Origin of the sequence: Streptomyces morookaense (genome assembly GCF_013030945.1) — a bacterium.
Taxonomy (GTDB): Bacteria; Actinomycetota; Actinomycetes; order Streptomycetales; family Streptomycetaceae; genus Streptomyces; species Streptomyces morookaensis.
In genome coordinates, this window is sequence record NZ_JABBXF010000021.1 from 1 (window position 1) to 56379 (window position 56379).

Consider the following 56379-nt stretch of genomic DNA (forward strand, 5'->3'; position numbering starts at 1 on the left):
CGCAGCAGCCGGGCCAGGGCGGCCTCGCCGCGCCGCAGCCAGGCCGCGGCCAGCAGGCCGACCGCGACGTGCGCGGCCAGCAGCAGCCAGGGAGCCGTGCCCGGGTCGGCGCCCCGGGTCAGCGAACGGCCCACGCTGCCGCCCCCGCACAGCAGGGTCCACGCCCCCGGGACGTGGTGGCGCACGGAGCCGTAGCAGGTGTCCTGCCCGGTGCTGAAGAGCGCGCCGGAGGCCAGCTCCAGCGGGACGAGCAGGGCGGCGATGTGCCGGAAGCCGCGCTCGCGGCCCGCCAGCGCGTAGGCGAGCGCGAAGACCCCGGCCGCGGTCAGGGCGACCGTGGGCACGGGCAGCGGCATGCCGGACAGCAGCACGTGCGAGGCGGCGGACACCACGACGCACAGCGCCGTGAACAGCGCTGCGCGCAGTGCCCGCAACCGTGCCGCCGATATGTCCATGAGCATCGAGTCTGTCATGACCGGGGGTAAACCACTGTTAAACCCCCACGTCGGCGCCCTACGCCCCCGGTAGCCGGCCCTTGCGGAGCAGGTCGACGAAGATGCGGTGGTCCGCGAGGGCGCGGGCCGCGGAGTGGTGGGCGAAGTCCGTGAGGAACTCGGGGAAGCCGTCCTCGTCCGCCGCGACGGCCGCGTCGACGGCCCGCTCGGCGGCGAAGGGGACCACCGTCCGCCCGCTGCCGTCCCCGGCCGCCGCGTGCAGGTCGGCCGTGGCCCGGCCCAGGTCGGCCACCAGGGCGTCGAGCTCTTCCGGGCCCGCTGCCTCCGGCCAGTCCAGCGCCACCTCGTACGGCGAGACCTCGGCGACCAGCTGCCCGGCCCCGTCCAGCTCCGTCCACCCGAGCCAGGGGTCGGCGTGCGCCTGGAGGGCGCGCCGGGCGAGCACCGTGCGGTGGCCCTCGTGGCGGACGTGCTCGCGCAGGGCCGGTCGGCCAGATGCCGGGAGACGGCCGGGGTGCGGCCCGGCCGCATGGAGATCACGACGTCGTCCTCCAGGGCGTCGCTGCCGCCCTCCAGGAGGATGTCGTGGGCCGTCGGCCCGGCACCGTTGCGACGGCCGACGACGTCCTTGACCCGGTAGGAGTCGGGCCGGGCGAGGGCGGTGTCGGGCAGCGACTCCAGATAGCCGTCGAAGGCGGCCAGGATCGTGTAGCGGGTGGCGGCGTCCAGCTCGACGGTGTCCTCGCCGGAGCGGAAGCGACGGTCGAAGTCGCGGATCCGGGTGCGGCCGGCCAGCATCCCGGAGCGGGTCATGGCACGGGCCCGGCGCAGGGTGCCGAGGACGGGGCCCTCGGCGTTGTCCAGGGTGAGGGCCGGGACCTCCTCATGGCGGGCGCCCGCGGCCAGGGTGTGGATGCGCTCGCGGTAGGCGGCGGCGTAGCGGCGGACCAGCCCGGAGATCTGCTCGTCGCCGAGTGCCGTGACGCGGCCCTGCAGCGCCAGGGAGGCGGCGAACCGCTTCAGGTCCCAGGTGAACGGGCCGACGTACGCCTCGTCGAAGCCGGCGGCGCCGAAGACCAGGCGGCCGGTGGCGTCCATGGAGGCGCCGAAGCGCCCGGTGTGCAGGTCGCCGTGGATCCATATCCTGCCGGTGCGCTCGTCCAGGAACGGGCCGATGCCGTACCCCTCCTTGCCGTGCTCGGGGTCGGCGTGGAAGAGGCCGGGCGTGGCGCGGTGGAAGGCGAGGACGGAGGCGGCCAGCTTCCGGAACCGGGCCCGGAGGGCGTCGGGGCCGGGGGCGCGCAGGTCCCCGGAAGCGGTGCCGAGGACGGCGAGGATCTCCTCGCCGCGCTGCGCGGTCCGGTCGTGCTCGAGCGCCATCGCCGGTTCCTCCTGGGTGGTCGTCGGCGGACGGATGTGCTGCCGTCCTCAACGTGCGGGACCGCCCGTCCGTGCCCGTGGCTGTCAGCGGGTGCCGGTAACCTTCGAAGCTGTCCCCGTCCGCCGTCGCCCACCGCCCGCCGGAGGTTTTCCCGCCGTGACCGCCTCGTCCAGGCCCCCCTTCACGCACCTGCACGTCCACACCCAGTACTCGCTGCTGGACGGTGCCGCGCGGCTCAAGGACATGTTCAAGGCCTGCCAGGACATGGGCATGACGCACATCGCCATGTCCGACCACGGCAACCTGCACGGCGCGTACGACTTCTTCCACCAGGCGAAGAAGGCGGAGATCACCCCGATCATCGGCATCGAGGCCTACGTGGCCCCCGAGTCGCGGCGCAACAAGCGGCGCATCCAGTGGGGCCAGCCGCACCAGAAGCGCGACGACGTGTCCGGTTCGGGTGGTTATACGCACAAGACGATCTGGGCGGCGAACAAGACCGGCCTGCACAACCTCTTCCGCCTCTCCTCCGACGCGTACGCCGAGGGCTGGCTGACCAAGTGGCCGCGGATGGACAAGGAGACCATCGCCCAGTGGTCCGAGGGCCTGATCGCCTCCACCGGCTGCCCGTCCGGCGAGGTGCAGACCCGGCTGCGGCTCGGCCAGTTCGACGAGGCCGTGCAGGCCGCCAGCGACTACAAGGACATCTTCGGCGAGGGCCGGTACTTCCTGGAGCTGATGGACCACGGCATCGAGATCGAGCGCCGGGTCCGCGACGGCCTGCTGGAGATCGGCAAGAAGCTGGGCATCCCCCCGCTCGTCACCAACGACTCGCACTACACCTACCCGCACGAGGCCGAGGCGCACGACGCCCTGCTGTGCATCCAGACCGGCAAGAACCTCTCCGACCCCGACCGCTTCAAGTTCGACGGCACCGGCTACTACCTGAAGTCCACGGAGGAGATGTACGCCATCGACTCCTCGGACGCCTGGCAGGAGGGCTGCCGCAACACGCTCCTCGTCGCCGAACAGGTCGACGTCTCGGGCATGTTCGAGAAGCGCGACCTGATGCCGAAGTTCGACGTGCCCGAGGGCTACACCGAGGTCACGTGGTTCCAGGAGGAGGTCCGCCGCGGCATGGCCCGGCGCTTCCCCGGCGGCGTCCCGGAGGACCGGCAGAAGCAGGCCGAGTACGAGATGGACGTCATCATCCAGATGGGGTTCCCGGGCTACTTCCTCGTCGTCGCCGACTTCATCATGTGGGCCAAGAACAACGGCATCGCGGTCGGCCCCGGCCGTGGTTCCGCGGCCGGTTCGATCGTGGCCTACGCCATGGGCATCACCGACCTCGACCCCATCCCGCACGGCCTGATCTTCGAGCGCTTCCTCAACCCCGAGCGCGTCTCCATGCCCGATGTCGACATCGACTTCGACGAGCGCAGGCGCGCCGAGGTGATCCGGTATGTGACGGAGAAGTACGGCGCCGACAAGGTCGCCATGATCGGCACCTACGGCACCATCAAGGCCAAGAACGCCATCAAGGACTCCGCCCGCGTCCTCGGCTACCCGTACGCCATGGGCGACCGCATCACCAAGGCCATGCCCGCCGACGTCCTCGGCAAGGGCATCCCGCTCTCCGGCATCACCGACCCCGCCCACCCGCGCTACAGCGAGGCCGGCGAGGTCCGCGGGATGTACGAGAACGAGCCGGACGTGAAGAAGGTCATCGACACCGCGCGCGGCGTCGAGGGCCTGGTGCGGCAGATGGGCGTGCACGCCGCAGGCGTGATCATGTCCAGCGAGACGATCACCGACCATGTCCCCGTCTGGGTGCGGCACACCGACGGCGTCACCATCACACAGTGGGACTACCCGAGTTGCGAGTCGCTCGGCCTGCTGAAGATGGACTTCCTGGGCCTGCGCAACCTGACCATCATGGACGACGCCGTCAAGATGGTGAAGGCCAACAAGGGGAAGGACATCGATCTCCTGGAGCTGCCGCTCGACGATCCCACGACCTTCGAGCTGCTCCAGCGCGGTGACACCCTCGGCGTCTTCCAGTTCGACGGCGGGCCCATGCGGTCCCTGCTGCGGCTGATGAAGCCCGACAACTTCGAAGACATCTCCGCCGTGTCCGCCCTGTACCGGCCGGGCCCGATGGGCATGAACTCGCACACCAACTACGCGCTCCGCAAGAACGGCCAGCAGGAGATCACGCCGATCCACAAGGAGCTGGAGGAGCCGCTCAAGGAGGTCCTGGACGTCACCTACGGCCTGATCGTCTACCAGGAGCAGGTGCAGAAGGCCGCCCAGATCGTCGCCGGGTACTCGCTCGGCGAGGCCGACATCCTCCGCCGCGTCATGGGCAAGAAGAAGCCCGACGAGCTGGCGAAGAACTTCACCATCTTCCAGAGCGGCGCCCGCAAGAACGGCTACAGCGACGAGGCCATCCAGGCCCTGTGGGACGTGCTGGTCCCCTTCGCCGGCTACGCGTTCAACAAGGCCCACTCGGCCGCGTACGGACTCGTCTCGTACTGGACCGCCTACCTCAAGGCCAACTACCCGGCCGAGTACATGTCCGCGCTCCTCACCTCGGTGCGCGACGACAAGGACAAGTCGGCGATCTACCTCAACGAGTGCCGCCGCATGGGCATCAAGGTGCTCCCGCCGAACGTCAACGAGTCCCAGGCGAACTTCGCCGCCCAGGGCGACGACGTGATCCTCTTCGGCCTCACCGCCGTCCGCAACGTCGGCCAGAACGTGGTGGATTCGATCATCCGCTGCCGCAAGTCCAAGGGGAAGTACACCTCGTTCCCCGACTTCCTGGACAAGGTCGAGGCGGTCGTCTGCAACAAGCGCACCGTCGAATCACTGATCAAGGCCGGTGCCTTCGACGAGATGGGGCACACCCGCAAGGGCCTCACCGCGCACTACGAGCCGATGATCGACAATGTGGTCGCGGTCAAGCGCAAGGAGGCCGAGGGCCAGTTCGATCTCTTCGGCGGCATGGGCGACGACAGCGCAGACGACGGGCCGGGCTTCGGCCTGGACGTGGAGTTCTCCGACGTGGAGTGGGAGAAGGCCTATCTGCTCGCGCAGGAGCGCGAGATGCTCGGCCTCTACGTCTCGGACCACCCCCTCTTCGGCATCGAGCACGTCCTCAACGACAAGGCCGACGCCGCCATCTCCCAGCTGACCGGCGGCGAGCACGCCGACGGCGCGATCGTGACGATCGGCGGCATCATCTCGGGCCTGCAGCGCAAGATGACCAAGCAGGGCAACGCCTGGGCCATCGCCACCGTCGAGGACCTGGCGGGTTCCATCGACTGCATGTTCTTCCCCGCCACCTACCAGCTGGTCTCCACCCAGCTCGTCGAGGACGCCGTCGTCTTCGTCAAGGGCCGGCTCGACAAGCGCGAGGACATTCCGCGGCTGGTCGCGATGGAGCTGATGGTCCCCGACCTGTCCAACGCGGGCACCAACGCACCCGTGATCATCTCCATCCCCACCGTGAAGGTCACCCCGCCGATGGTCGAGCGCCTCGGCCAGGTGCTCACCCACCACCGTGGCTCCACCGAGGTGCGCATCAAGCTCCAGGGTCCTCGCAAGACGACGGTGCTCCGGCTCGACCGGCACCGGGTGACGCCCGACCCGGCGCTCTTCGGCGACCTGAAGCAACTCCTCGGCCCGTCCTGCCTGGCCGGCTGAGGCACGGTCCTGCAGCGTGAGGGGCGCGCCCGCCGACCGCGGGCGCGCCCCTCAAACGCACCGAAGCGCCGGTCAGTTGTGGCCGAACTTCTTCTGCTTGCCCTTACGGGCCAGGTCGCCCGGGGTCACCTGGCTCTGCCGCTGCGCGGACTGCGCCTCGATGGAGGACCTCTGTGCCTCCTGAGCGCTCTTTTCGGACGATTGGGCCTGCTGCCGGGACCGGTCCTGTTTCTTGTTCTTGGCCATGCCGGTATGCCTCCGCATCGGGGTGACCCCCCTTTCGCACACCCTTGCACGCGCCGGCGAACCGCGCATTTCGGGTAATTACCATGAGTGATAGGGATACTTGCCGGCTGTTGCCCGTATCCGCCACGCCGATGATCCAGTTCGGACTGATAACCCCCGCGCGGTCGGGCAGACTCCAGGGAAAGCCGAAAGCCCGGAGCGCCGGGGCACCACTGTGCCGGGGGACGACCGTGCTGCCGGCCGGCCCCGAACTCATGGAGAGAGGTGGACCGTGGACCGCTGCGTCGTCCTGGTCGACGCCGGCTATCTGCTGGGCGCCGCCGCGAGCCTGCTGGCCGGGGAGCCCGCCCGGTCGCGCATCACGGTCGACCACGCAACGCTCATCCAGGGCCTGCGTGAACGCGCCGAGGCCGACACCGAGCGCCCGTTGCTGCGCATCTACTGGTTCGACGGCGCACCCGACCGGGTGCCGCAGCCCGAGCACCGCCGGCTGCGCGTCATGCCGCGCGTCACCGTCCGGCTCGGCGCCCTGACCCGCAGCGACGGCCGCTGGGCGCAGAAGGGCGTGGACGCGGCCATGCACGCCGAACTCACCGAACTCGCCCGCAACCGGGCCTGTTCCGACATCGTGCTCGTCACCGGCGACGGCGACCTGCTGCCCGGCCTGATGTCCGCCAAGGAACACGGCGTCGCCGTCCATCTGTGGGCCGTCCAGGCCGCCGACGGCGACTACAACCAGTCCGAGGACCTCGTCGCCGAGGCCGACGAGCGGCGGGTGCTCGACCGCACCTGGATCACCCGGGCGGTCCGCGCCAAGGAACTCACCGGTCCCTGCGCGCCGCAGCCCGCCCCCCGGCCCGAGATCGCGGCCATCCTCTCCGCCCCGCTCCCCGAGAGTGCGACGGCCGCGGCCGCCGCGGCCGCCCGCAACGGGGACTCCGGGACCGACACGGCCAACGGCTCCCGGCCGGCCGCGGCGGCGGCCGCCACCGAGCGCACGGGCGACACGCCCGGCGGCCGCGGGGTGCCCACGCCGAAGGACCTCGCGAGCCTCGGCCGCGGCCCCGCGGCCCAGACCAACGGGCAGCCGCCCGCCGTGAGCACCGGGGCCTCGCCCAATGCGACCCTGCGCTGGTCGTCCGACAAGGGCTGGGTCGAGCGGGGCGGCGGCACGGGCAACGGCCTGGGGGAGACCCCCGAGACCGCCTCCCTGCCCACGCTGGCCCAGCTCACCAGTGCGGAGCAGCGCTGGGCCGACCGCGAGGAGGACATCACCACCGTCGGCGGCGACCCCTTCGAGGTCGGCCAGGTCTTCGCCCGACGCTGGACCGAGCGCATCACGGACTCCGTCCACCTCCAGCACCTGTCGACGGAATACCCCCGCATTCCGCACCGCATCGACGGCGAGCTGCTGCGGTACGCGGCCCGCTTCGGCCTGCTGGCGCACAAGGACGACCAGATCGACGAACACGACCGCTACGCGATTCGCGCCGGGTTCTGGCGCGAGATCGACGCGAGGACCGCGGCGGAGCACGCGCCGGCGGGCGATTAGCTCCGCTGGGTGCGGTTCTTCGGCTGCGGGTTGTTCGGGGCTGGTCGCGCAGTTCCCTGCGGTTACCCCGTGCCCCATAGGGGCGCGGGGAACTGCGCGACCAGCCACGAACAACCCGCACCTTCTCGACGGGCCGGGGCGCAGCCCCCATGGCGAGCCGCGCCGCCGAGGCGCGTAACCTCATAGCTCGTGAGAACGGTCGCGAATCAGCCTGAGCGGGCTGCAAGCCCCCCGGTGTGTACCGTGCGCGGCCTGGTCAAGACCTACCCCGCCGCGCGCGCCCGCCGTGGTGCCCCCGGAACGGATGCCGTCAAGGCCAGCAACGGCATCGACCTCGACATCCGGCGCGGCGAGATCTTCGGCCTGCTCGGCCCCAACGGCGCCGGCAAGACCACGCTCGTCCGCCAGCTCACCGGCCTCCTGCGGCCCGACGCGGGCCGCGTCGAGCTGCTCGGCCACGACCTCGTCCGGCACCCGGAGCGCGCCGCCCGGCTCGTCGGCTACCTCGGCCAGCACTCCACCGCGCTCGACGAGCTGACCGTCTCCCTCGCCGCCGAGACCACCGGCCGGCTGCGCGGGCTGGACCTGCGCACCGCCCGCGCCGAGCGCGACGCCGTCCTGGAGGAGCTCGGGCTCACCGCGATCGCCTCGCGGCCGCTGAAGAAGCTCTCCGGCGGCCAGCGCCGCCTCGCCTGCTTCGCCGCCGCGCTGGTCGGCGACCGGCCCGTGCTGATCCTCGACGAACCCACCACCGGCATGGACCCGGTGGCCCGCCGCGCGGTCTGGTCCGCCGTCGACCGGCGGCGCGCCGAGCGCGGCGCCACCGTGCTGCTCGTCACCCACAACGTCATCGAGGCGGAGACCGTCCTGGACCGGGTCGCCGTCCTGGAGAGCGGCCGGATCATCGCCTGCGACACCCCGGCCGGGCTCAAGCAACTCGTCGGCGACGAGGTCCGGGTCGACCTCGTCTGGCGCACCGAGCCGCCGCTGGACGTCCCCGAGGTCGCCGCCCTGCGTGACAGGGCCACCGCGGCCGGGCGCCGCTGGTCACTGCGGCTCGGGCCCGCCGAGGCGCGCGCCGCCGTCGCCGCCGTCACCGGCGGCCCCGCCTTCGCCGCGCTCGACGACTTCACGCTCGCCACGCCCAGCCTGGAGGACGTCTACCTGGCGCTGGGCGGCGGCCGTACGGAGGGGCTGGTGAAGGGATGAGCGCTGTGACCACCGGGGTGGTGCCGGGGCAGAGCCGCGAGCGCGGCGACACCCGGGCCCGGGCCGGGGACGGCGAGGCGGCACCGCTCGGCCCGCGGGCCCGGCTGCTGCCCGCGCTGGCCGCGGTCTACCGCGCACAGCTGTCGCGCGCCCGCATCGCGCGGATACCGCTGCTGTTCGTGGCGACCTTCCAGTCGGTCGGCATCATGATCCTGATGCGCGGCGTCGTGGACGGCGGGGACGCGGCGCGGGCCGTCGTGTCCGGCTCCAGCGTGCTGGTCGTGGCGTTCGTCGCGCTCAACCTCCTGGCCCAGTACTTCGGACAGCTGCGCGCCGGCGGCGGGCTCGACCACTACGCGACGCTGCCGGTGCCGCCCGCCGCGGTGGTGCTCGGCGCGGCGGGCGCGTACGCGTCCTTCACGGTGCCCGGCACGGCCGTCACGGCCGTCGTGGGCAGCGTGCTGTTCAAGCTGCCACTGGGGCACCTGTGGGTGCTGGCCGCGGTGATCCCGCTCGCCGGGGCCGCGCTCTCCGGGCTCGGCGCGGCGCTCGGACTGCTCGCGCCGCGCCAGGAACTGGCCACGCTGGCCGGCCAGTTGGGCATGTCCGCGGCGCTGCTGCTGGGCGTGCTGCCGGCCTCGCACATGCCGGCGCCGGTCGCCCTCGCACGGGATCTGCTGCCCTCCACCTACGGGGTGGAGGCGCTGGCCCGCAGCTTCGACGCGCACCCCGACTGGCTGCTGGTCGCCGCCGACCTCGGGGTCTGCGCGGCCGTCGGCGTGGCGTCGCTGGCCGCGGCCACCTGGGCCTTCCGCCGGGCGGCGGTGCGGTGACGCGCCGCACCGCGCCGGCCTGGCACGATGACGGGGTGACCGCATCGCTTTCCCCGCACGACCCGCCCGCCGTTCCCGAGGGACCGCAGCCCGCTCCCGCCCCCGCGCACGACCTGCGCACCGAGGTGCGCCAGTCCGCCGTGATCCTCGCGGCCGTGACGGTGTCCGGGCTGCTGCTGGGGCTGCTGTGGCTGTGGCTGGCGCCGCGGGTGCCGCTGATCTCGGACGGCAAGGCGGTGTACCTGCGCAATTCGGAGGGCGAGCAGGCCATCGGCGCGGACGGCGTCTTCGCCTTCCTCGGGCTGGGCTTCGGCGCGGTGGGCGCGGCGCTGGTGTTCTGGTTCCGCCGGAGCGGCGGCATCGCCGTCGTGCTGGGCCTGGCGGTGGGCTCGCTGCTGGCCTCGCTGATCGGCTGGCGGCTGGGGGTCTGGCTGGGGCCGACGTCGGACGTGGCCGCGCACGCGCGGGCCGTGGGCAAGGGGGTCGTCTTCGACGGCCCGCTGAAGCTGGGGGCCAAGGGCACTTTGCTGGCGTGGCCCTTGGCCGCGATGGCGGTTCATCTCGGGCTCACCGCGCTGTTCGGGCCGCGCGATCCGGAGCCGGTGCCGCACTGGCCGGCGGCGGAGGCCTAGCGCCCCTTACGGGGCGCGGCTGTCGGGGCGCCTTACGGGGCGCCCCGACGGGGCGCGGCCCCCTACGCCGGCCGCCGCCCGTGGTTGGCGCGCCCCTTCTTCAGGCGCCACCTCCGCTTGCGCGTGCGCTTCGACATGGACATCCCCTCCTCACCCTCGGTCGTAGCCGAGCGCAGCGGAACCGTCCAGGGCTCACGCACGGGCAATCGGTGCAATCACCGCCCCCGTGAGCGCCGCCAGGTCGCCCGGGGCGAGCTCCACCTCCAGGCCACGGCGGCCGGCCGACACACAGATCGTGGGGTACGCGTCCGCCGACGCGTCCAGCGCCGTACGCAGCCGCTTGCGCTGTCCGAGCGGGGAGATGCCGCCCCGCACATACCCCGTGGTGCGCTCCGCGAGGGCCGGATCGGCCATCGCGGCCCGCTTGCCGCCCAGCGCAGCGGCGAGCGCCTTGAGGTCCAGCGAGCCGGACACCGGCACGACCGCGACCGCGAGGCTGCCGTCGACGTCGGCCACCAGGGTCTTGAAGACCCTGCCCGGCTCGACGCCCATCGCCTGCGCGGCCTCCTCGCCGTAGGACGCCGTGGCGGGGTCGTGCTCGTAGGCGTGCACGGAGAACGCCGTACCGGCCTTCTCCAGGGCCGCGATGGCGGGCGTCGGGCCCGCCCCCCGCTTCTTCGTCTTCGCCAACGCGTCCGTCCCCTCCGTCAGTTGGGGCTGGTCGGCCGTCTGGTGAGGTCCACGGCCGGCAGCGACGGGAGCTTACCGATCAAGGCCGTCTCGGTGCGCAGCAGTTTCAGCTCCTCCGCCAGCCGCGACGCGGTGTCCGGGGCCTGGAGCAGCCGCTGCTTGGCGGGGGTGTCCAGCACGGCGGCGGCCGCGACCAGATAGGAGAGCACCGACGGCTCCCCGGGCAGATCCGCCTGCCCCGCCAGCGAGCGCTCGCTCGCCCCGGCCAGCCGCTTCTGGTAGGCGCGGAACGCCCGCACCACGCCCGAGGCCAGCGCGCCCGCCTCGTCGCCCTGCTGCTCCGGGATCTCCTCCACCTCGCCCGTCAGATAGGGGCCGGTGGCGTCGACCGACAGCAGCCGGAAGCGGGTGGTGCCGCTGGCGAGGACCTCGTAGGTGCCGTCCGGGCGCTCGCGGATCGTGGCGGCCTCGGCCATGCAGCCCACGGTGTGGAAGGACCTGATCGGGTCGGGGCCGAAGCCGGACGCCGGCCCCGGCTCCGGGCGGGCCTGCTCGGGCAGGCCCGGCGCGGTGGGCGCGACCTCGCGGCCGTCGCGGATGGCGACGACGCCGAAGCGGCGCGGCAGCTCCTCCGGCAGCGCCGACAGCTCGCGCATCATGGCGCGGTACCGCTGCTCGAAGACGTTGAGCGGGAGCACGAGGCCCGGGAAGAGCACCGAGTTCAGCGGGAAGATGGGAAGGCGGGCGCTGGTCACAGCCGGTAAGCCTAATGGCCTGCGCCGACAGAGCGGCCGGAGTTCACTGGCGGCGGAGCAGCCGGGAGGCGCCGGCGGCGACCGTGGTGGCCAGCACCCAGCCCAGCAGGATCAGCGCGGCCGACAGCCACTGGGCGAGGCCCGTGGTCTTCCAGGCCAGGCCCTGGCCCAGGTCGACGACCGGCAGCAGCAGGTCCAGGGTGTAGAGCTCGGGGTTCCAGGCGGGGCCCTCGTTCTCCTTGACCGGCTCGAAGTGCTGGTGCGAGAAGTAGAGCGTCCCCAGCGCCCACAGCACCGCCATCCACACGGCCGCCCGGCCGGGTCGGTAGCCGTAGGCCACGGCCCAGTCCTGCAGATAGCCCCAGGCCCGGCCGGCCAGGGGCAGCGTCTCGCGTCTGCGCCGCTGCTTGGCCAGCAGCACTTCCCGCGCGTCCTCGTCCTCCCCGCTGTCGCGCAGGGCGCTCGCCAGCCGCTCGTACGGCTCCGGCGCGTACTCGGGGGTGGCCGCGGCCACCCACTCCAGGCGCAGTGGGAGCGGGAAGCGGCCCAGCGGTATGAGGTTCTCGTAGAAGAAGCCGGCCATCGTCAGCCCGCCGGGGCCCGGCCAGCTGTCGTAGCGGTCCACGAGATTGGTGACCCGGGCGCCCGACAGCACCACCCGGCCGCGCTCCGGCCGGTCCCCGAGGAAGCGCAGCTCGGGCGTCTGGAGGCGGCGCAGCGACAGCTCCTGGTCCTGCTGCATCACGAACCGTGCCTCGCTGAGGTCCACCGCGTCGCCGAACCGCCCGTCGTCCAGCCGCGCCCCGCCGTGGCACTCGAAGCGCTGCACCCGCGTGCCCCGCTCGGGCGTGCCGGGGGTGATCCCGTACGGGGGAGTGCCGCCGGGGAAGGCGGAGCCGCTGATGCCGACCGCCGTCAGGTAGAGGGTGCGTTCCACGGTGAGCTGCGGGGCGTTGAGCGCGCGTCGCCCGTACGGGTTGTGCAGGGCCGAGCCGCGCAGGCTCAGCGAGGCGCCGACGGTGGCGCCGCGCAGGCTCAGTTCTCCGTAGGAGCGCATCATCTCGGCCTGCAGGTCCTGCCCGACGGTCAGGCCGTCGGCGGCGACGGACACCCCGTGCCGGTCCCGGCGCACGACGACCTGGTTGAGCAGCAGGTCCGTGCCGATGCGGGCGTCGGTCAGCCGGACACCGTGCCGTATCACCGAGCGCGGCAGGTGCAGATCGCCCTCGGTGTGCAGCCGGGCGGCCTCCAGCCGCGGGATGGCGCAGCCGACCAGGCGCAGGGTGGTGAAGTGGCACTCCGGCAGCAGCAGCTGCTGGTCGAAGCGGCAGTTGTGCAGCTCGACGTAGGGGACGACGGTCCCGCCGGAGAGGTCGAGCCGGCCGGTGATCCGCACCCCGTTGAGCTTGAGCGCGGCCACCCGGCCGGGGAGCGCGGGCGGGCCGTCCAGGAGCAGCCGGGCGAGGACCGCCGCCCGGACGCTGCGCTCGGGGCCCCAGGCGTGCGGGCCGTCCGGGTCGTTGCGCTCGTGCTCGGCGGCCCGCAGGTCATGGGTGCTGCCCTGACGGAACGCCTGCCACATCCCCTCCTCGGCAGGGGTGAGATCCAGCCCGTGCGGAAGCCCGCCGTCCGTCTGCTCGGTCACCGCGCCCCCTTCCGTCACCCGTACGGGCGTGCTACGGATCCCCATTCCCGCTGTGGCGGCGCGGACACCGTCCGTGCAGTCCGTATCAGAGGGTGGTCCGGAGAAACGTGCGACGGGACGGGTCTGAGACAATTGGCCGTGTGATTTCCCGAATCGATCTGCGCGGTGACGCCTTCCCGGCGGACGGCATCGACCGCGACCTGCTGCCCCGAGCCGAACTCGACGTTGCAGCCGCCCTGGAGAAGGTGCGGCCCATCTGCGAGGACGTGCATCATCGCGGCACCGCGGCCTTGATCGACTACGCGGAGAAATTCGACGGCGTCACGATCGACCGCGTGCGGGTCCCCGCCGAGGCGATCACCCGTGCCCTGGACGAGCTCGACCCGGCCGTCCGCGCGGCCCTCGAGGAGTCCATCCGGCGCGCCCGCATCGTCCACCGCGAGCAGCGCCGCACCGACCACACCACCCAGGTCGTGCCCGGCGGTACGGTCACCGAGCGCTGGGTGCCGGTGGAGCGCGTCGGGCTGTACGTGCCCGGCGGCCGGTCCGTCTACCCCTCGTCCGTCGTCATGAACGTCGTACCGGCCCAGGAGGCCGGCGTCGGCTCGATGGCCGTCGCCTCCCCGCCCCAGGCCGACTTCGGAGGCCTGCCGCACCCCACGATCCTGGCCGCCTGCGCGCTGCTGGGCGTCGACGAGGTCTACGCGGCCGGCGGCGCCCAGGCCGTCGCCATGTTCGCCTACGGCACCGACGAGTGCCGCCCGGCCACCATGGTCACCGGCCCCGGCAACATCTGGGTCGCCGCCGCCAAGCGGCTGCTCAAGGGCCGTATCGGCATCGATGCCGAGGCCGGCCCCACCGAGATCGCCGTCCTCGCCGACGCCACCGCCGACCCGGTGCACGTCGCCGCTGACCTGATCAGCCAGGCCGAGCACGACCCGCTGGCCGCCTCCGTGCTCGTCACCGACTCCGAGGAGCTGGCGGCCGCGGTCGAGCAGGAGCTCAAGGTCCAGGTCGCCGCGACCAAGCACGTCGAGGACCGGATCCTCCCGGCCCTCACCGGCCGCCAGTCCGGCATCGTCCTCGTCGACGGCATCGACCAGGGCCTCGCGGTCGTGGACGCCTACGCCGCCGAGCACCTGGAGATCCAGACCGCGGACGCCTCCGCCGTCGCCGCCCGGGTGCGCAACGCGGGTGCGATCTTCGTCGGCCCGTACGCGCCCGTCTCGCTCGGCGACTACGCGGCCGGCTCCAACCACGTGCTGCCCACGGGCGGTTGCGCCTGCCACTCCTCCGGCCTGTCCGTGCAGTCCTTCCTGCGCGGCATCCACGTCGTCGACTACAGCCGCGAGGCCCTCGCCGAGGTGGCCGGGCACGTGGTGACGCTGGCCGAGGCCGAGGATCTGCCCGCACACGGTGCCGCAGTGAAGGCACGGTTCGACTGGAGGGTTCCGGAGAGCAAGTGACCGGTATCGACGATCTCCCCATCCGGGACGAACTGCGCGGAAAGTCCCCGTACGGCGCTCCCCAGCTCGACGTGCCCGTACGCCTGAACACCAACGAGAACCCCTACCCGCTGCCCGAGCCGCTCGTCGCCCGCATCGCCGAGCGCGTCGCCGAGGCGGCCCGCCACCTCAACCGCTACCCCGACCGGGACGCGGTCGAGCTGCGCACCGAGCTGGCCGCCTACCTCACCCGCACCACCGGGCACGAGGTCGGCCTGCGCAACGTCTGGGCCGCCAACGGCTCCAACGAGGTCCTCCAGCAGCTGCTGCAGACCTTCGGCGGACCCGGCCGCACGGCCCTCGGCTTCGAGCCCTCGTACTCGATGCACGCGCTCATCTCGCGCGGCACCGGCACCGGCTGGATCCCCGGCCCCCGCCGCGAGGACTTCACCATCGACACCGACGCGGCCGTCGCCGCGATCGCCGAGCACAAGCCCGACGTGGTCTTCATCTGCTCGCCCAACAACCCGACGGGCACCGCCGTCACCGAGGAGACGGTGCTGCGGCTGTACGAAGCCGCGCAGGCGGCCAAGCCGTCGGTCGTCGTCGTGGACGAGGCCTACGGCGAGTTCAGCCACCGCCCCTCGCTGCTCCCGCTGATCGAGGGCCGACCGCACCTGGTCGTCTCGCGCACCATGTCCAAGGCCTTCGGCGCGGCCGGGCTGCGCCTCGGCTACCTCGCGGCGGACCCCGCCGTGGTCGACGCCGTGCAGCTGGTCCGCCTGCCGTACCACCTCTCGTCGGTCACCCAGGCCACGGCCCTGGCCGCCCTGGAGTTCACCGACACGCTGCTCGGCTACGTCGAGCAGCTCAAGGCCGAGCGCGACCGCATCGTCACCGAGCTGCGCGCCATGGGCTGCGAAGTGACCGAATCCGACGCCAACTTCGTGCAGTTCGGCCGCTTCGAGGACAGCCACACCGCCTGGCAGGCCATCCTCGACCAGGGTGTGCTGGTGCGGGACAACGGCGTACCGGGCTGGCTCCGCGTCACCGCGGGCACCCCGGCCGAGAACGACGCGTTCCTCGAAGCGGTGCGCACCATTCGCAAGGAGAACCAATGAACCCGCGTGTGGGCCGCGTTGAGCGCACCACCAAGGAGACGTCCGTGCTCGTCGAGATAGACCTCGACGGCACCGGCCAGGTCGACGTGTCCACCGGCGTCGGCTTCTACGACCACATGCTCGACCAGCTCGGCCGCCACGGCCTGTTCGACCTCACGGTCAAGACCGACGGCGACCTGCACATCGACACCCACCACACCATCGAGGACACCGCCCTCGCCCTCGGCGCCGCCTTCAAGCAGGCCCTCGGCGACAAGACCGGCATCTACCGTTTCGGCAACTGCACGGTCCCGCTGGACGAGTCGCTCGCCCAGGTCACCGTCGACCTCTCCGGCCGCCCCTACCTGGTGCACACCGAGCCCGCGAACATGGCGCCGATGATCGGCGCCTACGACACGACGATGACCCGGCACATCCTGGAATCCTTCGTCGCACAGGCCCAGATCGCCCTGCACGTCCACGTGCCCTACGGGCGCAACGCGCACCACATCGTCGAGTGCCAGTTCAAGGCCCTTGCGCGCGCGCTGCGTTACGCCTGCGAGCGCGACTCGCGCGCCGCCGGGATCATCCCGTCCACGAAGGGCGCCCTGTGAACTCCATCTCCACGCTGTTCATCCTGCTCGGCCTGTTCCTCCTCGGCGGCGTCTACTCCTTCTGGAAGCAGGAGATGTCCAAGAGCATCATCGTGCTGCTCGCCATCGGCTCGGCCATGTCGCTCGCCGCGGGCATCCTGCGCATCGAAGGGCTGTGGACATGAGCGCGCCCAAGAAGGTCGTCGTCTTCGACTACGGCTTCGGCAACGTCCGTTCGGCCGAGCGCGCCCTCGCCCACGTCGGCGCGGACGTCGAGATCACCGGTGACTACGACAAGGCCATGAACGCCGACGGACTGCTCGTCCCCGGCGTCGGCGCCTTCGCCGCCTGCATGCAGGGGCTGCGCGCCGCGCGCGGCGACTGGATCGTCGAGCGCCGGCTGGCCGGCGGACGGCCCGTCATGGGCATCTGCGTCGGCATGCAGATCCTCTTCGCCCGCGGCATCGAGCACGGCGTCGAGACCGACGGCCTCGACGAGTGGCCCGGCATCGTCGAGCCGCTCAAGGCGCCCGTCGTCCCGCACATGGGCTGGAACACCGTCGCCCCGCCCGAGGGCACCCGGCTCTTCGCGGGCCTGGACCCCGACACCCGCTACTACTTCGTGCACTCCTACGCCGTGCGCGAGTGGAACTTCGAGGTCGGCAACGCCGCCATCCGCCCGCCGCAGGTCACCTGGGCCACGCACGGCGAACCCTTCGTGGCCGCCGTCGAGAACGGGCCGCTCTGCGCCACGCAGTTCCACCCCGAGAAGTCCGGCGACGCCGGAGCCCGGCTGCTGACCAACTGGATCGAGACGCTCTGATGCCCACGCTTGAACTGCTCCCCGCCGTCGACGTCCGCGACGGCCAGGCCGTCCGCCTCGTCCACGGCGAGTCCGGCACGGAGACCTCCTACGGCGACCCGCTGACCGCCGCGCAGGCCTGGCAGCGCGCCGGAGCCGAATGGCTGCACCTGGTCGACCTCGACGCCGCCTTCGGCACCGGCGACAACCGCGCACAGGTCGCCGAGGTCGTCCGCGCCATGGACATCAAGGTCGAACTCTCCGGCGGCATCCGCGACGACGCCTCCCTCGCCGCGGCCCTCGCCACCGGCTGCACCCGCGTCAACCTCGGCACCGCCGCCTTGGAGACCCCCGAATGGGTCGCCAAGGTCATCGCCGAGCACGGCGACCGCATCGCCGTCGGCCTGGACGTCCGCGGCACCACCCTGCGCGGCCGCGGCTGGACCCGCGACGGCGGCGACCTCTACGAGACCCTGGCCCGGCTGGACTCGGAGGGCTGCGCCCGCTACGTCGTCACCGACATCGCCAAGGACGGCACCCTCCAGGGCCCCAACCTGGAGCTGCTGAAGAACGTCTGCGCGGCCACCGACCGGCCGGTCGTCGCCTCCGGCGGCGTCTCCTCCCTTGACGATCTGCGTGCTCTTGCCACCCTGGTACCGGAGGGTGTCGAAGGCGCCATCGTGGGCAAGGCCCTCTACGCCAAGGCGTTCACTCTGGAAGAGGCACTGGAGGCTGTGTCCGTATGACCGAATCCCCCGCACCGCGGCGTGTGCAGTCGGACAGCTCCTGGGAGGAGACGATCGGATTCGCACGGGCCGTGGAGGCGGGGGACCGGGTCCTCGTCTCCGGCACGCTGCCCATCACCGGCGGCGTGCTCCAGGGCGAGGGCGATCCCTACGAGCAGACCCTCGCGGCCTTCGGCAAGGCGCTGCACGCCCTGAAGGAACTCGGGCTCGGCATCGAGTCCGTCGTCCGCACCCGTATGTACCTGACCCATGTGCGCGACGTGGACGCGGTCGGCCGCGCCCACAAGGAGCTCTTCGACGACGTCCGGCCGGCCTCGACCATGGTCGTGGTCTCCGGCTTCGTCGACTCCCGCGCGCTGGTCGAAGTAGAAGTAGAAGCCTTCCGAGGAGCAACGAGCACATGACCCTGGCGGTCCGAGTCATCCCCTGCCTGGACGTGGACAACGGCCGGGTCGTCAAGGGCGTCAACTTCCAGAACCTGCGCGACGCCGGCGACCCCGTCGAGATGGCCAGGATCTACGGCGCGGAGGGCGCCGACGAGCTGACCTTCCTCGACATCACGGCCTCCTCCGGCAACCGCGAGACCACCTACGACGTCGTGCGCCGCACGGCCGAGCAGGTGTTCATCCCGCTGACCGTCGGCGGCGGCGTCCGCACCCCCGAGGACGTCGACAAGCTGCTCCGCGCCGGCGCCGACAAGGTCGGCATCAACACCGCCGCCATCGAACGCCCCGACGTGATCCGCGAGATCGCCGAGCGGTTCGGCAGCCAGGTGCTGGTGCTGTCCGTGGACGCGCGACGGACCGCGTCCGGCAGCTTCGAGGTCACCACCCACGGCGGCCGCCGTGGCACCGGCATCGACGCGGTGGAGTGGGCGCACCGCGCCGCGGAGCTGGGCGCGGGCGAGATCCTGCTGAACTCGATGGACGCGGACGGCACGAAGGACGGCTACGACACGGAGATGATCCGCGCGGTGCGGAAGCATGTCACCGTGCCGGTGATCGCCAGTGGTGGAGCGGGCCGCCTTGAGCATTTTGCTCCGGCGGTGGAGGCGGGGGCCGATGCGGTGCTGGCCGCGTCCGTGTTCCACTTCGGCGATCTGCGGATCGGCGAGGTCAAGACCTCGCTGCGGGAGGCGGGGCATCCGGTTCGGTGATCTGCGGGCCGTGGGTGGGCTGGATACAGTCCCGCGCCCCTGACGGGGCGCGGTAGCGCGGCGTCTCAGATGCCCAGCTTCGCCGATCCCAGCTTGGCGATGGCCATCTCGTCGCCCTCCAGCTCCACCTTGGCCGCCTTCTGGCGGCCGAAGGCGAACAGGATCAGCTCGGCCGGCTCGCCGGTGACCGTCACCACCGGCGCCCCCTTCCGGGCCACCGCCACACGCCCGTCGGGGCGCCGCAGCACCAGGCCGGCCGGCGAACGGCGGCCCACCACCCGGGCCATCGCCTCCAGGCGGGTCCACAGCGCGTCCGCGAAGACCGGGTCCACCGAGCGCGGCGTCCAGTCCGGCTGCGCCCGGCGCACGTCCTCCGTGTGCACGTAGAACTCCACCGTGTTCGCCGCCTCGTCGATCTGCTTGAGGGCGAACGGCGACACCTTCGGCGGCCCGCTCCTGACGAGCTGCACCAGCTCCTCGTACGGCTTCGCCGCGAACTCCGCCTGCACCCGCTCCAGCCGGGACGCCAGCGGCTTGAACAGCACACCGGCCGCCGCGTCGGCGCGGCGTTCGCGCACCACCACGTGTGCGGCGAGATCACGGGCGGTCCAGCCCTCGCAGAGCGTCGGGGCATCGGGGCCCGCGGTCTCCAACAGGTCGGCGAGGAGCAGGCGTTCGCGCTGCGCGTGGGTCGACATGCCGCCAGCCTACGGCCGCCGCGGCAGAATGGGGGGCATGACAGGCAATTCCTCCGCCCTCGACCCGGCCGTCGCCGCCCGCCTCAAGCGCAACGCCGACGGCCTGGTCCCCGCCGTCGCCCAGCAGTACGACACCGGTGAGGTGCTCATGCTCGGCTGGATGGACGACGAGGCCCTCCACCGCACCCTCACCACCGGACGCTGCACCTACTGGAGCCGCAGCCGCCAGGAGTACTGGGTCAAGGGCGACACCTCCGGCCACGTCCAGCACGTGAAGTCCGTGGCCCTGGACTGCGACGGGGACACGATCCTGGTGAAGGTGGACCAGGAGGGCCCGGCATGCCACACGGGCACGAGGACGTGCTTCGACGCGGACGTCCTGCTGAGCGCCCCGTAGGGGCGCGGGGAACTGCGCGACCAGCCACAGACGACCCGCAGTCGAACCCCAACCCCAAACGGACCCACTAGGCTCCCAGGGCATGGCTGCCAAGCAACACGGCATCACCCCGGATGCCGCCACCTTCCGGATGCTCGCGAAGGACCGCCGCGTCATCCCGGTCACCCGCCGTTTCCTCGCCGACGGGGACACCCCCGTCGGCCTCTACCGCAAGCTCGCCGCCGAGCGCCCCGGCACGTTCCTGCTGGAGTCCGCCGAGAACGGCCGCACCTGGGCCCGTTACTCGTTCATCGGCGTCCGCAGCTCCGCCACCCTCACCGTCCGCGACGGGCAGACCCACTGGCTCGGCACCCCGCCCGTCGGCGTCCCCGTCGAGGGGGACCCGCTGCAGGCGCTGCGGGCCACCGTCGAGGCCCTGCACACCCCGCGCGACCTGATAGAGGATGCGGGGCTGCCGCCGTTCACCGGCGGCATGGTGGGCTACCTCGGCTACGACATCGTCCGCCGCCTGGAGAAGATCGGCGAGCAGGGCCGGGACGAACTGGGCCTGCCCGAGCTGACCATGCTGCTCACCTCGGACCTCGCCGTCCTGGACCACTGGAGCGGCAGCGTCCTGCTGATCGCCAACGCGATCAACCACAACGACCTGTCGACGGGCATCGACGAGGCCTACGCCGACGCCGTCGCCCGGCTCGACGCCATGGCCGCCGACCTGCGCCGTCCCGAGCCCACGCTGCCCGTCGCGCTGCCCGCCTCCGAGCTGCCCGAGTACACCGCGGGCTGGGGCGGCCCCGACTACATGGCGGCCGTCGACGACATCAAGGAGCGCATCCGGGCGGGCGAGGCCTTCCAGGTCGTGCCCTCGCAGCGGTTCGAGACCCCGTGCACGGCCTCGGCCCTGGACGTCTACCGGGTGCTGCGGGCCACCAACCCGAGCCCGTACATGTACCTGTTCCGCTTCGAGGGATTCGACGTGGTCGGGTCGAGCCCCGAGGCGCTGGTCAAGGTCGAGGACGGGCACGCCATGGTGCACCCCATCGCGGGGACGCGCCCGCGCGGCGCCACCCCGCAGGCCGACGCCGCGCTCGCCGAGGAGCTGCTGGCCGACCCCAAGGAGCGCGCCGAGCACCTGATGCTCGTCGACCTCGGGCGCAACGACCTCGGCCGGGTCTGCGAACCCGGCAGCGTCGAGGTCGTCGACTTCATGTCGGTCGAGCGCTACAGCCACGTGATGCACATCGTCTCCACCGTCACCGGCCGGCTGGCCCCCGGCCGCACCGCCTTCGACGTGCTGACCGCCTGCTTCCCCGCGGGCACCCTCTCCGGCGCCCCCAAGCCGCGGGCCATGCAGATCATCGAGGAGCTGGAGCCCACCCGCCGCGGGCTGTACGGCGGCTGCGTCGGCTACCTGGACTTCGCCGGGGACTCCGACACCGCCATCGCCATCCGCACCGCCCTGCTGCGCGACGGCACCGCCTACGTCCAGGCCGGCGCCGGCGTCGTCGCCGACTCCGACCCGGCGGCCGAGGACGCCGAATGCCGCAACAAGGCGGCGGCCGTGCTGCGCGCCGTGCACACCGCCAACCGCCTGGCTCCGTGAGGACACCGGGACCCCGGCCGCGCAGGCCGGAATCGGCCGGGGGATAGTGGAACCGTGAGCGCAGCAGTACCCCACCCCCGCCCCCAGGCCGAGTCCGCAGCCCCCCGCGCCCGGCGCGGCGGCAGGCGCAGCGTCGCCGCCGCCCTGCTGTCCGGTGCCGCCGGTGCGGCGCTCGTGCTGCTCGCGGGCGGCCGCACCTGGGCCGAGGGCGCGGTCGCCGTCGCCCGCGGCACCCTGCCCCAGCACGTCACCGGACAGGACATCAACGGCCTGCCCACGGCGCTGGCCGTCGTGGGGCTGGCTGCACTGGTGGCCGTCTTCGCGGTGCGCGGGGCCGGCCGGCTGCTCGTCGCCGGGCTGCTCGCACTGAGCGGCGCGGGCGTCGTCGCGGGCGCGGTGGCGGGCGCCTCGGACACCTCGGCGCTGGACCAGAAGGCGGCCAAGGTCAACGGCCTGACGCAGGCCACCGTCGAGGGCGTCACCCACACCGCCTGGCCGTGGGTCGCCCTCGCGGGCGGTGTCCTGCTGCTGCTGGCCGGGCTGGTCGCCCTGCGGTACGGGCGCGACTGGCCCGCCATGTCCGGCCGTTACGAGCGCGACGGCGCCGCCCGCCCCCGGCGCACCGCCGCGGCCCCCGACCCCGACCGCCCCGAGGAGCTGTGGAAGGCCCTCGACCGCGGCGAGGACCCCACCGGCGGAGCCGGCCGGTGACGCGGCCCGGACACGCCCACCCCGGAGCGGACCGGCACGGCGCGTACGGAACAATGTCCCGGAGTGATCTCTGCGCCCGCAGGCGCGATACAGCAACGAGGAGTCAGTCTCATGTCGGGTAGCAGCCACGGACACACCCCGGCCGCGTGGACCGGTGTCATCATCGCCTTCATCGGCTTCTGCGTCTCCGGCGCGTTCGTCGTGATGGCCAATCCGGTGGGCTTCTGGGCCGGAATGGTCATCGTCCTGCTCGGCGGTGTCGTCGGCATGATCATGCGCGCCATGGGCATGGGCCAGCCGAAGGCCCAGGCACAGACGCAGCAGGGCTGACCCCGGCCCTCTCCCTCCCGCAAAGGCGCGGCCCAGGACCGTACGGACGTCAGCACCGCCCGTACGCCCGTTCTGAGCTGCGCCTTCGTGCTGTGCGGGGGAGACTCGGCAGGTGCGCGAACGCGTATCCCCGCCACGCCGCCTCGCCGCCCCGCTCGGCGTCGCCGCGGGGCTCGCGGCGGCCGTGGCGTACGTGGGGGCCGTGGACCCCAACCGGCCCGGCCGGTACCCCGCATGCCCGCTGCTGCACTGGACGGGCCTGTACTGCCCGGCCTGCGGCGGCCTGCGCGGTCTGCACGCCCTCGCGCACGGCGACCTCGCCGGGGCGCTCGGCGCCAATGCGCTCGCCGTGGCCGGGTACGCCGTCTTCGCCGGGTTCTGGACCGTGTGGTGCGTCCGGGCACTGCGCGACGGCGGGGGCATGCGGGTCGCGCTGCGCCCGTGGGCCTGGTGGGCACTGGGCGGCCTCGTCCTGGCGTTCACGGTCATCCGGAACCTGCCCTTCGGGGAGCTGCTGGTACCGGGAAGGGCAGGGTGAAGGGCCTCCCGACCGGCCCGGCGTCAACCGGATGCGAATCCTTCGCCCTCCGGCAAGTACCATCGCAGTGCCTGGTGAGGTGAGCTTGCGCCGCACCAGCCCAGACCAGCCGAGTCCGGAAGGGGGCCGCTCGCGTGAGTGTGCTCGACGAGATCATCGACGGAGTCCGTGCCGACCTCGCGGAGCGGCAGGCGCGCGTCAGCCTCGACGAGCTCAAGGAGCGCGCGGCCAAGGCGCCACAGGCCAAGGACGGCGCCGCCGCGCTGCGCGGTGAGAACGTCAGCGTGATCTGCGAGGTCAAGCGCTCCAGCCCGTCCAAGGGCGCGCTGGCCGCGATCGCCGACCCCGCGGGCCTGGCCGCGGACTACGAGGCCGGCGGCGCCGCCGTCATCAGCGTGCTGACCGAGCAGCGCCGCTTCGGCGGTTCGCTGGCCGACCTGGAGGCCGTCCGCGCCCGGGTCGACATCCCGGTCCTGCGCAAGGACTTCATCGTCACCGCCTACCAGCTGTGGGAGGCCCGTGCCTACGGTGCCGACCTGGCCCTGCTGATCGTCGCCGCACTGGAGCAGGAGGCCCTGGTCTCCCTGATCGAGCGGGCCGAGTCGATCGGCCTCACCCCGCTCGTCGAGGTGCACGACGAGGAGGAGGTCCGGCGCGCGGTCGACGCCGGCGCCCGCATCATCGGCGTCAACGCGCGCAACCTGAAGACCCTCGAGGTGGACCGGGACAACTTCGCCCGGGTCGTCCCCGAGATCCCGGACGGCATCGTCAAGATCGCCGAGTCCGGCGTGCGCGGCCCGCACGACCTGATCGCCTACGCGAACGAGGGTGCCGACGCGGTGCTCGTCGGCGAGTCCCTGGTGACCGGGCGCGACCCGAAGGGCGCGGTCGCCGACCTCGTCGCCGCGGGCGCCCACCCGGCCCTGCGGCACGGCAGGAGCTGACCGCGATGCGGGCGTACGCGCGACTGGCCCGGGGGTGCCGCCCCCGGGGCTGCCGTGCGCCCGCGCGGCGCGTCCTGGGACGGCGCGTGCGGTACCACATCGGCTGTGAGCCGGGACAGATCAACGGGCGGCGATGGCGGCAGTCGGCCGCGTCGTAGCCGATCCCTGCCCGTTTCCCGTCGTCAGTCATCCCAGGAGACAGCCATGTCCTCCGAGTTCTTCGTTCCCGACCCCGAGGGGCAAGTCCCCAGTCCCGAAGGCTACTTCGGGGCGTTCGGCGGCAAGTTCATCCCCGAGGCCCTCGTGGCCGCCGTCGACGAGGTGGCCGCCGAGTACGAGAAGGCCAAGGCCGACCCGGCCTTCGCCGCCGAGCTCGACGACCTGATGGTCAACTACACCGGGCGCCCCAGCGCCCTCACCGAGGTGCCGCGCTTCGCCGAACACGCGGGCGGCGCCCGGGTGTTCCTCAAGCGCGAGGACCTCAACCACACCGGGTCCCACAAGATCAACAACGTGCTCGGCCAGGCCCTGCTCACCAAGCGCATGGGCAAGACCCGCGTCATCGCCGAGACGGGCGCCGGCCAGCACGGCGTCGCCACCGCCACCGCCTGTGCCCTCTTCGGCCTGGAGTGCACCATCTACATGGGCGAGGTCGACACGAAGCGCCAGGCGCTGAACGTCGCCCGGATGCGGATGCTCGGCGCCGAGGTCATCGCCGTGACGTCCGGCAGCCGCACGCTGAAGGACGCCATCAACGAGGCCTTCCGCGACTGGGTCGCCAACGTCGACCGCACGCACTACCTGTTCGGCACGGTCGCCGGACCGCACCCCTTCCCGGCCCTGGTGCGCGACTTCCACCGCGTCATCGGCGTCGAGGCGCGCCGCCAGATCCTGGCGCGCGCCGGCCGGCTGCCGGACGCCGCCCTCGCCTGCGTCGGCGGCGGCTCCAACGCCATCGGTCTGTTCCACGCGTTCCTGCCCGACACCGGCGTCCGTCTCGTCGGCTGCGAGCCGGGCGGCCACGGCGTGCCGACCGGCGAGCACGCGGCCACCCTCACCGCCGGCACCCCCGGCATCCTGCACGGCTCGCGCAGCTACGTCCTCCAGGACGAGGACGGCCAGATCACCGAGCCGTACTCGATCTCGGCGGGCCTGGACTACCCGGGTATCGGCCCGGAGCACTCGTATCTGAAGGACATCGGCCGCGCCGAGTACCGCGCCGTCACCGACGACGACGCCATGCAGGCGCTGCGCCTGCTGTCCCGCACCGAGGGCATCATCCCGGCCATCGAGAGCGCGCACGCCCTCGCGGGTGCGCTGGAGGTCGGCCGCGAACTGGGCCCGGAGGGCCTGCTCCTGGTGAACCTCTCCGGGCGCGGCGACAAGGACATGGACACGGCGGCCCGCTACTTCGGGCTGTACGACGACGATGCGGCGGGGGCGAAGTGATGGCCGGAAACCTGGAGTTGCTGAGCGGCGTCATCGCCCGGGCCAAGGCGGAGAACCGTGCCGCCCTCGTCGGCTACCTGCCCGCCGGCTTCCCGACCGTCGACGACGGCGTCCGCGCCGTCACCGCGATGATCGAGGGCGGCTGCGACATCGTCGAGGTCGGGCTGCCGCACAGCGACCCGGTCCTGGACGGCCCGGTCATCCAGACCGCCGACGACATCGCCCTGCGGGGCGGGGTGCGGATCGCGGACGTCATCGACACGGTCCGCCGGGCGCACGAGGCCACGGGCGCGCCGGTGTTGTGCATGACGTACTGGAACCCCGTCGACCGCTACGGCACCGAGCGGTTCGCGGCGGACCTCGCCGCCGCCGGGGGAGCGGGCTGCATCCTGCCCGACCTCCCGGTCGAGGAGTCCGAGGTGTGGCGCAAGGCGGCCGAACAGCACGGCCTGGCCACGGTGTTCGTGGTCGCGCCGAGCAGCCGCGACGACCGCCTCGCCAAGATCACCGCGGCGGGCAGCGGCTTCGTCTACGCCGCCTCGCTCATGGGCGTCACCGGCACCCGGGAATCCGTCGGCCGCGAGGCCGAGGACCTGGTGAGCCGCACCCGCGCCGTCACCGAACTGCCGGTCTGCGTCGGCCTGGGCGTCTCCAACGCCCGGCAGGCCGCGGAGGTGGCCCGGTTCGCGGACGGTGTGATCGTCGGCTCGGCCTTCGTCAAGCGCCTGCTGGACGCCCCGGACCTGGAGTCCGGTCTGGCGGCGGTCCGCACTCTCGCGGGTGAACTGGCGGAGGGCGTGCGCAAGCGCGCCTAACTCGTTCGAAGGAACCGGCGGCCGGGGGCTGTGCCGATGCGCACCCCCGGTTCGTCCGGTTCGTTGTACCCGGACGTGAGCCAGAAGAACAGCGACGGAAAACGCAGCGCCCGCGAGCGCCTGCAGGAACAGCGCCGGATCGAAGAGTCCCGCGCCAAGCGCAAGCGGACCCTGATCGCCGCTGTCGTGGTGGTGGCGGTCCTCGGCGCGGGCGCCGGCATCGCGGCCCTGGTGGCCAACTCCGGCAAGAAGAAGCAGGGCACCGGCGCTTCGGGCCCGCTCGTCGCCCCCCAGAGCGCCATGGGCAAGGACAACCTGGCCATCCCGGTGGGCGAGTCCGGGGCCAAGGCCACGCTCACCGTCTACGAGGACTTCCGCTGCCCCGCGTGCGGCCAGTTCGAGAACGGCTACCGCGAGACGGTCAACGACCTGGAGAAAAAGGGCCAGCTGAAGGCCGAGTACCACATCGTCACCCTCATCGACAAGAACCTGGGCGGCACGGGCTCGCTGAACGCCGCCAACGCGGCGGCGTGCGCCCAGGACGCGGGCATGTTCAAGGCGTACCACGACACGCTGTACATGAACCAGCCGCAGGAGACGGACGACCAGTTCGCGAAGAAGTCCCGCCTGCTCGAACTGGCCGACAAGGTCAAGGGATTGAACACGGGGGAGTTCAAGGGCTGTGTGGACAACGGCACGCACAACAGCTGGGTGAAGAAGTCCCAGCAGACGTTCAGCGCGTCGGCGTACAAGGCGACGCCGACGGTGCTGTTGAACGGCAAGAGCATCTACGCGGACCCGTCGAATCCGCTGACCCCGGCGAAGCTGCGGGAGATGGTGGCGGGGGCGCAGAAGGGGTGAGGGGTGTCCCTCAGCCCGTCGACACCGTCTTCAACGCCAGTGCCCGCAGTGGTGCGATGCGGGCGCGGGCCGTGCCGAAGTAGACCGCGTTCGTGCAGATGACCAGGTAGCGGCCCGCCTCCGGGTGGAGGTAGAGGCTGGTGCCGGTGAAGCCGTGGTGGTAGGCGACCTGGCCGTGGCCGTTGAGGGCCCACGACAGGCCGCGTTCCAGGCCCGGTTCGATCTCGGCCTGCGGGACCAGGCTGGCGTGCAGCCACTCGCCGAGGGCGGAGGAGCGGTGGCCGTGGGACGTCAGGAGCCGTTCCGCGTAGGTCGCCAGGTCGGCGGGGGTGGAGAAGACGCCCGCGTGGCCCGCGATGCCGCCCAGCAGGGTGGCGTTGTCGTCGTGGGCGGCGCCCCAGGTGCGGGGTGCGCCGGGCAGGCGCTGTTCGGTCGGGGCGACGTGGGCGCTGCGCGAGACGGGCCCGTAGACCGTGGACGTCATGCCGAGCCCGTGCCACATCTCGGTCGCGAGCTCGTCGAGCCGTCTCGCGTGGATGTGGGCGAGGGCCAGGCCCAGGAGGATGTAGCCGCGGTTGATGTAGCGGTGGGTGCCGGGGGCGTCCTCGAGTGGCTCGCGGCAAAGGAGCTCGTGGAGCGGGGCGTTGGCGCCCCGGTAGTGGTCCAGGCGCGTGGAGGCGCGCAGGCCGGACGTGTGCGCGAGCAACTGCCGGATCGTCGCCTCGCCGCCGGGCGCCTCGCCGCGCATCGCGGGGAGCGCGTCGCGGACGGGCGCGTCGAGGTCGAGCAGCCCGGCGTCGACGGCACGGCCGACGAGCAGCCAGGTGGCGACGACCTTGGTGAGCGAGGCCAGGTCGTAGACCGTGTGCTCGTCGGGGGCGGCATCTCCGCACTCGGGGGCGACCGCACCCGCGTTGACGATGTGCCGGTTCCCGTCGGCGGTGCCGGCGACGATGACGCCGCCGGGGGTGGCCCCGGCGGTGACCACATCGGCCAGGGCCTCACGGAGGCGGGTGATGTCGTCGGGGGCGAACGATGCGGGCATGAGGGCCTCCGGGGGCAGTGAGCTGTGGTGTTTGCCCTCAGGGTGGCGAGTCGGGTGGGCTGTCGTGGGTAGCCGCGCCGGTGGCGTTACTCGCCGAGTGCGGGAGCCACTGTGCAAGGGGCACGGTACGAAATCCTCGTCGTCACCGCGTGGCGGGGAGGACATGGGACCACCAAGGGTGCGGTGGGCAACCGCCGTGGCATGTCGGGGACGTCTACAGTTGCCGCTTATCCGGCAAGTCCTTTGATCCGATCGAACCGATACGTGAGAGCGTGCAGTGACACCCGAACCACCCCTGCCCGACGACATCTGGGAGCGCTTCGTCCAGGACACCGAGCGCTCCATCCGGGAGACCGCCCCCAAGGAGCCGTCCGCGCGGGCCCGTATGGTCACCGAGCGGCTGCGGCTGGAGGACGAGAAGCGGCAGAAGGAGGCGGGCAGCCATAAGTGGCGCAAGCGGGCGGCTCCGCCGCAGCCCGACGGTTGGCGGACCGGGCCTGCGTGGCAGGAGATGAACGGGCGGGCCACGCGGAAGCGCCGGGTACTCGGGGGCATAGCCGTCGTGGCCGCTGCTGCGGTCACGGTGTTCATCGTCAACCCCGGCATGGTCGTCTCCTGGCTCCCCGGCGGTTCGCACAAGAAGGCCGCTGAGCCGTTGCCCGCCGAGACCGCCCGCCCTACCGGGGCCCCCGGTGCGGCCTCCGGTGCCCCGACTCTCAGTCGGCCCTTCGCCGGGTCGCCCGCCGAGCAGTACGCCGACGGGGCGGCCGGCATCGTCGTGCCCGAGGCCGCGTCCGTGGGCACGTTGTCCAAGGAGCAGGTCGCCTCGGCCCTCACCGCGACCAAGGACTTCCTCGTCGCCGCCAACCTCGATCCCGCGACCATCCGCGGCGGACGCCCGGACGCGGCGATCGCCCTCGTCGATCCGCAACAGAGCGATGTGCTCGGCGAGATGAACACCGCCCTGGGCAAACCCGACCGGAATCACGACCCGCTCCAGTTCTTCAGCCGCTTCGACCCGAACGAAGTGAAAATGGCGGGGGACGTCGTCAAGACCCGGGGGCGGATGACGTTCAAGGAGGGCCGGGACGGCTCGGTGGCCGTGCATGCCGACTACACCTTCGTCTATCCGCTGACGAAGAAGGCGGACGGTTCGCGGGAAGTGGAGCGCACCATCGTGCGCCGGGTCGTGGACACCGAGGTTCTCGACCCCGCCCGTTTCCAGGTGACGCCCGGCAAACTGACCCTCACCTCCTCCAACATGAACATCGCCAACTCCAAGTGCGGCGTCCACGACGGGTTCCTGCACCCGCTATTCGGCTCGGAGGACCGGCAGCAAACCGATGCGACCGGTTCCCCTTCCGACCCCTACGACCGCAGCCGCGAACTGGAAAGCGGCGGAGACGACCGCTGCGGGACCGCCACGCGTACGTGATCCGGGAGGGCTTGCCTTCCCCGGCCGTTTGCGGCCGACTCCGCAAGAATCCGCCACATGCGGGACAACTCGTCCTGCTGCGTGCGGCCCAACCGGTTCCAGACGGCGCCCTGCAGCCAGGCCGTGAGTTCGGGGGTGGCGTGGAATTCGTCCATGGCGCCGAGGCGGAGATCCTCCATCCCCCACTCCGAATTCCAGCGGTCGACCAGGTCCGCCAAGTGCCGGTCTGCCGCCGGCGTGAGCGTGTCGGACCAGATATCGAGCCACGGCTTCAGTGTCCCGGTGACGGCGGCGATGACTTCCAGCGCAGCGCTTGCCGGCACCGAGCTGGGATACTGGTGCAGGATGGCCCGCAGCCACGCATGCCAGAGGCCGGTCACGGCGTCGCGCTGCGGGGCGGGCCACTGCTGCCAGCCTGCTTCCAGGATTCGTGTGGCGAGCACGTCCGGAAAGACATGGAGTTCTTCCATGACGGCGGCGCGCAGGATCCGGGGTGTCATCCGGCGGAACAAACCCGCGAAGTCGCTCCAGTGGCTGGGGACTTCGAGCAAGGTCGCCACCACCAAGTCGTCCGGCACGAGGTCCACCGGGCCGGACAGTACCTCGAAGTCCTTCTCGCCGTAGCAGTGCGTGCAGCCACGGAGTGTGAAGGGCTCGGGCGAGGAGAACTGCTCGTCCAGTAAGTCGAGTGCGGACTGCAGTTGCTGAAAGGGATCGGTCAAGGTCGACCTGCCGAGGACTCCCACCGGCGGACCGGCGAAGATCGCAACATTACCCGAATTACCCGGACCCGGGTTCACTCGGCAGCAGTGCGCGAGAACCACGGATTCCCGCCCAGCGCCCACACCGACACATGCCGTACCCCCAGCCGCCCCAGCAGCGTCAGCCTCGCGTCCATCGCCGCCCCGTCCATGGCGTCGTACAGCACCCCGCGCTCGCTCCAGCGGATCTCGCCCGAACCCGGGTCGCGGCGTCGCCGCACCACCTCCGCGTCGTCCGACCAGCCCGGCCGCTTGCGGAGCTCGGACACCGGGACGCTGTCCTGGATCTTCTTCGTGTCGCACGGGTCCGGTGCGGCGAAGCCGTACGAGGGCAGGCCGATCACGAGCCTGTCCGCATCCGGTACCTGTGACTGCGCGTACGCCACCGCCTCCCGTACCCACCCCTCCGGCGCGATCGCCCAGCAGTGTTCGCCCGCCGGCGTGGCGAAGACGCGGCCGTAGGTCATCACGGTCAACTGGTCCACGCCCGCCGCCATCACCTTCGCGAAGCGGAACGGCGAGTCGCCGTCGTGCAGTTCGGCCGGGGCGTCCACCTGGAGTTTCAGGCCTGCGGCATGCAGGCTGTGCGACAACTCGGACAGGAACGTCTCGTAGTGGGCCTCGTCCTTCTCCGACCAGTTCCAGAAGTCCTCGAAGTCCACGTCCACGCCCGTGAAGCCGATGCGGTGGGCAAGGTCCGTCATGGAGCGGATCGCCGTCGCACGGCGATCCGGATTCCCCACCAGCGCCGCCACCGAGTCGCGGTCCATCGCCGAGACCGTCGTGTACTGCTGCGCCGAATGCGCTTTGACGTCCGCCGCGTTCGCCTCGCTGAAGCCGTTGCAGGGGGCATCCTCACCAGTGGTGTGGAGGGTCAGGGTGCCCTCCGGATTCACTTTCCAGTATTCGGGTTTGAGGACTCCTTCGCGCAGGCGCCCGTCCCGGTACTCGGCAGGGGCCCCGCATGCCGGTTCACCGGTCGAGCCGGGGTAGATCCACGCCTGGAGGGCGGGTCCCGGGGGCCCGGCCTCCCGGGAGGCATGCGGCGTCGCACACGATACGAGGCCCGCGGCAAGGGCGATTGCCGCGGTCATGCGCAGGGCTGGCTGTCGAACGGCTATGTGCATGTGTCTAGAGTTACCGCGCCCACTAGGCACGATCCCCCGAACAGAAAGAAACACGCGGTGACCGTCGAATCATCCGAGCACGAGAGACCACCCCGCGGCCGCCGGATTCTCCGTGATGTGGGGACCGCGGCCGGACTTGCCGTTGCGGCGGTGATCGCCTTCAACCCCGGAAACGTTCTCTCCCGGCTTCCCGGCAGCGAGGAGAAGGTGGCGAAGGCCGCGAAGTCGGCCGCGCACGACCGGGCTTCGGCCACTGTCGCCCACCCCTTCGCCGGGTCGCCGGCCGAGCAGTACGCCGACGGTTCGGCCGGGATCGTCGTCCCCCAGGCCACGGCCATCAGCACGCTGACGAAGGAGCAGGTCGCCGAGGCCCTGGAGACGACCAAGAAGTTCCTCGTCGCCGCCAACCTCGATCCTGCGGTCATACGTGGTGAACGCCCCGAAACGGCCATCGGTCTGGTCGAACCCCATCAGAAGAACACCCTCGCGGACATGAGTGCTTCCCTCGCCTCGCCCGACCAGAAGCACAACCCTCTCCAGTTCTTCAGCCGCTTCGACCCGAACGAAGTGCGCCTGGCGGGCGGGACCGTCAAGACGCATGGGCGGATGACCTTCGAGGCGGGGAGCAAGAAGGGGTCCGTCCTCATCCACTCCGACTTCACCTTCGTCTACCCGGTCACGAAGGCCACGAAGGCTCCGAAGACTCCAAAGTCCGCAAACGCGTCCGCGAAGCCGCCGAAGCCGTCCGCCGAAGTGGCGCGCACCGTCGTGCGGCGTGTCATCGACACCGAGGTCTTCGACCCCGATCACTACACCGTGGCCCCGGGCACGGTGGACCTGCACTCCGTCCAGATGAATGTCGGCAACACCCGCTGCGGCGTCTACGACGGCTACCTGCACCCCCACTTCCGCTCCGAGCACCGGAGCGCGGCGGACAAGCCCTCCGGCGAGGCCATCGATCCCTACGATCAGAGCCGCCAACTGCCCGACAGCCGGCAGTGCAACCGGACCACCCGCACCTAGGCGCAGTCCTCACACCTGCGCCGCAGGCCCGGTGCAGACGGACGCGACGCGGCGGCTGCATCCGGCGGGCCGCCCCGTCGCCATTCCCGGGCCGCACGCCGGCCGGCGCAGAGGGTGCCCGGTTCGATGCCGTGGGGAAGCGGGGCGAACGCGTGTCCGGCGTCCATCGAGTCGCCCTCCACGGCCGCCAGTTCGTATCGTTCCTGCACGGCCTCACCAACCTGGGTGATGCTGCGGTCCAGTCACTGCCCAGCGGATACCTCAGACCATACGATCACCCGCCATGGCGCAACACCCCCTGCCACGTCCCTGGTCGGACGTCGATGCCAGCAACAACCCCGCCCATCTCGTGGACACCCTGCGGCGGCGCGCAGGTTCCTCCTTCCACACCGGTTACAAACAACGCCTGCGGGCGCTGCTCCGCGCGCGGCCCGGGCAGCGGTTCCTCGACGTCGGTGCCGGGACCGGCGAGACCGTGCTCGCCCTGGCCGCCGAGAGCGGGGCGCAGGCCGTCGCCGCCGACCTGTCGCTGACCATGGCCGCCGCGATGCGGGCGGGCGGAGTCCGCGGGCCCGTCGTGGCCGATGCCCACCATCTCCCTTTCCGGGAGGGGAGCTTCGACGGTGCCTGGGCCGATCTCGTGCTGCAGCACGTGGCCGACCCCGCCCGGGTCGTCGACGAGATGCTGCGGGTCGTACGGCCCGGCGGGCGGATCGTGCTGGCCGCCATCGACTACGGGACCCAGGTGCTGGACATCGGGGCGCCGGACCTCGCGCGCCGGATCCTGCGGCTGCGGGTCGATCCGGGTGTGCGCGGCGGGGCGCTCGCGCACCAGCACCCCGGCATGCTCGCCGAGCGCGGTCTGCGGGAGGTCGCCGTCGAGGCGCACGCGCTCGTCGTGCGCGACCCCCGGACCGTCGACCATGTCCTCGGCATCCGCGACTGGGCCCGTACGGCAGCCGATCAAGGGCATATCACGTCCGCCGAGGCCACGGACTTCACCGCGCATTTCGATCATGCGGCCGCCACCGGGCGGTTCACCTATGCCGTGACGTTCTTTCTCACCTCCGCCACCGCGATCGTGACCGCGGGGCCACGGTGAGTGGAGAGGGTGACGGGCGCCCTGGGACTCGGACGCCGCACAGGGTACTTTCGTAGCTGTCATGGAACTCGCATACATCCCCAGCCCCTCGACCGGCGTGGTCCATCTCGGGCCGATCCCGCTGCGCGGCTATGCCTTCTGCATCATCATCGGCGTCTTCGTCGCGGTCTGGCTCGGCAACCGGCGCTGGATCGCCCGCGGCGGGCGGGCCGGGACCGTGGCCGACATCGCCGTGTGGGCGGTGCCCTTCGGTCTCGTCGGCGGCCGGCTCTACCACGTGATCACCGACTACGAGCTGTACTTCAGCCCCGGTCGGAACTGGGTCGACGCCTTCAAGATCTGGGAGGGCGGCCTTGGTATCTGGGGCGCCGTCGCGCTCGGTGCCGTCGGTGCCTGGATCGGCTGCCGCCGCCGCGGCATCCCGCTGCCCGCCTACGCGGACGCCATCGCGCCGGGCATCGCCGTCGCCCAGGCCGTCGGGCGGTGGGGCAACTGGTTCAACCAGGAGCTCTACGGCCGGCCGACGGACCTGCCGTGGGCGCTGAAGATCGACGCCAACCCCGCGATCGGGCGCGTGGCGGGCACGTACCACCCGACGTTCCTCTACGAGTCGCTGTGGTGCCTCGGCGTCGCCGCCCTCGTCATCTGGGCCGACCGCCGGTTCACGCTCGGGCACGGGCGGGCCTTCGCGGTCTATGTCGCCGCCTACACCGTCGGCCGGTTCTGGATCGAGTACCTGCGCGTGGACGACGCGCACCATGTGCTGGGCCTGCGGCTCAACGACTGGACGTCGATCCTGGTCTTCCTCGGCGCCGTCGCGTACATCGTCGTCTCGCGGAAGCGGTCGCCCGGGCGTGAGCCCGTCGTGGAGCCCGCCGCCCTCGACGAGGGCGACGGGGCCGCCGAGCCGGCGCCCGCCGACAAGGCCGGCAAGGCCGACAAGAAGGTCTGACCTGCTCCGAACGCAACGCCTGTGGCCGGCCCGGTTCCTCCGGGCCGGCCACAGCCGTTTCCGCAGCCGTTTCCGCAGCCGGTTCGTGGCGTAAACCCCCAGGTCAGGCAGGCCTTCCTTGCTGGCGGATCACTGCGCTCGTGCGTACCTTCGACTCATGAGAGGGGTGGGCGTACGGGCCTGTGCCCCGTGGAAGGGAGACCCCGCATCATGGCCGTCCTCGACACCGCCGCCGCCACGCACATAGCGCACCGCGACAACCACACCCACCGCGACGTCAACGGCGGCTGGCTGCGGCCCGCCGTGTTCGGGGCGATGGACGGGCTGGTGTCCAACGTCTCGCTGATGAGCGGCGTCGCGGGCGGCACCGCCTCCTCCAGCGCCATCGTGATCGCCGGGCTGGCGGGGCTCGCCGCCGGTGCGTTCTCCATGGCCGCGGGCGAATACACCTCGGTCGCCTCGCAGCGCGAACTCGTCCTCGCCGAGTTGGACATCGAGCGCCGCGAGCTGCGCAAGCACCCCGTCGACGAGCTGGAGGAGCTGGCCGCGCTCTACGAGTCGCGGGGCGTCGAGCCGGAGCTGGCCCGCGAGGTCGCCCGGCAGCTCTCGCGCGACCCCGAGCAGGCGCTGGAGATCCACGCCCGGGAGGAGCTCGGCATCGACCCCTCCGACCTGCCCTCGCCGATGGTGGCCGCCGCCTCGTCGTTCGGCTCCTTCGCCCTCGGTGCCCTGCTGCCGCTGCTGCCTTATCTGCTGGGTGCCACGCAGCTGTGGCCGGCGATCCTGCTGGCGCTGCTGGGGCTCTTCGGCTGCGGGGCCGTGGTGGCCCGGGTGACGGCGCGGTCCTGGTGGTTCAGCGGGCTGCGGCAGCTGGTGCTGGGCGGTGCCGCGGCCGGCGTGACGTATCTCCTGGGTCTTGCCTTCGGCACGGCCGTGGGGTAATGCTTATGCGGGTCGCCGCATAGGTGCGCGATAGCGCGCGTGTTGCACGATGCGTGTTGCCTTGCGGTTTCAAGCCTTCCGCATCCGGGCACAATCCCGGAACGCGGCGGGCAGTGCCGCCCGCGTCGCGTTGCGTCCGGCGGCTCCGGAGCCGAGTTCCTCGGTCCACATCGTGGACCACACCTTCCGCTTTTCGAGAAGCGGGTCATCCTGTAATCTGCACGAAATTTTCTCGCGGAGGGCCAACGTCGTCCCTCGGCACATGCACACGTCATGACTGCCAAGACGACGACGGGAGCGCCGATGCGACACGCATCCCACCCCGCCCAGCAGGGGATGTACGACCCGCGCAACGAGCACGACGCCTGTGGCGTGGGCTTTGTCGCGACTCTCACCGGCGAGGCGAGCCACGCCCTCGTGGACCAGGCGCTCACCGTCCTGCGCAACCTGGAGCACCGCGGCGCCACCGGCTCCGAGCCCGATTCCGGCGACGGTGCCGGCATCCTCGTCCAGATCCCGGACGCGTTCCTCCGCGAGGCCGTGGACTTCGCCCTCCCCGAGCAGGGCGCATACGCGGTCGGCATCGCCTTCCTGCCCGCCGACGGGCCCGAGGCCGGGGTCTCGCAGGTCGAGACGATCGCCGCGGAGGAGGGCCTGACCGTTCTCGGCTGGCGCTCCGTCCCCGTCGCCCCCGAGCTGCTGGGCAGCTCCGCCCGGGGCACGATGCCCGAGTTCCGGCAGCTGTTCGTGACGGACGGTACGAGCACCGGGATCGCCCTGGACCGCAAGGCGTTCGTGTTGCGCAAGCGCGCCGAGCGCGAGGCCGGCGTCTACTTCCCCTCGTTCTCCGCCCGCACCCTCGTCTACAAGGGCATGCTGACCACCGCGCAGCTGGAGCCCTTCTTCCCGGACCTCTCCGACCGCCGCTTCGCCACGGCCATCGCGCTCGTCCACTCGCGCTTCTCCACCAACACCTTCCCCTCCTGGCCGCTCGCCCACCCGTACCGCTTCGTGGCGCACAACGGCGAGATCAACACCGTGGGCGGCAACCGCAATTGGATGCGGGCGCGTGAATCCCAGCTCGGCTCCGCCCTGTTCGGGTCCGACGAGCGGGCGCTGGAGCGCACCTTCCCGGTCTGCACCCCCGACGCCTCCGACTCCGCCTCCTTCGACGAGGTCCTGGAGCTGCTGCACCTCGGCGGGCGTTCGCTGCCGCACAGCGTGCTGATGATGATCCCCGAGGCCTGGGAGAACCACGCCTCCATGGACCCGGCCCGGCGCGCCTTCTACCAGTACCACTCCACGCTGATGGAGCCCTGGGACGGCCCGGCCTGTGTCACCTTCACCGACGGCACCGTCGTCGGCGCCGTTCTCGACCGCAACGGCCTGCGCCCCGGCCGGTACTGGGTCACCGACGACGGCCTGGTCGTGCTCTCCTCCGAGGTCGGCGTCCTGGACCTGGACCCCGCCAAGGTCGTCCGCAAGGGACGGCTGCAGCCCGGCCGGATGTTCCTCGTCGACACCGCGGAGCACCGCATCATCGAGGACGACGAGATCAAGGCCTCCCTCGCGGCCGAACAGCCTTACCAGGAATGGCTGGAGGCCGGGCTGATCGACCTCGGCGACCTGCCCGAGCGCGAGCACATCGTGCACACCCACGCCTCGGTCACCCGCCGCCAGCAGACCTTCGGCTACACCGAGGAGGAGCTGCGCGTCATCCTCGCGCCGATGGCCAAGTCGGGTGCGGAGCCGATCGGTTCGATGGGCACGGACTCGCCCATCGCCGCGCTCTCCGAGCGCCCGCGGCTGCTCTTCGACTACTTCACCCAGCTCTTCGCGCAGGTCACCAACCCGCCGCTGGACGCCATCCGCGAGGAGCTCGTCACCTCGCTGGTCTCCTCGCTGGGCCCGCAGGGCAACCTGCTGGAGCCCACCGCGGCCTCCTGCCGCAGCGTCACCCTGCCCTTCCCGGTGATCGACAACGACGAGCTCGCCAAGCTCATCCACATCAACGCCGACGGGAACCTGCCGGGCCTGAAGGCCGTCACCCTCTCCGGCCTGTACCGGGTGAGCGGCGGCGGCGAGGCGCTCGCCGCCCGGCTGGAGGAGATGTGCGCCGAGGCCGACGCGGCCATCGCCGCCGGTGCCCGGCTGATCGTCCTCTCCGACCGGCACTCCGACGCCGAGCACGCGCCGATCCCCTCGCTGCTGCTCACCTCCGCCATCCACCACCACCTCATCCGCACCAAGCAGCGCACCCAGGTGGGCCTGCTGGTCGAGGCGGGCGACGTGCGCGAGGTGCACCACGTCGCGCTGCTCATCGGCTACGGGGCCGCGGCCGTCAACCCGTACCTGGCCATGGAGTCCGTCGAGGACCTGGTCCGTGCAGGGACGTTCCTGCCGGACACCGACCCCGAGACCGCCATCCGCAACCTGATCAAGGCGCTCGGCAAGGGCGTGCTCAAGGTGATGTCCAAGATGGGCATCTCCACCGTCGCCTCCTACCGCGGTGCCCAGGTCTTCGAGGCCGTCGGCCTCGACGAGTCCTTCGTCGACACCTACTTCCACGGCACCACCACCAAGATCGGCGGCGCCGGCCTGGACGTCGTCGCGAAGGAGGTCGCCGCCCGGCACGCCAAGGCCTACCCGGCCACCGGCATCCCGGCCAGCCACCGCCGGCTGGAGATCGGCGGCGAGTACCAGTGGCGCCGCGAGGGCGAGCCGCACCTGTTCGACCCGGACACCGTCTTCCGTCTCCAGCACTCCACCCGGTCCCGCCGCTACGACATCTTCAAGCAGTACACGCAGCGCGTGAACGAGCAGTCCGAGCGGCTGATGACCCTGCGCGGACTGTTCTCCTTCAAGACCGGCCGCGACCCCGTGCCACTGGACGAGGTCGAGCCCGTGGCCGCCATCGTCAAGCGCTTCTCCACCGGCGCGATGTCCTACGGCTCGATCTCCCAGGAGGCCCACGAGACCCTGGCCATCGCCATGAACCGGCTGGGCGCCAAGTCCAACACCGGTGAGGGCGGCGAGGATCCCGAGCGCCTCTACGACCCCGAGCGCCGCTCCAGCATCAAGCAGGTCGCCTCCGGCCGCTTCGGCGTCACCAGCGAGTACCTGGTCAACTCCGACGACATCCAGATCAAGATGGCCCAGGGCGCCAAGCCCGGCGAAGGCGGCCAGCTGCCCGGCCACAAGGTCTACCCGTGGGTCGCGAGGACCCGGCACTCGACGCCCGGCGTCGGCCTCATCTCGCCGCCCCCGCACCACGACATCTATTCCATCGAGGACCTCGCCCAGCTCATCCACGACCTCAAGAACGCCAACCCCGCGGCCCGCATCCATGTGAAGCTGGTCTCCGAGGTCGGTGTCGGCACGGTCGCCGCGGGCGTCTCCAAGGCGCACGCCGACGTGGTCCTCGTCTCCGGCCACGACGGCGGCACCGGCGCCTCGCCGCTGACTTCCCTCAAGCACGCGGGCGGCCCCTGGGAGCTGGGCCTCGCCGAGACCCAGCAGACCCTGCTGCTCAACGGGCTGCGCGACCGCATCGTCGTGCAGACCGACGGCCAGCTCAAGACCGGCCGCGACGTGGTGATCGCCGCGCTGCTCGGCGCCGAGGAGTTCGGCTTCGCCACCGCCCCGCTGGTCGTCTCCGGCTGCGTGATGATGCGCGTCTGCCACCTGGACACCTGCCCCGTCGGCATCGCCACCCAGAACCCGGTGCTGCGCGAGCGGTTCAGCGGCAAGGCCGAATTCGTCGTCAACTTCTTCGAGTTCATCGCCGAGGAGGTCCGTGAGATCCTCGCCGAGCTGGGCTTCCGCACCCTGGAGGAGGCCGTCGGCCACGCCGAACTCCTGGACGTCACCCGCGCGGTGGGCCACTGGAAGGCCCAGGGCCTGGACCTGCAGCCGCTGCTGCACGTGCCGGACCTGCCCGACGGCGCCGTCCGCCACTGCATCACCGGGCAGGACCACGGCCTGGCCAAGGCGCTCGACAACCAGCTGATCAAGCTGTCCGCCGACGCCCTCAACGCCGTGGGCGCCGAGGAGGCCCGGCCCGTCCGCGCCCAGGTGCCCATCCGCAACATCAACCGCACCGTCGGCACCATGCTCGGCCACGAGGTGACCAAGAAGTACGGCGGCGCGGGCCTGCCCGACGACACGATCGACATCACCTTCACCGGCTCCGCGGGCCAGTCCTTCGGCGCCTTCCTGCCGCGCGGCGTCACGCTGCGCCTGGAGGGCGACGCCAACGACTATGTCGGCAAGGGCCTTTCCGGCGGCCGCATCGTCGTCCGCCCCGACCGCGGCGCCGAGCACCTCGCCGAGTACTCCACCATCGCCGGCAACACCCTCGCCTACGGCGCCACCGGCGGCGAGATGTTCCTGCGCGGCAGCGTCGGCGAGCGGTTCTGCGTCCGCAACTCCGGTGCCACCGTGGTCTCCGAGGGCGTCGGCGACCACGGCTGCGAGTACATGACCGGCGGCCGGGCCGTCGTCCTCGGGCCCACCGGCCGCAACTTCGCGGCCGGCATGTCCGGCGGCACGGCCTACGTCGTCGACCTCGACCCCGCCAACGTCAACAAGGAGCTCGCCGCCGCCGTCGGGCCCCTCGACGACGCCGACCGCGCCTGGCTGCACGACGTGGTGCGCCGCCACCAGGAGGAGACCGGCTCGACCGTCGCGGCCGCCCTCCTCGCCGACTGGGCCACGGCCGTGACCCGCTTCCGCAAGGTCATGCCGGCCACCTACAAGGCAGTGCTCGCCGCCAAGGACGCCGCCGAGCGAGCCGGTCTCTCCGAGACCGAGACCCACGAGAAGATGATGGAGGCGGCGACCCATGGCTGACCCGAAGGGCTTTCTGACCACCGACCGCGTCGTCGCCCGCACCCGCCCCGTCGAGGAGCGGGTCCGGGACTGGAACGAGGTCTACGTCCCCGGCTCCCTGCTGCCCGTCATCAGCAAGCAGGCCGGCCGCTGCATGGACTGCGGCATCCCGTTCTGCCACAACGGCTGTCCGCTGGGGAACCTGATCCCCGAATGGAACGACTACGCCTACCGCGAGGACTGGCGCGCCGCAGCCGAACGGCTGCACGCGACCAACAACTTCCCCGAGTTCACCGGCCGGCTGTGCCCCGCACCCTGCGAATCCGCCTGCGTGCTCGGCATCAACCAGCCGCCCGTCACCATCAAGAACGTCGAAGTCACCATCATCGACAAGGCCTGGGAGGCCGGCGGCGTCACCCCGCAGCCGCCCGAGCGGCTCTCCGGCAAGACCGTCGCCGTCATCGGCTCCGGCCCGGCCGGCCTCGCCGCAGCCCAGCAGTTGACCCGGGCCGGCCACACGGTCGCCGTCTACGAGCGCGCCGACCGCATCGGCGGCCTGCTGCGCTACGGCATCCCCGAGTTCAAGATGGAGAAGCGCCACATCAACCGCCGCATCGAGCAGATGCGGGCGGAGGGCACCAAGTTCCGCACCGAGGTGGAGATCGGCCGCGACATCGACGCCGCCGAACTGCGCCGCCGCTACGACGCCGTGGTGATCGCCGCGGGCGCCACCACCTCCCGCGACCTGCCGGTGCCCGGACGCGAGCTCAAGGGCATCCACTTCGCCATGGAGTACCTGCCCGTCTCCAACAAGGTGCAGGAAGGCGACTACGTCGCCCCGACGATCACCGCCGAGGGCAAGCACGTCGTCGTCATCGGCGGCGGCGACACCGGCGCCGACTGCGTCGGCACCGCCCACCGCCAGGGTGCCGCCTCCGTCACCCAGCTGGAGATCATGCCCCGGCCCGGCGACGAGCGGAACGCCGGCCAGCCGTGGCCGACCTTCCCGATGCTCTACAAGGTCACCTCGGCCCACGAGGAGGGCGGCGAGCGGATCTACTCCGTCTCCACCACCCACTTCGAGGGCGACGAGGACGGCAACGTCCAGTGGCTGCACCTGGTCGAGGTGGAGTTCAAGGACGGCAAGTTGGAGCAGAAGCCGGGCACCGAGCGGCGCATCCCGGCCCAACTGGTCACCCTGGCCATGGGGTTCACCGGCACGGATCAGAAGAACGGGCTCGTCGAGCAGTTCGGCCTGGAGCTGGACGCGCGCGGCAACATCGCCCGCGACGCCGACTTCGCCACCAATGTGCCCGGCGTCTTCGTCGCCGGCGACGCGGGGCGCGGCCAGTCGCTCATCGTGTGGGCCATCGCCGAGGGCCGTTCCGCCGCCCGCGGCGTGGACCGGTACCTCACCGGGAGCAGCACCCTGCCCGCTCCCATCAGGCCGACGGACCGGGCCCTGAGCGTCTGACCCGGCCCGCCGCCACGCGGCGCCCGCCCCGTCCCCGACCGGATGGGCGGGCGCCGCGTCAGCTTCACTCCTCTTCACTCCTCGCCCGGCGCGTGCGCCGACAGCGAGCCGAACACCACGCGGGCGTCCTCGGTGTAGACCCCGACGCTGCCGTGCAGATACGGGTGTTCCTGGTCCCGGTAGGCGACCAGCCCCTTGTTGTCCACGCTCACCTCCACCAGCGGCCCGCGCTGCGCGACCCGCACGTCCGAGGTGCGCCCGACGGGGAAGCTCTCGGAGCCCGTCGCGAGGAAGCGCTGCCCGCCCGGATAGGCGGGGTCGCGTTTGCCCAGCTCCCAGCCGTTGGGCTTGAGGGTGATGTAGTAGAAGTGCTCCGGGTCGGTGTACGCCCAGAGCAGCCACGGCACTTCCCACGGGTTGGGCTTGGGCGTGCGCAGCTGGGCGATCGTGCGCATCGTGGCCCGGTAGTCGACGTCGCCGTACTGCTGCGTCGACACGATCAGGCCCGCGTGCGTCTCCCCGGGCTGCTTGGCCGGCGCGGGGGAGAGGACCAGCCCGTCGTGCCGTCCGATGTTCTCGCCGTGGCCGTCGAAGACCGACCGCCACGGGCCGTGGACCGAGCCCTCGGCCCACGGCCGGTCCGGCGTGCCGCCGCCACCGCCCCACAGTGCATAGCCCGCTAGGGCCAGCGCTGCGGCGACGGCGACGGCGAGCAGGGCACGGACGTACCGCCGGGGAACTCTCGTCATGCGGTCGAGTATGGCCCCGTCCCGTCCGCATGCGGCGCGACCAGCGCGTCGGACGCGGGGACCGCATCGGCGTCCGCGCCGAAGTCCTCGGCCAGCTGGGCGATGATGCGTTCGGTGGCGTGCCCGTCGCCGAAGGGGTTGCCGGCGGTCGCCATCCGCTCGTACGCCGCCGCGTCGTCCAGCAGGTGCACGGCCGCGGCCAGGATGGCCTCCGGCTCGGTGCCCACCAGTTGTGCGGCGCCCGCGTCGACGGCCTCGGGCCGCTCGGTGGTCGTGCGCAGCACCAGCGCGGGCTTGCCGAGGCTGGGCGCCTCCTCCTGGATGCCGCCCGAATCGGTGAGCACCAGGTCGCAGGCGGCCAGGGTGGCGGAGAAGTCGAGGTAGCCCAGCGGCTCCACGACGTGGATGTCCGGGTGCCCGCTCAGCTCGGGCAGCAGGGCGTCCCGCACGGCCGGGCTCTTGTGGAGCGGCAGCACGATCTCCACGTCGCCCCGGTCGGCGAGCCGCCGCAGCGCCTTGCCCATCTCCCGCATCTTGTTGCCCTGGTTCTCGCGGCGGTGCAGGGTGAGCAGCACGCGCCGCAGGCCGCTGTCGGGGCGGAAGACGCTGCGGCCGACGCCCTCCTGGAGCACCCACAGCAGGTTGTCGATGACGGTGTTGCCGGTGGTGAACACCTCGCTGGCCGGCACGCCTTCGTCCGTCAGGTGCCGTGCGGCGCGCGGGGTGGGGGCGAAGTGCCAGCGGGCGATGCGCCCTATGAGGCGACGGTTGAGCTCCTCGGGGAACGGGTTGTCGAGCACCCCGGTGCGCAGCCCGGCCTCGACATGGGCGACGGGGATGTGCTCGTAGAAGGCGGCGAGGGCGCCGGTGAGGGCGCTGGTGGTGTCGCCCTGGACGACGACCAGGTCGGGGCGTTCGGCACGGATCGTTTCTCCCAGCCCCTCCACCAGGCGGGCGGTCAGCTGGGAGAGTTCCTGCCGCTCGCGCATGACGTCGAGCTCCACGCGGGCCTCGACCTGGAGGAGTTCGAGCATCTGGTGCAGCATCTCGCGGTGCTGTCCGGTGGTGACGACGATGGGTTCGAACAGCGGCGAGGCGGCCATCGCCCGTGCGACGGGGGCGAGTTTGATGGCCTCGGGGCGGGTGCCCAGCACGAGCATGGCGCGTACGGGCGCGGTGACGATGTCCATGGACATGGTGCTCCCTGGAAAGGAGATTCTGCGGGTGGAGGGAGTAGGCGGAGCGGCCGGTCAGGTGCGGGCGGTCTTGAGCCAGGTCTGTTTGCCCGTCAGCATCCGCCACAGGCCCCACCATCCGGCGGCGAACCAGATGTAGCCGTAGAGGACGAAGGCGTGCGACAGCAGGACGGCGCGGCCCAGGCCGACTTCGCGTTCGCGGCGGGAGTACACCCAGCCGTAGGCGTACGCGGCGGTGAAGGAGAGCAGGTACGGGCCGATGATCCACATCGGGGACACCAGCAGGCGTCCGGCTTCGATGGAACCGATGACCGCACCGGCGGTGGCGACGACGAAGGACAGCGGCAGCAGTGAGGTGAGCAGGATCAGCACCGGGCTGGAGAGGTGGTAGAGCAGGTCCACCGCGGCCCGGCCGGGGATCTCGCGCAGGATCATCGGCACCAGGTTCGCCGACTGCAGATGGCCCTGGAACCAGCGGGAGCGCTGCCGCACCAGGCGTTTGACGTCGAGGACGGCCTGCTGCGAGACCGCGGCGGTGGTGCAGTGCTGGTTGGTCCAGCCGCGGGCGATCAGCCGTACCCCGAGGTCGAGATCCTCGGTGAGGGAATCGCTCCAGGGCCCCCCGCCGTGTCCCGCGGAGAGGGTGTCCAGCGCGGCCAGCCGCATGAACTGGCCGTTGCCGCCCATCCCGACGCTGCCGATGTAGCGCCGGGCGCTCTGGAAGATGTCGCCGTAGATGACGAACTCCATGTCCTGGAGCCGGGCGAGCAGTCCCTTGTGGCGGTTGTACATCCGCACGCCGACCTGGGTGGCGCCGGTGCGCGGGTCGTCGAAGTAGGGGTCGACGGCCTGGATGACGTGCTGGTCGAGCCGGCCGTCGGCGTCCACGACGCAGACGATGACGTCCCGCGGGTCGTAGCCGTCGAGGATGCCGGAGCTGCGGAGGTGGTGGATGCCGTTGTTGAGTGCGGCGCCCTTGCCCTTGCGGGCGTCGGGCAGTTGGCGTTGCAGCAGGTGGACCCGTCGGGGGTCGGCTGCGCGGGCTATCTCGGCCGTGCGGTCGTCGGAGGCGTCGTCGATGACCAGGGCCAGGAAGTTCCCGGCGGGCAGTGCGGTGATACGGGCGAGGCTCTCCGCGAGGACTTTCTCCTCGTTCAGACAGGCGAGGAGGAAGACATAGATCCGCTGGGTGCGCGGGGACCGCGGGTGCCGGATACGGCGCCGGGAGAGGATGAACATGCCGGTGTTGTACGTGCCGGCCATCACGATGAGGGCGATGCTCGCCCCGAGCATGACTTCGGTGATCATGAATGGTCACCGGCATTCCGGAACAGAAACCATATCTTTGCCGAAAGAATGGCGACGGCAAAGGTGCAGTAGAGCAGAAAGCCTGCTCCGGCTGCTTCCTGCAGGGCCCGGGCGAAGGGTATGCCCGGGAGTACCTCCGGGGCCGCCGTCAGTCCGGCCAAAGGCAGGACTGTCCCCAGGGCTGGCTTTCCGTACATGGGTTCCCCCCCATTTTCCGCCTTGAGTGAGGCGATGGCTCGGAAGGTATCAGACAGAACTGAAGTTTCCATGTGAATGATGGGAGTTGTTGGATCGGAACATCAAGTTCTGGGTACCAACCGGTTGTTATGGCAGGTGGCGGCGGTGCTGTTACGGGTGTGATCCTTGGTCTGCACCAATTTGCCGACGGCTATTGCCTATTCCGGTCCGCACCCGGCCGTTGACAGGGGTCCCCGCCGCCACAAGAATCAGCCAACCACCGGGACCCTTGTGCCTCCGGGAGCGGTCTGCCGAGGGGACGCGGCCTGCCCGGGTAAAGCCTGTTCAATCAGGGGGGAACGAAAAATGAAAAACCTGAGGCGGAGACCACGGGTATTCCTGGTCTCGCTCGTCGCCCTGGTGGCCGCCGCACTGTTCGGCGGCTTCGTGCTTTCCGGCGGCGCACAGGCGTCGATAGCCGGGCCGGGCGGCAGGAAGCCCGGAGCGTCGCACGCACTCAAGGGCGTCGGACCCGCCGCCCTTTCCGCCGCCGGCACCAAGAACCTGAAGGCCTGGGCCGCCGACCAGTTGAAGACCGACGGGCAGCGGCGCAATCACGCGCTCGTCGTCCGGGCCGCGGTCCCGGCGAAATCGGCCCCGGCGAATGCGGTCCGGAACAACAAGGCGACCGCGGCCGAGCCGGCCGCCTTCAGGACCACGGCGGCCAAGGCCACCACCGCCAGGACCGTCACCGTCAAGCCCCTCGCGGCGACCGCCGCCACCGGCACCTCGGCGCTCGTCCTCTACGACACCACGGGCCCGTACGGCTCCCTCGGTGAGCTCTACGCCATGGCTCTCGCCAACCTCTCCGGCCACTTCGGCACCGTGACCTCCAAGCCCGTCTCCGCCTACACGGCCGGGATGGTCGAGCAGTACACCGCCACCATCTATGTCGGCTCGACGTACTACGGCGGTTCCATCCCGGACGCGATTCCCGCGGCGTTCTACCAGGACGTCATGGCGACCTCCAAGCCGGTCACCTGGATCGGCGACAACATCTGGAACATGGCGAACACCGACGGGATCCCCGCCTTCGAGCAGAAGTACGGCTGGGACCCCACCAACTCGTACTTCGAGGTCAACGGGTCCGTCGGCAACATCAACCAGGTCTCGTACAAGGGCCGGACGCTGACCCGTACCATCCCGACCGGCTACGACGGCGGCATCCTGCACCCCGCGATCCTCAGCGGCGCCGGCTATCCGCAGGTCACCCAGCTCGCGCAGGCCACCGACGCCAACTCCGGGGCCACCAGCCCCTGGGCGATCCGTTCGGGGAACCTCACCTACGTGACGGAGATCCCCTTCACCTACGTCTCCGAGTCCGACCGCGTCATCGTCATGGAGGACCTCCTCTTCGACGCGCTCGCCCCGGCCACCACCGAGCGGCACCGGGCGTTCGTCCGGCTCGAGGACATCAGCCCCGGCTCGGACCCGACGCAGCTGCGCACCATGGCCGACTACCTGTACTCGCAGAAGATCCCCTACGGGATCAACGTCATCCCCGAGTACACCGACCCCAGGGGCGTCTACAACAACGGTGTCCCGCAGACGATCACCCTGGCCCAGGCCCCGCAAGTGGTCGCCGCGCTCAAGTACATGCTCGCGCACGGCGCGGTGCTGATGAACCACGGCTTCACCCACCAGTACAGCAACGTCAACAACCCCTACACGGGTGTCACCGCCGACGACTTCGAGTTCTTCCGCGCCCACATCGACGCGAACAACAACGTCGTCTACGACGGCCCGCCGGCCGAGGACTCCACGGTCTGGGCGCAGACCCGGGTCACCTCCGCCCTCGGACTGTTCGCCGCGGCCGGACTGCCCAAGCCCGCGCTGTGGACCACCCCGCACTACGCCGCCTCGGCGCCCGACTACCGCGTCTTCGGGCAGAACTACACGGCGCGGCTGGAGCGTTCGCTGTACTTCGCGGGAACGCTGAGCGGCGGCGCGGTGAACGCCTCCCAGTACATCGGCCAGTTCTTCCCGTACGCGGTGAAGGACGTCTACGGTACGACCGTGCTCCCCGAGAACCTCGGCAACTACGAGCCGGTGCCCTACAACAACCACCCGGCCCGGCTGCCCGCCGACCTGATCGCGGCGGCCAAGGCCAACCTGGCGGTGCGTGACGGCGTGGCCAGCTTCTTCTACCACCCGTACTACGACGTGACACCGCTGCAGCAGACGATCGACGGCATCAAGGCCCTCGGTTACACCTTCGTCGGTCCCATGGACCTGGCCCAGTGAACGCGATGAAGAGGGCGGCCGCGGTGCTGTCGGCCCTGGCCGCCCTCTTCGTCGCAGGCTGTTCGTCCGGCGGCGGCGACGCAGCGCCGCCCGACCACGGCAGCAGCAGCCACCCCGACGACAGGAAGGGAAACGGGATGCGCGGCATGACGCTCCCGTCGTGGAACACCGACGACTACAGCAGCCCCCAAGCCGGCATCTACCTCAAGCAGATCGCCTCCGCCGGTGCCCGCTGGGTGGTCTTCACCCCCACCTGGTACCAGGACAAGGTCACCGACTCGGCGATCCGCACCACCGAGGAGACCGCCGACGACAGCAGTCTGCGGCACATCATCGGCCTCGCCCACTCTGCCGGCCTCAAGACCATGATCAAGCCGCATATCGACCTGGTGAAGGGCGGCGACCGCGCCGAGATCAGACCGCGCGACCCGGACGCGTGGTTCGGCGCGTACGAGCGCTGCATCACGCACTACGCCGACCTCGCCACCGCCACCGGCGTGGAACAGTTCGCCGTCGGCACGGAGCTGGCGGGCACCTCGCAGGACGGCGACCACTGGGGCGAGGTCGTCGCGGCCGTCCGCAAGCACTACAAGGGCCCGCTCACCTATGCGGCCAACTACGACGAGTACAAGAAGATCCCCTTCTGGCGCGACCTCGACGTCATCGGCATCGACGCGTACTGGCCGCTGGGCGACAAGGCCACGACGGACACGGCGCGACTGCGCCAGGCGTGGCAGCCGATCGCCGAGGAACTCGCGGCGTTCTCGGCGAAGCAGGGCCGCAAGATCCTCTTCACGGAGGCGGGTTACGTCAGCCAGAAGGGCTCGACCACGGCGCCGTACTCCTGGACCGTCAGCAAGCGGGACGGCGACGCCGAACAGGCCGCCGCCTACGAGGCGTTGCTGGCGACGTTCAACGGCAAGCCGTGGTGGGCCGGGGTCTGCTGGTGGATGTGGGACGACTGGCCGGACGCGGGGGAGACGGCGAAGCGGCTCGCCTACACGCCGCACGGGAAGTCGGCGGAGAAGGTGCTGCGCAGGTGGTGGGGGCACGGCTGAGGCGGTGCGCTACGTGTCGCACTCCAGCACGGTCCCGCACAGCCCGCACCGCGCCCGCAGGTGCCCCGCAACCGCCACGCGGATCCGCTGATGGCATGTGGGGCACGGAAATGTGACCCGCACCGGATCGCGCCCCTCGAAGGCGTACCCCGCATGGGCCGCCCCGGCGCGCCGGTCGCGCGCGTACCGGTGCCGCCCCCACCGCCCGGCAGCCGCCAGCGGCGGCTGCCGGGCGTCCTCCCGCGCCCGCGCGGCCCCGGCCGCGTACGCCTCGTACGCCTGCGGGCTGGTGAACCACGGCGCCGGGTCCTCCCCGAACACCAGCGCCCGTTTGGCGAGCACGTAGCCGAACTCCTCCGGCGTGAGATAGCCCAGCTTCTGCGTCGAGACCGACGACTCGCGGTACGCGTCCAGCAGCAGCCACCCCGCCCCGAGGTAGGCGGACGCCGTGTCCGTGAGGATCTCGTTGTCGCGGGTGCCCGCGAACTCCAGGCCGAGCCGGTGCAGACAGACGTGCATCACCTCGTGCGCGAGCGCCGCCCCGATGTCCCTGCGGTGGGTCTTGAAGCGCGGATTGAGCTCGATGAAGTACTCGGGTCCGGCGGCGAGTTCGACGCTGCCCGCGTGCCGCATCTCCCTGAAGCTGACGATCATCCGCGCGTCGGGCAGCCGCAGATGCCGCACCATGACGCCCGCGACGCGCTGGACGCCCAGGTAGGGGTCCTCGTCGTCGGAGAAGGCCACCTCGACGGGCAGCACGCTTGTGTCGAAGCTGCGCACGGTGTCGGGGGAGAGCCGCCTGTAGAGCGCGGTGATGGCCGACCGCACGGTCTCCAGATGAGGGAACCCGTGCTGGATCTCGATGTCCGTGCCCACGCGTGACCACCCCCGCATCCACTCTACGGGCCCGGGCGACCCGGACGGCCCAGTCGCCGGAACCCCGCCCGGGTAACCCGTCCGCGCGACCTCGGGATGACCCGGACGAGCACGGATCATCCTTTCGGCCGAGCAGGGAATGGTCGGACAGTCGAGGTGTGCGGAGGGTGGAGGTCCGTAACGTAGGGGGGTACGCACCTGAAGGAAAGGCACCCCCGTGTCCGTGAAGTCCCGCATCGCCGCCGCCGCGGTTGTCGGCGCGGCCGCCGTCGCCCTCGCCGGGCCGGCGGCCATGGCCTCCGCAGCGGACAAGGACACCCGCCACGGACACCCGGCCACCGTCCACCAGGTGCAGCTCCCCGACGGCAGCCGGGCCCGGCTGCGCACCGGCGGCGACGGCACCAGCGTGACCGTCACCGGCGACGGCCGCCCGGCCCGCACCCTCGACGTCACCCGGCCCTCGGCCGACCTCGACCGGCTCCATCTGCGGATCATCGGCGGCGACACCGCGCGCCCCATGCTGCGCGCCCAGCTCGACGGCACCCGCGAGACGAACTACTACGACTTCGCCTCCGGTTCCCTGCGGCACACCCCGGACCACCCGGCCGGCACCGGCCACCGCGCACACCATGCGCCCGCAGCGCACCGCCACAGCCGGCACCACGAGCTGTCCGCCAACCCCGTCAAGCGCGTCGTCGACGCGGGCGAGGTCATCAAGGGCCGGCAGCACGACCTCGGCAAACCCGCCCTCGCGGGCGGCGCCGCGCTCCTCGCCCTCGGCGGCGGGGCCTACGGCGTCCGGCGCCTCGTGCTGCGCCGCAACGCGGCCCGGGCCCGGCAGGGCGCATGACGGCCCGCTGACCCCGCCGCCCGGCCGCAGCACGCTGCGGTTGCGGCCCCGGGACACCCCCGGTGACATGGCAGCACATGACAGGACACGGTCCGGCCCGGGCGCGGGACCGTACACGAACCGGCACGCAGGGACGAGGACAGCATGGCGATCACGGTGGTCATCGCGGACGACCAGGAGATGGTCCGCACCGGCTTCCGGATGATCCTGGAGAGCCAGCCCGACATCGAGGTCGTGGCCGACGTCGTCGACGGCGAGGCGGCCCTGGAGGCCGTCGAGCGGTACCGGCCCGACGTGCTGCTCCTCGACATCCGGATGCCCAAGCTCGACGGCCTGGAGGTCACCCGCCGGCTCTCCGCCCTCTCCGCCGCCGACCCCGACCGTGCCCAGCGCCCCCGGATCGTCATCGTCACCACCTTCGACCTGGACGAGTACGTGCACACCGCACTGCGCAACGGCGCCTCCGGCTTCCTGCTCAAGGACGCCAGTCCCGCGATGCTCGTCGAGGCCGTCCACGCCGCCGCCGTCGGCGACTCCCTCATCTCGCCCGCGATCACCGTCCGGCTGCTGCGCGACATGGCCCCCGCCGGCACGCCGAGCACCGCCCGGCAGCCCTCCGAGCCGCTCACCGACCGCGAGGCCGACGTCGTGCGCTGCCTGGCGCGCGGCGCCACGAACGCCGAGATCGCCGCCGAACTGTTCGTCTCCCTGTCCACGGTCAAGACCCACCTGGCCAACGTGCAGATGAAGCTCGACGCCCGGAACCGGGTCGAGATCGCCGCCTGGGCCTGGGAGAGCGGGCTGGCCCCGGGCGGGACGTGACCAGATGGGCCGGGTGGGCGGCCCGGCACCCCCGGCGGGCCGCCCTGGCCAAGGCCGCCTTCGGCCTCTTCCTGCTCGGCATCGTCGCCTTCGAGGGCGCCGTCCTGGCCCGGCAGCCCAGCCCGCCGCACGCCATGGTGCTCGCCGCGGGCGTGGCCGTCTGCCTGTGCGCCGTGCCGTACGGCTGGATCCCGCTGGAGGTACGGGCCTCCGTCGCCGTCGCCGTCTCGCTCACCACCTCCGCCGTCCTGATGACCGGCACCCACCCGGGCGTCGTCTGGGGCGCGGGCGAGGACATCGCCCTGCTCGTCCTGCTGACCGGCGTCGTCCAGCGCTGCGCCGCACGCGCCGCCGCGGTCCTCGGACCGCTGCTCGCGCTCGCCGCCGTCGCCGCGCCCATGCGCGACCTCAACCCGGCCCGGTTCACGGTGGTGTTCGGCACGCTGACCGCCGTCGTCGGCGGCTACTCGCTGCTGCTGCGCAGCCAGGCCGCGCAGCGCATGCGCGACATGGCGGCCGTGCGGACCGCCGAACGCCTGGAGCTCGCGCGGGAGCTGCACGACCTCGTGGCGCACCACGTCACCGGCATCGCCGTGCAGGCGCAGGCCGCCCGCTTCACCTCCCTCGACGGCGACGCGGCCGCCCGGGCGTTCGAGCGCATCGAGACATCCGCGAGCGAGGCGCTCAGCGCGATGCGCCGCCTGGTGGGCGTGCTGCGCGAGGGCGAGGCCGAGACGGAGCCGGTCGCGGGCCTGCCCGAGGTCCGCGAACTGGCCGAGTCGTTCGCCCGCACGGGACCGCCCGTCGCCCTCTACATCGAGAAGGGCATGGAGACCTGGCTCCCCGCGGAGATCGCCGCGGGCGTGCACCGCGTCGTCCGCGAGGCCCTGACCAACGTCCGCAAGCACGCCGCCGATGCGACTGCGGTGCGCATCGGGGTGCGGGGGGTTGCCGACGGGGTGGAGCTGCGCATCGCCGACGACGGCAAGCGCGCGGCGGCGCTCTCCGAGCAGGCGCTGGGCGGGGGGTTCGGCCTGATCGGCCTGGCCGAACGGGCCAAGGCGATGGGCGGCCGGCTGGCCGCGGGCCCCGCTCCCGAGGGGGGTTGGCAGGTGACGGCTGTCTTTCCGGTCGACCGTGCCCCGAAGGGGCGCGGGGAACTGCGCGACCGGCCCAGGACGGCCCGCAGTTGAACAACCGCGCGTTCGCCCCCGGCGCACCCCGGTGTCCCGTCGGCCCACTTCGGACCTAGCGTCCCCCCATGGACTTCACCCACGTCACCGACCGCATCGGAATGCTCCGTTTCCCCGTCGGCCAGGCCTACGCCGTCCGGCTGCCCGCCGGCGGGTGGGCCCTCGTCGACGCCGGGCTGCCGGGGTACGCCGACGAGATCCTCGCCGCCCTCGACGGCGATGTGCGCGACATCGTGCTGACCCACGCCCACTTCGACCACACCGGCTCCGCCGCCGCCCTCGCCGCCGCCACCGGCGCCCGCGTGCTGGCCGGCGCCGCGGACGCACCCGTCGTCCGCGGCACCGCGCCCGGGCCGGAACCCGTCCTGCAGGACTGGGAGATACCGGTCTTCGAGGCCGTGCACGCGAACCTGCCGCTCCCGCACACGGCCCCGCCCTGCCCGGTCGACGTCGAACTCGTCGACGGCGACACCCTCGACTGGGGCGAGGAGGTCCGCGTCGTCCACGTCCCCGGCCACACGCCGGGCAGCATCGCCCTCCATCTGCCGTCCTCCGGCGTGCTGTTCACCGGGGACACGATCGCCAACGTCCGGCAGCTGATGCCCGGCGTCTTCAACGTCGACCACGAGCGGGTGCTCGCGTCGTTCCGGCGGCAGGCCGAACTCGACGTGGAGACGGCGTGCTTCGGGCACGGGGACCCGATCGTCGGGGGAGCGGGGGCGGCACTGCGGGAGGTCGCGCTCGGGCTCAGTTGAGCAGGAGGACGGCCGTGAGCAGCGCGACCAGGAGCAGGACCGTCACCAACTGGCCGCCGCGGCTGCCGAAGTTGATGGTCCAGCCGATGCCGAAGCGCTTGGGCACGAAGACCGACGGGTCGTCGCGGTTGACGTAGAGGACGCCCGCCTTCCAGTACCGGTCGTCGTCCCGGTTCGCCACCGCCGTCCGGCCCGCTCCGTCGGATTCGTCGACCGTGAGCCGGCTGCCCTGTGCGCCGGTGCGCACCGCGATGAACACGACGACCAGAACGCCCAGCAGTACGGGCAGACCGGTGAGCGCGGCGTCCTGCGCGGCGGAGTGGCCGAGCAGCCCCCACATGGTCAGCGCGGTGCCCAGCAGCGACAGGTTCACGAAGGCCGCCAGGACGAGCAGTCCGCGCGCGGTCCAGCGGACGAAGCCGCGGTGCTGGGCGGCGGAGGCCCGCGGGTGCTCGGCGTCGAGGGACTGGCGGCTGCGCAGGGCGACGACGGCCGAGCCGGCCAGCAGCGCACCGACGGCGGCCTGGAGCAGCACCGGGGTGAACGCGGTGAGGACGGTGGTGGCGGCCCGGCCGTCGGCCCGGCCGTTGCCGTCCCAGTGCGTGACCAGGGTCGCCGGCAGGGCGGGGTAGCGCACTGCGCCGAGCACGGCCGTACCGGCGGTGATCACGGCGGCGGGGAGGGCCCAGGCCCAGGGGTAGCGCTCGGGGTCGGTCCGCAGGGCGGTGTCGACGGCAATGCCCTGCGGCACCCGGTCGAACCAGCCGTGCTCCGCCTTGGCGGCGGCGACCGTGCGGTGCGCGCGGTAGTAGACGGACCAGCACAGGGCGACCATGGCGGCGACGGCGCAGGGCGGGACGACGGCGAGGGCGAGGGCCGAGCGTCCCGCGAGCAGGGTGCCGGCGGTGGCCGCGGCCGCGGTCGCGAGCCCGCCGGGCAGGACCCGGGCGCGGTAGCGACGCACGGCCGCGGCGATGACCGGCTCGCCGGCCCGGTCGCCGGGTATCCGCACCCCGAACGGCAGGCTGGGCTGGGCGAGTCCGGGCATGGCCCAGGCCAGCCCGGTGAGCAGCAGCAGCGCGGCGGCCTGGACGAGGACCAGCGCGGTCATGCGGTGCCTTGCCTTTCCCCCGTGCCGGGCCGGCCGGGCTCCCCGGCCGCGTCGGCTGCGAAGTCCTCCAGCAGCCCGGTGCACAGAGCGGTGATCTCTTCGGTGGTCAGTCCCTGCGCCCTGGCCTCGGCCAGGAGCGTGTGCGCCCTGGACCGCCAGTCGTCGGTGAAGCCGGGCGGCGGCGGGCCGGAGTTGTGGTCCCGGGAGACGACCGCGCCGTGCTTGCGGGTCAGTTGCAGCAGGCCTTCCCGGCGCAGCTGGTCGTAGGCCTTGTTGACGGTGTGGAAGTTGACGCCGCAGTCGGCGGCCAGGGCACGGGTGGACGGAAGCGAGGATCCGGCGGGCAGGGCGCCGGACGCGATCCCCCTGGCTTCGCTCGCGCTGGAGGGAGTGCGTGCCGGCTACCGGGGGCGAGCTGCCCTGGGCCCGGTCGACGTCGCTCTCTCCACGGGTGTCTACGCACTGCTCGGCCGGAACGGGGCCGGCAAGACCACCCTGATGCGGGTCATGGCCGGCATCCTCGCCCCGCTCTCCGGCCGGGTCCTGATCGGCGGCACCGACCTCGCCGCCCGCCCCGAGGCGAAGGACCAGGTCGCCTACCTGGGCCACCGCGCCGCGGTCTCCATGGACCTGACGGTCCGCCGACACCGACGCCTACGCGGTGCGCTGTGACGGGACCTGGCCCGAGGACGTCGCCCCGTCCGTCCCGCTGGAGGACGGATGCGTCCGTATCGACGTCCCGGACGGCTCCACGATCGGCGAACTCGTCGCAGCGGCCGTGGCGTCGGGTGTCACCGTGCTCGACATCGACCGGATCTCCGTCGACGCGGACGCGGTCCTGCGCGGAATCCTGGAGGACCACCGATGAACGCCCGCCGGCTGACCCGTGCCCTCGCCGCCCGCGCCTGGGCGCAGCAGGGCCGGCAGGCCCTCGCCGTTCCGGCCGCCGCCGCCGTGGGGATCGTCCTGCTGCTGCTCGTGCTGCCCCGGATGTTCCCCGGCGCGGTCCACGGCAGCGTACGTCGGGAGCCGTGCGCATCGGCGACGGCCACGGCAGCGCCGCCGACGCGGCGATGGCCACGGCCCTGCTCGCCGCACCCGAACTCCTCGCCATCGGCGCCGCGTTGATCAGTCTGTCCGTCAGCCGCTCCATCCTGGGACAGGACGTCTCCGGCGGAGTGGTCGAGGGGCTGCTGGCCACCTCCCTGCGGCCCGGCGCGATCTTCTTCGGCTATGTCTCGGCGACGTTCGCCTTCTCCCTCCTCGCCTGGGCCGTACTGGCCGGCGCCTACCTGGGGCTGGCGACGGCGGTCGTCGTCATCGGGGGCAGTGCCGTCCATATGACGGGGGAGTACGTCGCGACCGCCCTGCTCATCCCGCTGGGCGCGATGCTGTGGGCGACCTCGCTGATCGCCTTCGTCGCCTTCGTGCACCCCTCCTGGCTGAAGGTCACGGCTGGGCTCAACGGCGGACCCGTACGTCTGGCGGGCATCCTGCCCGCCCTATGGCTGACACCCCTGTCATGTGCAGCAAGGGCCATGTCTTCTGGGCCAACTGGGTCGCAGGCGCCTCCGTGACGACCATCAGGCTCGGCCCGCGGCGCATCGGCTGGTGCAAGAGCGGCGGTCACGTCGCGATGCTCAAACGGGCGGACGAGCGCGAGCTGACCGACGAGCAGCGCAGCGAGCTCTACGGGCGTTAGCGGTACCGAAGAAACACGACGGAGGCGGGGGCGGCGGAGGACAGGACGGCCCCGCTTCCGGAGGGCGAACCGGCGTCGGCCGCCGTGTAGTTCGCCTCCACTGGCTTCACGGTGCATCGATCCGGGCAAGAAAGCTGCACAGGGATCCGTCCAGGAACCCGTCCCGTTGGTCACCGTCATCGGCCGGTGGCCAGCGGGACGTGGTCCCGTCGCGCTTTCTCCGCCTCTCCTGCCCCGCCGCCCTCTGGCGGGGCAGGGAACCCGTGTACGAAGATCTGCGCGTGCATCACACATGG

At 71.8% G+C, this 56379-nt stretch carries 57 protein-coding genes and 1 pseudogene (1 of these 58 only partly in view); 41 read left to right on the forward strand and 17 right to left on the reverse strand.

The features are described 5' to 3' along the window. Both HG542_RS10820 and HG542_RS10825 read right to left on the reverse strand, forming a co-directional pair. Positions 1 to 455: hypothetical protein (locus HG542_RS10820; protein WP_171080283.1), on the reverse strand; the 455-nt coding region annotated here is incomplete at its 3' end. A gap of 58 nt (positions 456 to 513) precedes the next feature. After that, a pseudogene (locus HG542_RS10825) lies at positions 514 to 1835 on the reverse strand (DUF2252 family protein). Positions 1836 to 1992: 157 nt separating this feature from the next. Between HG542_RS10825 and dnaE the strand changes: the two are divergent. Beyond that, positions 1993 to 5544: a DNA polymerase III subunit alpha gene (gene dnaE, locus HG542_RS10830; protein WP_171080059.1), complete on the forward strand. Its 3552-nt coding sequence runs from the start codon at positions 1993 to 1995 to the stop codon at positions 5542 to 5544. A gap of 72 nt (positions 5545 to 5616) precedes the next feature. Here the strand turns inward: dnaE and HG542_RS10835 are convergent, their stop codons facing one another. Further along, positions 5617 to 5790 carry a hypothetical protein gene (locus HG542_RS10835; protein ID WP_171080061.1) on the reverse strand — a complete coding sequence of 58 codons (174 nt, stop codon included), beginning with the start codon at positions 5788 to 5790 and terminating at the stop codon, positions 5617 to 5619. A gap of 271 nt (positions 5791 to 6061) precedes the next feature. On the opposite strand from HG542_RS10835, the gene HG542_RS10840 reads away from it, so the two are divergent. The 4 genes from HG542_RS10840 to HG542_RS10855 all read left to right on the forward strand — a co-directional run bounded on the left by HG542_RS10840 (position 6062) and on the right by HG542_RS10855 (position 10016). Further along, positions 6062 to 7342, forward strand: coding sequence for an NYN domain-containing protein (locus HG542_RS10840; protein ID WP_171080063.1), 1281 nt, complete (start codon positions 6062 to 6064; stop codon positions 7340 to 7342). Positions 7343 to 7576: 234 nt separating this feature from the next. Beyond that, entirely contained in the window at positions 7577 to 8551 is a 975-nt protein-coding gene (locus HG542_RS10845; protein ID WP_171080065.1) for an ABC transporter ATP-binding protein, read from the forward strand. Then, positions 8548 to 9384 (forward strand): ABC transporter permease, encoded by an 837-nt coding sequence (locus HG542_RS10850; protein ID WP_176606425.1) that lies wholly within the window; start codon positions 8548 to 8550, stop codon positions 9382 to 9384. The genes HG542_RS10845 and HG542_RS10850 overlap by 4 nt, the downstream gene beginning before the upstream one ends. A gap of 35 nt (positions 9385 to 9419) precedes the next feature. Then, entirely contained in the window at positions 9420 to 10016 is a 597-nt protein-coding gene (locus HG542_RS10855; RefSeq protein ID WP_229922691.1) for a hypothetical protein, read from the forward strand. Positions 10017 to 10078: 62 nt separating this feature from the next. Here the strand turns inward: HG542_RS10855 and HG542_RS36350 are convergent, their stop codons facing one another. The 4 genes from HG542_RS36350 to HG542_RS10870 are packed head-to-tail and all read right to left on the reverse strand — an operon-like array spanning position 10079 to position 13106. Next, positions 10079 to 10159: a 50S ribosomal protein bL37 gene (locus HG542_RS36350; protein ID WP_498063282.1), complete on the reverse strand. Its 81-nt coding sequence runs from the start codon at positions 10157 to 10159 to the stop codon at positions 10079 to 10081. A gap of 49 nt (positions 10160 to 10208) precedes the next feature. Beyond that, positions 10209 to 10706: a Cys-tRNA(Pro) deacylase gene (ybaK, locus tag HG542_RS10860; protein WP_171080067.1), complete on the reverse strand. Its 498-nt coding sequence runs from the start codon at positions 10704 to 10706 to the stop codon at positions 10209 to 10211. A gap of 17 nt (positions 10707 to 10723) precedes the next feature. After that, positions 10724 to 11461 (reverse strand): LON peptidase substrate-binding domain-containing protein, encoded by a 738-nt coding sequence (locus HG542_RS10865; protein WP_171080069.1) that lies wholly within the window; start codon positions 11459 to 11461, stop codon positions 10724 to 10726. A gap of 43 nt (positions 11462 to 11504) precedes the next feature. Further along, positions 11505 to 13106 (reverse strand): oxidoreductase, encoded by a 1602-nt coding sequence (locus HG542_RS10870; protein WP_171080071.1) that lies wholly within the window; start codon positions 13104 to 13106, stop codon positions 11505 to 11507. A gap of 140 nt (positions 13107 to 13246) precedes the next feature. Between HG542_RS10870 and hisD the strand changes: the two genes are divergently transcribed. From hisD to hisF, 8 genes are read left to right on the forward strand one after another with little or no spacing between them, the layout of a single operon-like run. Then, positions 13247 to 14572 (forward strand): histidinol dehydrogenase, encoded by a 1326-nt coding sequence (gene hisD, locus HG542_RS10875; RefSeq protein ID WP_171080073.1) that lies wholly within the window; start codon positions 13247 to 13249, stop codon positions 14570 to 14572. Then, positions 14569 to 15672, forward strand: coding sequence for a histidinol-phosphate transaminase (locus HG542_RS10880; RefSeq protein WP_171080075.1), 1104 nt, complete (start codon positions 14569 to 14571; stop codon positions 15670 to 15672). Before hisD ends, HG542_RS10880 begins: the two co-directional genes overlap by 4 nt. Continuing rightward, positions 15669 to 16265, forward strand: a complete 597-nt coding sequence (gene hisB, locus HG542_RS10885) for an imidazoleglycerol-phosphate dehydratase HisB (protein ID WP_171080078.1) — start codon at positions 15669 to 15671, stop codon at positions 16263 to 16265. Before HG542_RS10880 ends, hisB begins: the two co-directional genes overlap by 4 nt. After that, complete coding sequence (locus HG542_RS10890) at positions 16262 to 16429, forward strand: CG2302 family histidine operon protein (RefSeq protein ID WP_171080080.1); 168 nt, start codon at positions 16262 to 16264, stop codon at positions 16427 to 16429. Before hisB ends, HG542_RS10890 begins: the two co-directional genes overlap by 4 nt. Beyond that, on the forward strand, positions 16426 to 17067 hold the full coding sequence (gene hisH, locus HG542_RS10895) for an imidazole glycerol phosphate synthase subunit HisH (protein ID WP_171080082.1): 642 nt from the start codon (positions 16426 to 16428) through the stop codon (positions 17065 to 17067). The genes HG542_RS10890 and hisH overlap by 4 nt, the downstream gene beginning before the upstream one ends. Continuing rightward, positions 17067 to 17792 carry a bifunctional 1-(5-phosphoribosyl)-5-((5-phosphoribosylamino)methylideneamino)imidazole-4-carboxamide isomerase/phosphoribosylanthranilate isomerase PriA gene (gene priA, locus HG542_RS10900; RefSeq protein ID WP_171080084.1) on the forward strand — a complete coding sequence of 242 codons (726 nt, stop codon included), beginning with the start codon at positions 17067 to 17069 and terminating at the stop codon, positions 17790 to 17792. The genes hisH and priA overlap by 1 nt, the downstream gene beginning before the upstream one ends. Further along, a complete protein-coding gene (locus HG542_RS10905; protein ID WP_171080086.1) occupies positions 17789 to 18196 on the forward strand; it encodes a RidA family protein in 408 nt (135 codons plus the stop codon). The genes priA and HG542_RS10905 overlap by 4 nt, the downstream gene beginning before the upstream one ends. Beyond that, the gene (gene hisF, locus HG542_RS10910; RefSeq protein WP_171080087.1) at positions 18193 to 18948 is read left to right on the forward strand and encodes an imidazole glycerol phosphate synthase subunit HisF; all 756 of its coding nucleotides are present in this window, start codon (positions 18193 to 18195) and stop codon (positions 18946 to 18948) included. The genes HG542_RS10905 and hisF overlap by 4 nt, the downstream gene beginning before the upstream one ends. A gap of 65 nt (positions 18949 to 19013) precedes the next feature. Here the strand turns inward: hisF and HG542_RS10915 are convergent, their stop codons facing one another. Next, positions 19014 to 19646 (reverse strand): TIGR03085 family metal-binding protein, encoded by a 633-nt coding sequence (locus tag HG542_RS10915; protein WP_171080089.1) that lies wholly within the window; start codon positions 19644 to 19646, stop codon positions 19014 to 19016. A 37-nt stretch (positions 19647 to 19683) separates the two neighbouring features. Between HG542_RS10915 and hisI the strand changes: the two genes are divergently transcribed. From hisI to HG542_RS10960, 10 genes are all read left to right on the forward strand, one after another. After that, on the forward strand, positions 19684 to 20043 hold the full coding sequence (hisI, locus tag HG542_RS10920; RefSeq protein ID WP_227726997.1) for a phosphoribosyl-AMP cyclohydrolase: 360 nt from the start codon (positions 19684 to 19686) through the stop codon (positions 20041 to 20043). Between the two features lie 82 nt (positions 20044 to 20125). Next, complete coding sequence (locus tag HG542_RS10925) at positions 20126 to 21643, forward strand: anthranilate synthase component I (protein WP_171080093.1); 1518 nt, start codon at positions 20126 to 20128, stop codon at positions 21641 to 21643. Between the two features lie 54 nt (positions 21644 to 21697). Next, on the forward strand, positions 21698 to 22354 hold the full coding sequence (locus HG542_RS10930) for a TIGR02234 family membrane protein (protein WP_171080094.1): 657 nt from the start codon (positions 21698 to 21700) through the stop codon (positions 22352 to 22354). Between the two features lie 111 nt (positions 22355 to 22465). Beyond that, on the forward strand, positions 22466 to 22684 hold the full coding sequence (locus HG542_RS10935) for an HGxxPAAW family protein (RefSeq protein WP_171080096.1): 219 nt from the start codon (positions 22466 to 22468) through the stop codon (positions 22682 to 22684). Between the two features lie 112 nt (positions 22685 to 22796). Beyond that, positions 22797 to 23222 carry a DUF2752 domain-containing protein gene (locus tag HG542_RS10940; protein WP_171080098.1) on the forward strand — a complete coding sequence of 142 codons (426 nt, stop codon included), beginning with the start codon at positions 22797 to 22799 and terminating at the stop codon, positions 23220 to 23222. A gap of 134 nt (positions 23223 to 23356) precedes the next feature. Continuing rightward, complete coding sequence (gene trpC / locus HG542_RS10945) at positions 23357 to 24166, forward strand: indole-3-glycerol phosphate synthase TrpC (RefSeq protein WP_171080099.1); 810 nt, start codon at positions 23357 to 23359, stop codon at positions 24164 to 24166. A gap of 5 nt (positions 24167 to 24171) precedes the next feature. Further along, the gene (gene trpM, locus HG542_RS36025; RefSeq protein ID WP_368857184.1) at positions 24172 to 24324 is read left to right on the forward strand and encodes a tryptophan biosynthesis modulator TrpM; all 153 of its coding nucleotides are present in this window, start codon (positions 24172 to 24174) and stop codon (positions 24322 to 24324) included. Between the two features lie 46 nt (positions 24325 to 24370). After that, complete coding sequence (gene trpB / locus HG542_RS10950; RefSeq protein WP_171080101.1) at positions 24371 to 25615, forward strand: tryptophan synthase subunit beta; 1245 nt, start codon at positions 24371 to 24373, stop codon at positions 25613 to 25615. Beyond that, entirely contained in the window at positions 25615 to 26430 is an 816-nt protein-coding gene (trpA, locus tag HG542_RS10955) for a tryptophan synthase subunit alpha (protein WP_171080103.1), read from the forward strand. Before trpB ends, trpA begins: the two co-directional genes overlap by 1 nt. A gap of 75 nt (positions 26431 to 26505) precedes the next feature. Continuing rightward, a complete protein-coding gene (locus HG542_RS10960; protein ID WP_171080105.1) occupies positions 26506 to 27291 on the forward strand; it encodes a DsbA family protein in 786 nt (261 codons plus the stop codon). Positions 27292 to 27301: 10 nt separating this feature from the next. Here HG542_RS10960 and HG542_RS10965 read toward each other — a convergent pair whose 3' ends face one another. After that, the gene (locus tag HG542_RS10965; RefSeq protein ID WP_171080107.1) at positions 27302 to 28336 is read right to left on the reverse strand and encodes a serine hydrolase domain-containing protein; all 1035 of its coding nucleotides are present in this window, start codon (positions 28334 to 28336) and stop codon (positions 27302 to 27304) included. A gap of 277 nt (positions 28337 to 28613) precedes the next feature. Here HG542_RS10965 and HG542_RS10970 point away from each other — a divergent pair, with 277 nt between their 5' ends. Then, on the forward strand, positions 28614 to 29771 hold the full coding sequence (locus HG542_RS10970) for a hypothetical protein (RefSeq protein WP_171080109.1): 1158 nt from the start codon (positions 28614 to 28616) through the stop codon (positions 29769 to 29771). Here HG542_RS10970 and HG542_RS10975 read toward each other — a convergent pair. Beyond that, positions 29705 to 30493, reverse strand: a complete 789-nt coding sequence (locus tag HG542_RS10975) for a hypothetical protein (protein ID WP_171080110.1) — start codon at positions 30491 to 30493, stop codon at positions 29705 to 29707. The genes HG542_RS10970 and HG542_RS10975 overlap by 67 nt on opposite strands. 74 nt (positions 30494 to 30567) lie before the next feature. Beyond that, on the reverse strand, positions 30568 to 31626 hold the full coding sequence (locus HG542_RS10980) for a glycosyl hydrolase family 18 protein (RefSeq protein WP_171080112.1): 1059 nt from the start codon (positions 31624 to 31626) through the stop codon (positions 30568 to 30570). Between the two features lie 90 nt (positions 31627 to 31716). Here HG542_RS10980 and HG542_RS10985 point away from each other — a divergent pair, with 90 nt between their 5' ends. The 6 genes from HG542_RS10985 (at position 31717) to HG542_RS11010 (ending at position 41982) form a co-directional block, all read left to right on the forward strand. Next, on the forward strand, positions 31717 to 32682 hold the full coding sequence (locus HG542_RS10985; protein WP_171080114.1) for a hypothetical protein: 966 nt from the start codon (positions 31717 to 31719) through the stop codon (positions 32680 to 32682). 283 nt (positions 32683 to 32965) lie between these two features. Further along, on the forward strand, positions 32966 to 33784 hold the full coding sequence (locus HG542_RS10990; RefSeq protein WP_171080115.1) for a methyltransferase domain-containing protein: 819 nt from the start codon (positions 32966 to 32968) through the stop codon (positions 33782 to 33784). A gap of 61 nt (positions 33785 to 33845) precedes the next feature. Further along, complete coding sequence (gene lgt / locus HG542_RS10995; RefSeq protein WP_171080117.1) at positions 33846 to 34736, forward strand: prolipoprotein diacylglyceryl transferase; 891 nt, start codon at positions 33846 to 33848, stop codon at positions 34734 to 34736. 210 nt (positions 34737 to 34946) lie between these two features. Then, a complete protein-coding gene (locus HG542_RS11000; RefSeq protein ID WP_171080119.1) occupies positions 34947 to 35678 on the forward strand; it encodes a VIT1/CCC1 transporter family protein in 732 nt (243 codons plus the stop codon). 303 nt (positions 35679 to 35981) lie between these two features. Further along, positions 35982 to 40529: a glutamate synthase large subunit gene (gltB, locus tag HG542_RS11005; protein ID WP_171080121.1), complete on the forward strand. Its 4548-nt coding sequence runs from the start codon at positions 35982 to 35984 to the stop codon at positions 40527 to 40529. Beyond that, complete coding sequence (locus tag HG542_RS11010; RefSeq protein ID WP_171080124.1) at positions 40522 to 41982, forward strand: glutamate synthase subunit beta; 1461 nt, start codon at positions 40522 to 40524, stop codon at positions 41980 to 41982. The genes gltB and HG542_RS11010 overlap by 8 nt, the downstream gene beginning before the upstream one ends. A gap of 74 nt (positions 41983 to 42056) precedes the next feature. Here HG542_RS11010 and HG542_RS11015 read toward each other — a convergent pair whose 3' ends face one another. The 3 genes from HG542_RS11015 to HG542_RS11025 are packed head-to-tail and all read right to left on the reverse strand — an operon-like array spanning position 42057 to position 45235. After that, positions 42057 to 42731 carry a calcium-binding protein gene (locus tag HG542_RS11015; RefSeq protein ID WP_171080126.1) on the reverse strand — a complete coding sequence of 225 codons (675 nt, stop codon included), beginning with the start codon at positions 42729 to 42731 and terminating at the stop codon, positions 42057 to 42059. Beyond that, positions 42728 to 43927, reverse strand: coding sequence for a non-hydrolyzing UDP-N-acetylglucosamine 2-epimerase (wecB, locus tag HG542_RS11020; RefSeq protein WP_227726977.1), 1200 nt, complete (start codon positions 43925 to 43927; stop codon positions 42728 to 42730). Before wecB ends, HG542_RS11015 begins: the two co-directional genes overlap by 4 nt. Positions 43928 to 43981: 54 nt before the next feature. Beyond that, positions 43982 to 45235 carry a glycosyltransferase gene (locus tag HG542_RS11025; RefSeq protein ID WP_171080128.1) on the reverse strand — a complete coding sequence of 418 codons (1254 nt, stop codon included), beginning with the start codon at positions 45233 to 45235 and terminating at the stop codon, positions 43982 to 43984. A gap of 543 nt (positions 45236 to 45778) precedes the next feature. Between HG542_RS11025 and HG542_RS11030 the strand changes: the two genes are divergently transcribed. Both HG542_RS11030 and HG542_RS11035 read left to right on the forward strand, forming a co-directional pair. Then, positions 45779 to 47716 carry a DUF2334 domain-containing protein gene (locus HG542_RS11030; RefSeq protein ID WP_171080130.1) on the forward strand — a complete coding sequence of 646 codons (1938 nt, stop codon included), beginning with the start codon at positions 45779 to 45781 and terminating at the stop codon, positions 47714 to 47716. Between the two features lie 5 nt (positions 47717 to 47721). Then, positions 47722 to 48774, forward strand: coding sequence for a glycoside hydrolase family 113 (locus tag HG542_RS11035; protein WP_176606443.1), 1053 nt, complete (start codon positions 47722 to 47724; stop codon positions 48772 to 48774). Positions 48775 to 48783: 9 nt separating this feature from the next. On the opposite strand, the gene HG542_RS11040 is transcribed toward HG542_RS11035, so the two are convergent. Further along, positions 48784 to 49668, reverse strand: coding sequence for a hypothetical protein (locus HG542_RS11040; protein ID WP_171080134.1), 885 nt, complete (start codon positions 49666 to 49668; stop codon positions 48784 to 48786). Positions 49669 to 49867: 199 nt separating this feature from the next. On the opposite strand from HG542_RS11040, the gene HG542_RS11045 reads away from it, so the two are divergent. The 4 genes from HG542_RS11045 (at position 49868) to HG542_RS11060 (ending at position 53270) form a co-directional block, all read left to right on the forward strand. Continuing rightward, the gene (locus HG542_RS11045; protein WP_171080135.1) at positions 49868 to 50500 is read left to right on the forward strand and encodes a hypothetical protein; all 633 of its coding nucleotides are present in this window, start codon (positions 49868 to 49870) and stop codon (positions 50498 to 50500) included. 144 nt (positions 50501 to 50644) lie between these two features. Beyond that, entirely contained in the window at positions 50645 to 51322 is a 678-nt protein-coding gene (locus tag HG542_RS11050; RefSeq protein ID WP_171080137.1) for a response regulator, read from the forward strand. Continuing rightward, positions 51319 to 52515 (forward strand): sensor histidine kinase, encoded by a 1197-nt coding sequence (locus HG542_RS11055; RefSeq protein ID WP_171080139.1) that lies wholly within the window; start codon positions 51319 to 51321, stop codon positions 52513 to 52515. Before HG542_RS11050 ends, HG542_RS11055 begins: the two co-directional genes overlap by 4 nt. 68 nt (positions 52516 to 52583) lie before the next feature. Then, positions 52584 to 53270, forward strand: coding sequence for an MBL fold metallo-hydrolase (locus HG542_RS11060; RefSeq protein WP_171080141.1), 687 nt, complete (start codon positions 52584 to 52586; stop codon positions 53268 to 53270). Here HG542_RS11060 and HG542_RS11065 read toward each other — a convergent pair. After that, entirely contained in the window at positions 53263 to 54381 is a 1119-nt protein-coding gene (locus HG542_RS11065) for a DUF1648 domain-containing protein (RefSeq protein ID WP_171080143.1), read from the reverse strand. The genes HG542_RS11060 and HG542_RS11065 overlap by 8 nt on opposite strands. Next, complete coding sequence (locus HG542_RS11070; protein ID WP_171080291.1) at positions 54378 to 54743, reverse strand: GntR family transcriptional regulator; 366 nt, start codon at positions 54741 to 54743, stop codon at positions 54378 to 54380. The genes HG542_RS11065 and HG542_RS11070 overlap by 4 nt, the downstream gene beginning before the upstream one ends. Here HG542_RS11070 and HG542_RS11075 point away from each other — a divergent pair. The 5 genes from HG542_RS11075 to HG542_RS11090 form a co-directional block, all read left to right on the forward strand. Continuing rightward, a complete protein-coding gene (locus HG542_RS11075) occupies positions 54670 to 55053 on the forward strand; it encodes an ATP-binding cassette domain-containing protein (protein ID WP_171080145.1) in 384 nt (127 codons plus the stop codon). The two genes, HG542_RS11070 and HG542_RS11075, sit on opposite strands and share 74 nt — an antisense overlap. Beyond that, positions 55043 to 55249: a hypothetical protein gene (locus HG542_RS11080; RefSeq protein ID WP_171080147.1), complete on the forward strand. Its 207-nt coding sequence runs from the start codon at positions 55043 to 55045 to the stop codon at positions 55247 to 55249. The genes HG542_RS11075 and HG542_RS11080 overlap by 11 nt, the downstream gene beginning before the upstream one ends. A 163-nt stretch (positions 55250 to 55412) precedes the next feature. Then, positions 55413 to 55958: a hypothetical protein gene (locus tag HG542_RS11085; protein ID WP_171080149.1), complete on the forward strand. Its 546-nt coding sequence runs from the start codon at positions 55413 to 55415 to the stop codon at positions 55956 to 55958. Beyond that, complete coding sequence (locus tag HG542_RS34930; protein WP_255315883.1) at positions 55955 to 56083, forward strand: hypothetical protein; 129 nt, start codon at positions 55955 to 55957, stop codon at positions 56081 to 56083. Before HG542_RS11085 ends, HG542_RS34930 begins: the two co-directional genes overlap by 4 nt. A gap of 281 nt (positions 56084 to 56364) precedes the next feature. Continuing rightward, positions 56365 to 56379: the beginning of an AraC family transcriptional regulator gene (locus HG542_RS11090; RefSeq protein ID WP_171080151.1), read on the forward strand. Its footprint extends 816 nt past the window's final position; the window shows 15 of its 831 coding nt (coding positions 1–15); the start codon lies at positions 56365 to 56367; the stop codon falls past the right edge of the window.

Bases quoted from the DNA above. Each gene is read 5' to 3' on its own strand.
- HG542_RS10835 (WP_171080061.1), bottom strand. From the start codon at position 5,790: ATGGCCAAGAACAAGAAACAGGACCGGTCCCGGCAGCAGGCCCAATCG.
- HG542_RS10850 (WP_176606425.1), top strand. From the start codon at position 8,548: ATGAGCGCTGTGACCACCGGGGTGGTGCCGGGGCAGAGCCGCGAGCGC.
- HG542_RS36350 (WP_498063282.1), bottom strand. From the start codon at position 10,159: ATGTCCATGTCGAAGCGCACGCGCAAGCGGAGGTGGCGCCTGAAGAAG.
- hisB (WP_171080078.1), top strand. From the start codon at position 15,669: ATGAACCCGCGTGTGGGCCGCGTTGAGCGCACCACCAAGGAGACGTCC.
- hisH (WP_171080082.1), top strand. From the start codon at position 16,426: ATGAGCGCGCCCAAGAAGGTCGTCGTCTTCGACTACGGCTTCGGCAAC.
- priA (WP_171080084.1), top strand. From the start codon at position 17,067: ATGCCCACGCTTGAACTGCTCCCCGCCGTCGACGTCCGCGACGGCCAG.
- HG542_RS10905 (WP_171080086.1), top strand. From the start codon at position 17,789: ATGACCGAATCCCCCGCACCGCGGCGTGTGCAGTCGGACAGCTCCTGG.
- hisF (WP_171080087.1), top strand. From the start codon at position 18,193: ATGACCCTGGCGGTCCGAGTCATCCCCTGCCTGGACGTGGACAACGGC.
- HG542_RS10915 (WP_171080089.1), bottom strand. From the start codon at position 19,646: ATGTCGACCCACGCGCAGCGCGAACGCCTGCTCCTCGCCGACCTGTTG.
- hisI (WP_227726997.1), top strand. From the start codon at position 19,684: ATGACAGGCAATTCCTCCGCCCTCGACCCGGCCGTCGCCGCCCGCCTC.
- HG542_RS10925 (WP_171080093.1), top strand. From the start codon at position 20,126: ATGGCTGCCAAGCAACACGGCATCACCCCGGATGCCGCCACCTTCCGG.
- HG542_RS10935 (WP_171080096.1), top strand. From the start codon at position 22,466: ATGTCGGGTAGCAGCCACGGACACACCCCGGCCGCGTGGACCGGTGTC.
- trpM (WP_368857184.1), top strand. From the start codon at position 24,172: ATGCGGGCGTACGCGCGACTGGCCCGGGGGTGCCGCCCCCGGGGCTGC.
- trpB (WP_171080101.1), top strand. From the start codon at position 24,371: ATGTCCTCCGAGTTCTTCGTTCCCGACCCCGAGGGGCAAGTCCCCAGT.
- trpA (WP_171080103.1), top strand. From the start codon at position 25,615: ATGGCCGGAAACCTGGAGTTGCTGAGCGGCGTCATCGCCCGGGCCAAG.
- HG542_RS10965 (WP_171080107.1), bottom strand. From the start codon at position 28,336: ATGCCCGCATCGTTCGCCCCCGACGACATCACCCGCCTCCGTGAGGCC.
- HG542_RS10980 (WP_171080112.1), bottom strand. From the start codon at position 31,626: ATGACCGCGGCAATCGCCCTTGCCGCGGGCCTCGTATCGTGTGCGACG.
- HG542_RS10990 (WP_171080115.1), top strand. From the start codon at position 32,966: ATGGCGCAACACCCCCTGCCACGTCCCTGGTCGGACGTCGATGCCAGC.
- lgt (WP_171080117.1), top strand. From the start codon at position 33,846: ATGGAACTCGCATACATCCCCAGCCCCTCGACCGGCGTGGTCCATCTC.
- HG542_RS11000 (WP_171080119.1), top strand. From the start codon at position 34,947: ATGGCCGTCCTCGACACCGCCGCCGCCACGCACATAGCGCACCGCGAC.
- gltB (WP_171080121.1), top strand. From the start codon at position 35,982: ATGCGACACGCATCCCACCCCGCCCAGCAGGGGATGTACGACCCGCGC.
- HG542_RS11010 (WP_171080124.1), top strand. From the start codon at position 40,522: ATGGCTGACCCGAAGGGCTTTCTGACCACCGACCGCGTCGTCGCCCGC.
- HG542_RS11015 (WP_171080126.1), bottom strand. From the start codon at position 42,731: ATGACGAGAGTTCCCCGGCGGTACGTCCGTGCCCTGCTCGCCGTCGCC.
- wecB (WP_227726977.1), bottom strand. From the start codon at position 43,927: ATGTCCATGGACATCGTCACCGCGCCCGTACGCGCCATGCTCGTGCTG.
- HG542_RS11025 (WP_171080128.1), bottom strand. From the start codon at position 45,235: ATGATCACCGAAGTCATGCTCGGGGCGAGCATCGCCCTCATCGTGATG.
- HG542_RS11030 (WP_171080130.1), top strand. From the start codon at position 45,779: ATGAAAAACCTGAGGCGGAGACCACGGGTATTCCTGGTCTCGCTCGTC.
- HG542_RS11035 (WP_176606443.1), top strand. From the start codon at position 47,722: ATGAAGAGGGCGGCCGCGGTGCTGTCGGCCCTGGCCGCCCTCTTCGTC.
- HG542_RS11040 (WP_171080134.1), bottom strand. From the start codon at position 49,668: ATGCGGGGGTGGTCACGCGTGGGCACGGACATCGAGATCCAGCACGGG.
- HG542_RS11050 (WP_171080137.1), top strand. From the start codon at position 50,645: ATGGCGATCACGGTGGTCATCGCGGACGACCAGGAGATGGTCCGCACC.
- HG542_RS11060 (WP_171080141.1), top strand. From the start codon at position 52,584: ATGGACTTCACCCACGTCACCGACCGCATCGGAATGCTCCGTTTCCCC.
- HG542_RS11065 (WP_171080143.1), bottom strand. From the start codon at position 54,381: ATGACCGCGCTGGTCCTCGTCCAGGCCGCCGCGCTGCTGCTGCTCACC.